Source organism: Microbacterium sp. C448 (assembly GCF_000582705.2).
Lineage (GTDB): Bacteria > Actinomycetota > Actinomycetes > Actinomycetales > Microbacteriaceae > Microbacterium > Microbacterium lacus_A.
In genome coordinates this window covers 1-45582 of record NZ_HG779785.1, presented here as the reverse complement: position 1 = coordinate 45582, position 45582 = coordinate 1, and the positions used below count along the sequence as shown (strand labels likewise).

The window sequence follows — 45582 nt, the reverse complement described above, 5'->3', positions numbered from 1 at the left end:
CAGTGCATACACCGCGCCGCATGTATCTGTGTGGGTTGATGTGGATGCATCGCGCACGATGGAACTCGTCAAGCGCCTCAAGACATCCCCTGACTTCGCGGACGTCAAGGTTTCCCCGCTCCTGATCATGGCTCGCGCCGTCATCTGGGCCGTTCGTCGGACGCCTATGGTCAACGCGGCATGGGTCGACACGGATGAGGGTGCGCAGATCCGTGTGCGTCATTACGTCAATCTCGGTATTGCTGCCGCCACGCCGCGAGGGCTGCTCGTCCCGAACATCAAGGACGCACAGGATCTGAATATGCGCGAATTGGCACGTGCCCTTGAGAAGCTCACGATGACGGCGCGTGAGGGAAAGACGACGCCCGAAGATCAGCGCGGAGGAACGGTCACGATCACGAACATCGGAGTGTTCGGCGTCGATGCCGGTACGCCGATCATCAACCCGGGCGAGGTCGGCATCGTCGCCCTCGGCGCCATCCGCCAGAAGCCGTGGGTCGTCGACGGCGAGGTCCGACCGCGTTGGGTGACGACGGTCTCGGGCTCATTCGATCACCGCGTCGTGGATGGCGACGGGGTGTCTCGGTTCATCGCGGACATCGCTTCGGTGCTCGAAGAGCCCGCACTTCTGCTCGACTAGACCTTGGCCCGTCTCGCGCTCGGGAGCGGACGCAGATCCTCGGCGTGTGAACGCGCCCGTGACGCGGCGGCATCGTCGGCTTCACGCACGGCGGACTCGTACGCTGCGACCGATGCGCGGTACGCCTCGAGTTCGAGGTGGGCCCTGTCGTCTGTCCAGTCCAGTTCGGTCTGAGCGACCTGTGCGACCTCTTCGATCGCCGCGAGACCGAGGTGGTTGTACTCGTAGCTGATCCGGGTCCGGCGATCGAGGAGGTCGTCGAGATGCAGCGCGCCCTCGTAGCGGATGGCGAAGATGATCTCGGCGCGAAGGTAGGCCGGGGCTTCCGCGAGCGGAGTCGCCGCGTCGGGAACCTCACCGCAGATGTCAGCAATGATCTCGACATCGGTGCCGTAGCGGTGGGCGAGGTGATCTTGCATCGCTGTGCCGAGGCCGAATTCGGCGCCGACACGCGCGGCGGCATGAGCTGCCCGGGGTGCGTCGGCCGCGCCGGCGAGCGGGACGCGGGTCGTGCGCGAGGGCCGGGACTTCGCGCCGTCGCCGAGGGCGAAGTCGACCGCATCCTCGGCCATCACGCGGTATGTGGTGAGCTTGCCGCCGGCGATCGAGACGAGCCCGGGCACGGGGGAGGCCACCGTGTGCTCGCGCGAGACCTTGGCAGACGCCGTCCCGGCCTTCGTCCCCGGCTGCAACAGAGGTCGAAGTCCCGCCCACGTGCCGATGATGTCGTCCCGGGTCAGGGGGGCCGCGAGCACCTTATTCGCCTCGGCGAGGACATAGTCCACGTCGCGGGACGTCGGCACCGGATGCGTCAGGTCCTCCGTCCACGGAGTGTCGGTCGTGCCGATCACCCAGTAGCGGGACCAGGGGATGACGAACAGAACACTGGATGACGTCTGGAGGATGAGGCCCGGGTCTCCCGCAATGCGGTCCTTCGGGACGACGATGTGGATCCCCTTGGAAGCGAGCACCTTGAGGCCGCTAGATGTCGCCATGGACTGCGTGTGCTCGGTCCATACGCCCGTGGCGCTGATCACGTTCTTGGCGCGAACGTCGAAGTTCTCGCCCGTCTCGAGGTCTTTCAGGGTGGCGCCGACGACGCGTCCCGCTTCGTCCTTGAGCAGCGCCGTGGCCTGTACGCGGGAAGCGGCGAATGCCCCGTGGCCAACCGCCGTGCGCATGAGCGTCACGACGAGGCGGGCGTCGTCGACCGTGGCATCCCAGTACTGGATGGCGCCGACGGCCGCGTCGCGGCGGAAGCTCGGGAACGCGCGCGACACCGCGGAACGGGTGAGGTGGCGATGCCAGGGGAGGGGGCGCGGAGCGCGCTGCAGCGATGCGAGCACGTCGTACAGACCGATCCCGGCCCCGACGAACAGGCGATCAAAGATCGGTCGCTTCAGGGGGTACAGGAACGCCGCGGGTCGGACGAGATGCGGTGCCAGTCGCGTGAGAAGGAGGTTCCGCTCGGTGAGGGCCTCGCGGACGAGCTTGAAATCCAGCATCTGCAGGTACCGCAGCCCACCGTGCATGAGTTTGCTGGAGCGGCTCGAGGTTCCCGACGCCCAGTCCTGTCCGTCGATGACCGCGGTCCGCAAACCCCGGCTGGCCGCGTCGAGCGCGATTCCGGCGCCGGTGACGCCGCCGCCGACGACGAGCACGTCCAGCTCGTTGTGCGCTGAGCCATCTTTCATGGCGCGGAGCGCAGCCTGCCGAGTGTTGCCGTCCATACGGTTCTCGCGCATCAGATGGACCACCCTCCTGGTTGATGGGGTTGCATGCGGACGTGACGTGACGTGCCGCGCGTCCGAATAACGGTACGGCGCCATGAAGGGCTGGTGAACCTTCTTGCGTCGTACTTGCACATATGTGCAACATGGGTTTGAAGAAGGGTGGCGCCATGGAGAAACAGGAGCAGATGCTTGCGGCCGCCTCGATGTACTACCTGCAAGACCTCAAGATGGAGGCGATTGCCGGGCGGCTCCACCTCTCACGGTCGAGCGTCTCGCGCCTGCTGAAAGAAGCACGAGCTCGTGGACTGGTCGAGATCACGCTGCGCTCGCCGCCCACGGCAGCCCCGGAGGTGGGGCGACGGATTCAGGATGCGTTCGGCATCACAACCCATGTTGTTCCCCTGGGGGCCTCGGCGAGCGCGCCCGAACGCCTCGAGCAGGTGGCCCTGACATCCGCGCGACTCATCGGAGGCTGGTTCGACTCGGGCATGACGATGGGTGTGGCGTGGGGCACGACGATGGCGGCTATCACGCGGCATCTCGCGAAGAAGCCGACGCGGGGGAGTGCGGTGGTGCAGCTGAACGGGTCGGCGAACACCCGGACGTACGGCGTGGAGTTCGCGGGCGAGATGATGGTGCGCTTCGGCGAAGCCTTCGATGCGCGCCTGCACCTCTTTCCCGTCCCCGCCTTCTTCGATTACGCCGAGACGCGCCAGGCGATGTGGCGCGAGCGATCGGTGGCCCGTGTGCTGGATCTGCAGCGCACCGCCGATATCGCGCTGTTCGGCGTGGGCGCCCTGACGGGGGAGGTCCCGAGTCACGTGTACTCCGCGGGCTACCTCGAGCAGGACGATATACGTGCGCTCACCCGGGATGGCGTCGTCGGCGACGTTTGCACCGTTTTTCTGCGCGCCGACGGCACGTACGAGGATCTCGATCTCAACAGACGAGCGACCGGTCCGACGCCGGCAGAACTGCAGGCCGTGCCCCGGCGGGTGTGCGCCGCGGCGGGCGACAACAAGGCCGCGCCTCTGCTCGCCGCGCTCCGTTCGCAGGCGGTGACGGACCTGGTGGTGGATGAGATCACGGCCCAGGCCCTCGTCGAGGTGATGTCGGCGACCGAGCACGCCGCCGCCATCCGGTAGGTGCTCGTCTTCGTCGAGCTGATTCGAGAGCCGAGCTGATTCGAGAGTCGAGCTGATTCGAGAATGATAATCATGAGGGTTACGCTGACGGGGTGAACCCGACACGTCGCCTCCTTCCGATCATCGCCCTCTCGGCCGCCTCGGCGCTCGTCCTTGCCGGATGCGCGGGTGCGAGTCCCGGCGGAGAGGAGTCCGCGGGAGCGGGCCGACTCCAGGTCGTCGCGTCCACGAACGTCTATGGCCAGATTGCCGAGGAGATCGGGGGTGACGCGGTCGACGTGTCGTCGATCATCACCTCCACCGGCCAGGACCCGCACTCGTTCGAGGCGACCGCGGGCCACCAGCTCACGGTGTCACGCGCCGACCTGATCATCGAGAACGGTGGGGGATACGACTCGTTCATGGAGTCGCTCGTCGAATCCAGCGACGCTTCGGCGCACGTCATCACCGCCGCCGAGTTCTCCCACGACTGGCCCGGGAACGAGCATTCGGATGACGAGCACTCGGAAGAGGAGCACTCGGACGAGGAGCACGCCGAGGACGATCACGCCGAGGACGATCACTCGGGGCACGACCACATCGAAGGTTTCAACGAGCACGTCTGGTACGACCCGCACACCATCGAGCACGTCGCCGAGGCGATCGCCGAAGAGCTGAGCGAACTCGACCCCGCGAACAGCGAGACGTTCGAGACCAACGCCGCCGCGTTCGTCGAGCAGATCGAGGGTCTCGAGGCGTCGCTCGGCGAGATCGAGGCATCCGACGCCGGCGCCGATGTCTTCGTCACGGAGCCGGTCCCGGTCTATCTGATCGCCGCCGCCGGGCTCGTGAACGTGACGCCCGAGGCCTTCAGCGAGGCCGTCGAAGAGGGCCAGGATGTCCCGCCCGCGACTCTTCTCGAATCGCTCGACCTGATCGAGTCGGGCACCGTGCGCGTCGTGATCGCGAACTCGCAGACCGGCGGAGCGGAGACCACTCAGGTGCTCGAAGCTGCCGAGGGCCAGAACATCCCCGTGCTGGAGTTCTCCGAAACGCTTCCGGAGGGCCAGACTTACATCTCGTGGATGCAGCAGAACATCGAAGCCCTGTCGGGCGCGCTCGCGGGGTGAGTGCCGCACCTCCTCTTCTCATCGAGAACGCGGCGCTCCGCAGGGGTGACCGAGAGCTGTGGTCGGGCCTGGACCTGAGCGTTCAGGCGGGGGAGTTCATCGCCGTCCTGGGACCGAGCGGCTCGGGCAAGACAACACTTCTGCGCGCCATTCTCGGACTCGATCGTCTGAGTGACGGGACGATCACCGCCCTGGGCGAGCGCGTGCGGCGGCCGGGAAATCGGCGGATCGGATACATCCCGCAGCAGCGTCCGCTTGCCCGAGACGCAGCGTTGCGCGGCAGAGACCTTGTTGCGCTCGGCGTCAACGGCCATCGGTTCGGGCTCCCGATCCCGCGCAAAGCCGACCGGGAACGCGTTGACCAGCTGATCCAAGCGGTCGGTGCGAGCGGGTTCGCCGACCGTCCCGTCGGGGATCTCTCCGGAGGCGAGCAGCAGCGACTGCGCGCGGGCCAAGCGCTCGCCGACGAGCCCCAGTTGTTGCTCTGCGACGAACCGCTGACGAGCCTCGATCTGGCGAATCAGCAGGCGGTCACGTCGCTGATCGACCGGCATCGGCGCGAGACGGGCGCGGCGGTGCTCTTCGTCACCCACGACATCAACCCGGTGCTTCGTCACGTCGATCGGATCCTCTACCTGGCCGGCGGGCGATTCACCCTCGGAACCCCCGAAGAGGTTATGGACTCGCGCGTCCTGTCAGAGCTGTACGGCACCGAGGTCTATGTCCTCCGCGCGGGGGATCGGGTCGTGGTCGTCGGCGCGCCGGATGCCGGCGACTCCCACCATCACCACCATGACCACGAGGACGAGTCGTGAACTGGACGGATGTGTGGGAGGCGATGTTCGGCGGCCTCGCGGACTATGGCGACATCCTCGCGCTCGTGTCGAACTCGGTCATCGCGGGCGCGGCGCTGGGGCTCGTCGGTGGGCTGGTCGGCGTTTTCATCATGCAGCGCGACATGGCTTTCGCCGTGCACGGCATCAGCGAACTCTCCTTCGCCGGCGCCGCCGCCGCACTGCTGATCGGTGCCGACGTCGTGCTGGGGTCGATCTTCGGATCCCTCATCGCGGCGGGATTGATCGGATGGCTGGGCGCCCGCGCCCGCGACCGCAACTCGATCATCGGGGTGCTGATGCCCTTCGGGCTGGGACTCGGCATCCTGTTCCTCTCGCTCTACAGCGGTCGGAGTGCGAACCGTTTCAGCCTGCTGACGGGTCAGATCGTCTCCGTGCAGTCGGGGCAGCTGAGCCTGTTGATCGGCATCAGCCTGGTGGTCCTCGCCGGAATCGTGCTCATCTGGCGGCCGCTGCGCTTCGACTCGCTCGACCCGCAGTCGGCAGCCGCACGCGGGGTGCCCACGACCGCCGTCTCGCTGATCTTCATGCTGCTGCTCGGGCTGATCGTCGCGGTCAGCGTGCACATCATCGGTGCCCTGTTGGTCATGGCCCTGCTGGTGACCCCCGCCGCCGCGGCCATGCGCATCGCCTCGGGTCCGCTGTCGGTTCCTCTGCTGGCCGCGACATTCGGGTTCGTCTCGGCGGTCGGCGGCATCCTTCTCGCGATCGCCGGGACCCTCCCCGTGAGTCCGTACATCACGACGATCTCGTTCGCGATCTACGTCGTCTGTCGACTCGTCGGGCGTCGCCGCGAGAGGGTCACCCGGGCCCCGCGTTCGGGAACCTCTAAGCCGACACACGCCTAGACTTCTCGCATGGCCAAGCGCAACACCTGGCAGCGCGAACGCGTGCGCGACGCCCTGGACGAATCCCCGGGCTTCGTCAGCGCGCAATCGCTGCACGCACTGTTGCGCGACGAGGGCACGGGCATCGGCCTCGCGACGGTCTACCGTGCGCTCGCCGACCTGGCGGCCGAGGGCGATGCCGACAGCCTGCAGAGCCCCGAGGGCGAGAGTCTCTACCGCGCCTGCCAATCGCCCGGTCATCACCATCACCTGATCTGTCGTTCGTGCGGCCTGACGGTCGAGATCGAGGGCAGCGACGTCGAAGAGTGGGCGCATCGCACGGCCGCACAGAACGGATTCACCGAGGCGGCGCACATCGTCGACATCTTCGGTCTGTGCGCGGCCTGCACGGCGGCGCGTGCGAGCGAGCGTGACGCGCAGTAACGAGACGCGCGGTCACGGGCACACCCACCTCGCGGGGGTCCCGACCGTCGGTCGACCGGCGGCGCGGCCGCGGCGTGCCGCCCTGATCGGGGCCGCGATCGGCCTGGCCACGATCGCGGTGCTGTTCGCGATCGACGCGTGGGCGCCGCAGCTTTTTCCGAGTACTCTGCCGACCCGCGCCCAGGACGGCTTCACGCTCGCCCTGTCCGTGCTGATCGAGTCGCTGCCGTTCATCATCCTGGGTGTGCTGCTGTCGGTCGTCGTGCAGGTGTGGGTGCCCCCGGGTTTGATCGAGCGATGGATGCCTCGCCGCGCGTGGGCTCGCCGTGCCGTCCTGTCTCTGCTCGGCATGCTGCTGCCCGTATGCGAATGCGGGAATGTTCCTCTTGCGCGTGGCCTGCTGATCCGCGGATTCTCCGTTCCCGAGACCCTGACGTTCCTCATCGCGGCACCCATCGTGAACCCGATCGTCATCCTGACCACGCACCAGGCATTCGGCTGGGACGGCGGGATCCTCGTCGCCCGTCTCGTGGGCGGATACCTGATCGCGAACCTGATCGGATGGATCTACAGCCGCCACCCGGACCCGCAGGCGTTGCTCACCGCGCGCTTCCGCGCCGAGTGCGCACACGACGAACACCTCGACGGCTCCCGCACCCGCCGCAGCCTCGAGCTGTTCGTGCGCGAACTCCGCGCCGTGATGCCGGCCCTCGTGCTCGGCTCGGCCATCGCTGGTGCCGTGCAGGTCCTCGTGCCGCGCGATGTGCTGGTCGCCATCGGGTCGGACCCCGTGTTGTCGATCTTCGCGATGATCGCCCTCGGGCTGACAGTCGCGATCTGCTCCAACGTCGATGCCTTCTTCGCGCTGTCGTTCGCGTCGACATTCACCCCGGGATCGATCGTCGCGTTCTTGCTGGTCGGGCCGCTCGTCGACGTCAAAATGCTCGCGCTGATGCGCACGACCTTCACGACCCGCACGCTCGCGGGCATCGTCGCCGTCGTGATCTCGGCGGCCTTCGTAATCGCGGTGGGGGTGAACCTCCTTGCGTAACGGCATGGCACTCGGAACCCGCTGGCTCGGCGTCGGGCTGGCGACCGCGCTCGCCGTCGTGACGATCGGCCTCTGGGCGACCGGACGCATCGGGCTGTACATCAACCCGGATGCCGCATGGTGGGCCGTGTCGATGTCGATCGTCTGCGTGGTGGCCGCGGTCTGGTCATGCGCGGTGCCGATCTCGCGGGCGCACGAGCACGAGCACGAGCACGAGCACGAGCACGACGATGCTCCTGTGGTCCCTTCGACGAGCTCAGGGACCGAGAGTGCCCGTTCAACGCGCGAGAGTGCCGGTTTTGGCGCCGAGAGTGCCCGTTCAACGCGCGAGAGTGCCGGTTTTGGCGCCGAGGGTGCCCGTTCTGGAACCCAGGGTGCCGGCGCGCGACCCGTGGGGCTCGTCGCGACGGGCGTGGGTGCGGTGCTGGCCTCCGGTCTCGTCGCGCTCGCCGTCGTCATGCCCCCGGCATCCCTCTCCGCTGAGCTCGCGCTCGCCCGCTCGAGCGGCGCACCGCCCGTGCTCTCCACCTCGGCGACGCTCGCGCTCGCGACATCCGACGACACCTCCGGCTTCGGCATCGGCGAATGGGCATCGCTGTTGTCCACGACGACCGATCCGGCGCGGTTCGTCGGTGAGAAGGCGACACTCACGGGCTTCGTCGGCCCAGATGGCGACAGTGACGGGTTCGCCCTGACCCGCCTGGTCATCGTGCACTGTGTGATCGACGCCCAGGCCGCCAACGTTCCGGTTGCGGAGCTCGCGGGCGGCGAGAACCTCTCACCCGGGCAATGGGTCGAGGTCGAGGGGGAGTTCGTGCGCGACGAGGGGGGAGCGCTCGTGCTGCAGCCGGCGAGCGTGACCGCGATCGATGAGCCCGGGGATCCGTATGAGTACTGACGCCCCTCGGTCTTCCCGCGCCCCGCGGGATCAGACCCGGGGTGCCGCTCGTCGAGATCGTGAACACCGCCGCGCACGCTCCTCGTTCACGCGTTCGCTCGCGGTCGTGATCGCCGCGCTCGTCGTGGTCGGCGCGGGCGGCGCCGCTTACAGTCTCACGCAGGGGCCTCGCGTCAGCACGGTCGCGATCGACGCGCTCTCCGTGGCGGAGGCGGCCGGGCAGCGAATCGTGTTCACGACCAATCAGCCCTTAGCCCCGATCGAGGCCTCGCAGGTCACGATCGAACCGTCCGCCCCGTTCACGATCGAGGCATCCGGCCGCAACGTCGCCGTCCAGTTCACGTATCCACTCGATGCCGAGACCGAGTACACGGTGTCGGTCGCGGGTGTCGAAAGCGCCTCGGGTGGCCCCACGGCGACGATCTCGCACGACTTCGAGACGGGCACGCCGCCGATCTACGTGCTGCAGCGGCGCGATGGTAACGATGATGCGGTGTTCCTCACGAACCTCACCGGCGATCAGGCCGTCCCTGTCTTCATCCACCCGCAGATCGAGGACTACCGGGCCTCCCGCGACGGCCTGGTCGTCGAGACGTCGGATGGTTCGGGCGCGGCAACCCTCACCGGGATGGCTCTCGACGGCTCCGACCCCGCGCCCCTCGCCGTTCCCGGCGAGGGCACGATCGCCGGTCTGCAGATGGCCGACCACGACGGGCTGGTGGGGTATACGTACACCGACCTGGACATCTCGGCGACCTCCGGAATCGAGTCCGCCCTGTACGTCTCGCGTCTCGACGACCCCGACGCCGAACCGCAGCGCATCGAGGTGGGCACGGATCCGCGGGTCGTGGACTTCCTGTTCGTGCCGCAGACCTCGTCGCTCGTGGTGCTGACCTTCGACGGGCAGCTGCGCCTCGTCGACACCTCTCGGCCGGACGCGGAACCGGTTCTGTTGGGCGGTGCCCTCGGGCTATCGGGCATCGAGCGGGGGAGTGGCCGTGTGATCGCGGAGCAGTCCGACGGCACGGTGCTGATCGATCTGACCGACCTCAGCGAAACGCCCCTGCCGCAATCGGCCGAGCTCGACGCGCTGGGGATCCCCGGACCCGTCGTGCCGACCGTGCAGGGCAAGACCCTGCGGACCTTCACGCAGATGGGTGAGGATGGCTACCCGGAGTCACAGGCCGTCGGTCTGGTCGATGAGGCCGGAACGTTCGAGCCCGTGTTCGGGCTGGAGGACGGAGGCGACGCTGTCATGCAGACGTGCGCCTCGCCGAGCGGGAGCCACGTCGCCGTGATCGTCTCGCCCGATCTCGCGAACAACCCCTACGACACGTACTCACGCCCGCTTCCGTCGCGGCTCGAGACGCACATCGTCGACGCGCGAACGGGGGAAGAGGTCACGGTCATCGACGGCACGGATATCTCGTGGTGCGCGGTCACTATCGGATGATGCGTCACTATCGGATGACCGACTACCGCCCGGCGACGCGTGAGGATCTGCTCGATACGGCCCTCGTCGTGGCGCCCCGGCTGCTCGGCGCCCGGCTCACCACGCTGGTCGACGGGCAGCGCGTCTGCGTCCGCATCACCGAGATCGAGGCCTATCACGGCCTCGGAACCGGAGAGGTGAGTGACCCCGGTTCGCATGCGCGTATGGGCGAAACCCCGCGGAACGCGACGATGTGGGGCGAACCCGGTCACCTCTACGTCTACCTCAGTCATGGCATCCACTCGTGCGTGAACGTCGTCACCGGGCCCGCGGGCGTTGCGGGCGGGTTGCTGTTGCGCGCGGGCGAGGTCATCGAGGGAACGGATGTCGCGACGGTGCGCCGGCCTGCCGCCCGGGCGCCGAGGGACCTCGCCCGCGGACCCGGGCGCCTCGGTCAGGCGCTGGGCCTCAGGCATCCGATCCACGACGGAATCGACGCGATCGCCGGGGTGGCGCCCTGGCCGCCCGAGCGCGCTGGAGCCGTCGCCCGCCTCGACCTGGCGCGCGCGCCGGTGCGCGACGTATCGCGCGGCCCCCGTGTCGGCGTCGCGGGCGTCGCGGGAACGAGCGCGTTCCCGTGGCGGTTCTGGATCACCGGCGATCCGACCGTTTCGGTGTTCCGTCCCGGGCGCGGCGCCGTCGAGAGCTGACGCCTACCGCGGTCGGCGGGCTGGGCGCGCAGACACGCCGTGCTAGGATCAATGTTTGTCTGCGCGCTTTCCCGTGCGCAGTTCGTGCCCATTCATCCCCTTCGAGCCGGAAACGGTTCCTTCGGGCGTGGGCGCAGACAAGGGATCTTGGGTGAGGCCGTCCGGTCTCACGGTATTGAAGGAGAAATCACTATGGCAGCAGTGTGCCAGGTGACAGGAGCCGTTCCCGGCTTCGGTCACTCGATCAGCCACTCGCACCGCCGGACGAAGCGCCGCTTCGACCCGAACGTGCAGAAGAAGACGTACTTTGTTCCGTCGCTGGGCCGCAACATCAAGCTCAACGTTTCGGCCAAGGGCATCAAGGTCATCGACGCGCGGGGCATTGAGTCCGTCGTCAAGGACCTCATCGCGAAGGGTGTGAAGCTCTAATGGCGAAGAAGTCTCAGGACGTACGTCCGATCATCAAGCTGCGTTCGACCGCCGGCACGGGATACACCTACGTGACGCGCAAGAACCGCCGCAACAACCCCGACCGCATCGTGCTGAAGAAGTACGACCCCGTTGTGCGCAAGCACGTCGAATTCCGCGAGGAGCGCTAAACATGGCGAAGAAGAGCAAGATTGCTCGCAACGAGCAGCGCAAGGTGATCGTCGAGCGCTACGCCTCGCGTCGCGCCGAGCTGAAGAAGGCCCTGGTCGACCCGACCTCCACCGACGAGCAGCGCGAAGAGGCCCGTCTGGGTCTGCAGAAGCTGCCCCGCAACGCCTCGCCCGTGCGCGTGCGTTCGCGCGACGTCATCGACGGCCGCCCCCGTGGTGTGCTGACGAAGTTCGGCATCTCGCGTGTGCGTTTCCGCGACATGGCCCACCGTGGCGAGCTGCCCGGTGTGACCAAGTCGAGCTGGTAACCAACAGCATTCGTTCCGAAAGGGCGGGGATTCTTCGGAGTCCCCGCCCTCTTGCGTACCCCCGCGCCGTCCGCCCTCGGGGGTGCTCCGCTGTCACACATCGATGTTCAGCGCGCGGATGAAGGTCGATGTGCGACAGCGGAGCACCTCCAGGACGTCGCGCAAGCGCCCGTGGGCGGGGCCTCAGCAGTCACATTCGTCACACGAGCACCGAAAATGCCACGAAGTTGGTCAGAAACCCGCGGAAAGCCGCGGAAATACGCGGCGGACGGCGATTCGCGGGGTAGATTCGACGCGGTCGATCGACCAGCCGGGCTGAACGGTCCGGTCACGTTTACATGAGGCGGCGCTTCGGCCGCCGCTGGAGGGTAACCCCATGGCTGACAAGTCCATCACCAAGACCGAGCTCGTCGCGAGCATCGCCAGCGCCACCGGTGAGAGCCAGGCCACGGTTTCGCGCGTCGTCGACGGTCTGTTCACGACCGTCGCCGAGGCCGTTGCCAAGGGCACCAAGGTCTCGATCCCGGGCTGGCTCGCGTTCGAGCAGGTCGACACGGCCGCTCGCACCGGCCGCAACCCGCAGACGGGCGCCGAGATCAAGATCGCCGCTGGCAAGCGCGTCAAGGTCACCGCGGGCTCGAAGCTCAAGGCTGCAGCGAAGTAGTCAGAGGTTCTGTGAGGGAGGATGCCGCACCCGCGGCATCCTCCCTCTGTCTGTGCCCGACGGCCGGGCGTGCACACCGTCCGCCTAGGCTGGATGGGTGAGCCCCCGAACCCTGCGCGTAGCCGGGCCTGTGATCCTCGCGGTCACCGCCCTTGCCGCCGCCGTCGTGGCGCTCGCCTACGGCGGGGGAGCGGACGCTCTCCTCGTGGGGGACCCCGGTCCCGTCGTGCGGTGGGGTCTTCCGATCGCGAATCTGGGTGTCAACCTCGGTGCCGCCGCGATGGCCGGGTCGCTCGTGCTCGCACTCTTCGCGCTTCGCGCCGGTGACACCGAGTTCGACACGGCCCTCGACCTCGCGTCCGTCGGCGCCGCCGTCTTCACCATCGCGGCGGGGACGACCGGGTTTCTGACCTTCCTCAACACCTTCAACGCGACACCGAGCGCGGATGCCGCGTTCGGGCAGGCTCTCGGGCGGTTCTTGCTCGACCTGGATCTCGGCCGCGCGTGGCTCATCACGACGTTGGCCGGTGCGGTCATGACGGTGCTCGCCTTCGCGGTGCGCTCATGGACCTCCACTTTGTTGGTCGGCATCCTGGGTCTCGCTGCCATCGTGCCGATGGCGACCACGAGCCACGACGGTGCCGCCGCCAACCACACCGCGGCCGTCACAACGCTGGCGCTCCACATCGTCGGTGCCGCCGTCTGGTTGGGCGGTCTCGTGCTGTTGGTCGTGCTGCGGGCGTCATCCACGCCGCAGCGGATGGCGCACGTGCTTCCGCGGTACTCGACGATCGCGCTCGTCGCCTTCGTCGTCGTCGCCCTGTCGGGTTACGCGCGCGCGGCCCTCGGGCTCGGCTCGTGGGAGGCCCTGCTTTCGGCCTATGGGGTCATCATCGTCGTCAAGGTCGCGGCGTTGTTGGCGATCGGCCTGCTCGGCGCTCTGTATCGACGCCGCCTCATCGCACGGATGGGCGAGGGTGCCGCCGCGCGGACCTTCTGGAGCCTGATCGCTCTCGAGCTGGCGTTCATGGGAATCGCGAGCGGTGCCGCGGCGGCGCTCGCGCGAACGGCACCGCCGATCGGAGACATCCCGATCACCGACCCGACCCCAGCCGAGACCCTGACCGGATCGCCTCTTCCGCCCGAACTCGGCCTGACCCAGTGGTTGGCCGTGTGGGACATCGACCTGCTGTGGGTTCTGGTCTGCGGCTTCGCACTCTTCTTCTACCTGGCCGGGGCGGTTCGGCTGCACCGGCGCGGTGACGCGTGGCCGCTCTACCGCACGATCAGCTGGTGCGCGGGCATCCTGCTGCTGTTCTGGGTCGTCTGCGGACCCGTCGCCGCCTACGAGAACTACCTCTTCAGCATCCACATGGTCGGGCACATGCTGCTGACCATGGCGATCCCCCTTCTGCTCGTTCCGGGGGCACCGGTCACGCTCGCGGCGCGGGCGATCCGCAAGAGGGATGACGGAACGCGTGGTGGCCGGGAGTGGATCCTGTGGACGGTGCACACACCCGTGGCGCGGGTGCTCACCAATCCTCTGGTCGCTGCGGCGCTGTTCATCGGCTCGCTCTGGGTGTTCTATTACACCGACATCTTCCGCTGGGCGCTGAACGACCATCTCGGGCACCTCTGGATGATCGCCCACTTCGTCATCACGGGGTACCTGTTCGTGCAGTCGCTGATCGGGATCGATCCGGTGCCGTACCGCCTGCCGTACCCGTTCCGGCTGATTCTGCTGATCGGCATCATGGCGATGCACGCGTTCTTCGGAATCTCGATCATGTCGCAGTCGGGTCTGATGCTGGCCGACTGGTTCGGGTCGATGGGGCGCACCTGGGGCGTGCCACCGCTCGAGGATCAATACATCGGCGGGGGCGTCGCCTGGTCGGTCGGCGAGATCCCGACCCTGATCCTCGCGATCGCCGTTGCGATCCAATGGAGCCGCAACGACGACCGTGCACAGCGCCGACGCGACCGCCACGTCGATCGGGTCGGCGACGACGAACTGGACGCCTACAACGCGCGTCTCGCCGCACTCGCCGACCAGGATGCGCGAGGGGATTCCACCCGCGGCGCGAAGGTCACTAGCCCTCCGGCGACCCCACGAGAATAGAAGCCGAACCGTCGGGCAGGACGGTGATCTCGGCGTCGAGACCGAAGGTGACGTCCTCTTCCACCGTTCGCACCGAGCCGTCGAACAGCGAGCGGATGTCGACGCTGATGTGGGCCACGGCTTCCGCCGGCTGCATGGCCCAGCCGGCGCCGTCCGGCACGAGCGTGACGGTCGGGTAGTCGACGATCGACCACGTGGGTAGGTTCGCGATGCGGTTCTGCACGACGAAGCCGAAGGGGCATGCAGTGGGCTGCAGCACCTGTTGCGTCGCGCAGTCGTCGAGGAACGAGTCGACGCGTTCTTGCACGACGCTCACGAACTCTGCCGTCGGCTCGGCCTGCAGTTCGAGCGGAACACGTGCAAGCGGTTCATCCGCCAGCACATCGGCGCCGGTCGTTTCGGCGATCGCGGTGTCGACCGAGACCCGGTAGAGCCCGGGTGAGAACACCAGGAGCGCGACGGGGTCGAGCGGGGGCGCGTCCACACCGAGGGGCGAGACCTGCCTTTTGTCGAGCGTGAATCCGTTGACCTCGAACGCCATGGACCCACGAACGGTGACGTCGATCACCGCGAGTGGGCTCTCGGTGAATCGCCACGAGGGGAGGATGCCCCTCCATCCGTCCTGCTCGACGGTGAATGTCGAGGCGCCCTCGTTGCCGCCGGCGCGGAAGCCGATCGTCACCTCGACAGCGCCGTCGACGATACGCTCGCCGACGGCGCGGATATCGCTCAGTGCGCTGAGAGCATCCCGCCGCAGGAGGGCGTCCGACGCCGTCTCGGGCAGGCCCGCGTCGGCGAGATGTGTTGCATCGACCGCGACCCCGGGGATTTCGAGGGCGTCGGCGGCGCGGCCCGCCGCGATCAACCCCACGTAGCGCTCGACGAAGGCGCTCGGGCCCCAGAACTGCTGGTACAGGGTCGCCCAGCCCGCGCCGAGGGCGGAGATCAGCAGAACCCCGACGATCGCGAGGATCGTGAGATCCCGGGAGAGGCTGGAGCGCCGGGGTGCACGCTGCGCGCCGCGCCGCGAGCCCGTGTCCACCGCACTCGGCGCGCGGACGGTCGCCGCGTCGTGCGCGCGCGTGTTTACAGCCCCCTCGTCCACCTGGCCAGTTTAGGCGGCGGTCTTCACGGACCCGGCAGGCCCGGGCGGGTGAGCGCCGTGGCGCGAATAGCATGTTGCAGTGACCACGCCGCTGCTGTCCTCAGAACAGGACGCGTTGTTCCGGCGCATCGAAGACACCAACGACCACATCTTCGTCACCGGTCGGGCGGGAACCGGCAAATCGACGCTGCTGCAGCATTTCGCGGCGAACACGGCGAAGCAGATCGCGGTCTGCGCCCCGACAGGTGTGGCGGCGCTCAACGTCGAGGGTCAGACGATCCACTCGCTTTTTCGCCTTCCCATCGGGTTGATCGCCGATCAAGAGCTCGAACAACCGGAGGCGACGCGCAAGATCCTGGGCGCGATCGACACCCTCGTGATCGATGAGATCTCGATGGTCAACGCGGATGTGATGGATGGCATCGACCGTTCCCTGCGCCAGGCTCGGGCACGCCGCGCCGAGCCGTTCGGCGGGGTCCAGGTCGTCATGTTCGGTGACCCATATCAGCTCGCCCCCGTCCCTCCGCGGGGGGACGAACTCGCCTACATTCGCGACCACTACCGCTCGTTCTGGTTCTTCGACGCGCACGTGTGGGCCGGTGCGGACTCCGGCAGCGGCGAGGGGACCGCGCTCGCCGGCTTCGGGGAACTCGGTCGCTACGGGTCCGAGCTGAACGTGCACGAACTCGTCGACATCCATCGTCAGTCCGACGCGGCGTTCAAGGCGATGCTCAATGCGGTGCGCTACGGACGCGTCACGGCAGACATCGCGGGCGTGCTGAACGGTATGGGCGCTCGGACGCCCCCCGCGCCGGAGGCATCCGAGGCTCCCACCATCACGCTCGCAACGCGCAACGATCGCGTTTCGGCGATCAATCGCAAGCACCTCGAGGCTCTGCCCGGACGATCGCAGACCGCTATGGCCGAGATCACGGGGGACTTCGGTCGGGGCGAGGGTGCGTACCCCGCGGACGTCGAACTGCAGATCAAAGTGGGCGCACAGGTCATGTTCCTGCGTAATGACATCGCCTCGTTCGGCGAGGCGCCTCGCTGGGTGAATGGCACGATCGGCACGGTGACGCGCATCACGGGCGGAACGGTGCGGGTCGAGGTGGATGGTCGCGAACACGATGTCGAGCCCGCGGTGTGGGAGAAGTACCGCTACAACTACTCGCCGCTGACCAAGCGCATCTCGCGCGAGATCGTCGCCGAGTTCCACCAGTTTCCGTTGCGACTGGCGTGGGCCGTGACGATCCACAAATCTCAGGGCAAGACGTACGACCGTGCCGTGATCGACCTGGGTCAGGGGGCGTTCGCGCCGGGGCAGACGTACGTCGCGCTCAGTCGGCTGACATCGCTCGAGGGCCTCTACCTCTCGCGTCCTCTTCGACCGAGCGATATCCGCGTCGATCCGGACGTCGAACGCTTCATGCGCTCCGTCCGCGGCTGACATCCGGCGGGGGCCCCGTCAGGCGGACGACGTCTCAGGCGACGGATGCCTCAGGCGACGGATGCTTCGGTGCGCGCGCGCTCGAGGTCCTGGAACAGATCGGTGTTGAACTGGTACGCCCGCAGCACCTCGTCGACGACGCGCTCACGCTCTTCGTCGTCCCACGGAACAGCGTCCAGCTGCTCGCGGTAGACGTCCTTGAACGCGCGGGGGTCCGCGATGTCGTCGAAGACGTAGAAGCCGACGCCGTTCGTTTCGAACCCGAAACGGCGCTGCATGACGCGTCCGATGAAGATGCCGCCGGAGAGGTCTCCGAGGTAGCGCGTGTAGTGGTGCGCGATGAAACCGCCCGGCCAGGTCGCCCCGACCTCTTCGATGCGAGCGACGTAGCGCTCGGTGGTGGGGAGCGGACGGATGCTGTCTGCCCAGTCGGGTCCGATCAGGAACTCCAGGTCCGCCTCGAGGGCCGGCAACCGGGTCAGTCGCTCGCTGATGAAGGGAGCCGCGACGGGATCGCTCGACATCCGATCCGCGGCCGCCTCGAGGGCCCGGTAGATGAAGTAGTGCTGCGCGACGAGCGAGATGTAGTCGTCGCGGGTGCCCTCGCCCTTGAGCAGGCCGGACATGAAACCCTCGCCCTCGCTCGCGGAGTGGGCGCCGCTCGAGCGCTGACGGAGCAGGGTGGAGAACGGAACGACGTTCGACATGCAGACAGCATAGCGGGCGAATTTAGGATGCCCTAAGTAAATTTTACGCGTGGGGCCGAGGTTCGATTCCGAGCTCAGCGCAGGCCGCGTCGTAGAGGGCGACGACCTCGCGGCGCACCTCGGGACGTTCGCTGATCGGGGCGCCGGGCCACGGTACACGTAGCGCCGAAGACGTGCCCGCGGCATCCGTGACACTCCACTCGGCACCATCGCCGTCGAACCCGGTCATGACGGCGCCCACCGCTGCCGGGTGACCGAAGGCGCGCGCGATCAGAAGGTTGTCGTCGTTGTGATCGCTGTTCATGTGGTGCAGCACCGCCGAAACGGTGGCGTCGTCGAAAGCATGCGGCATCTGCACAGCTTAGGACGGCCGGGCGTGATGGAACCGTGACATCCAACCCATAAACTTCTGGGGACGACGCCGGAGGTGAGCATGGCCGCACGATGGACGCGCCGGCGTACCCTCGGTACGACAGCGGCGCTGTTGGCGGCGACTCTGGGCCTTGCGGGTTGTGCCGCCGATGGCCCCCAGGACGTCGACCTGCCCGCTCAGGCAGAGGCTGCCCTGGCGGATGACGTCGTCACTCAGCTGGACGAGGCCGTCCGCAGCGCGATGGCGGCCACCTCGTCCACGGGCGCGATCGCCGGGGTGTGGTCGCCGTGGAGCGGCAGTTGGGTCTCGGCGATCGGTACGGATGCGACGGGATCCGTGCTCACGTCCGACATGACTTTCCGCGCGGGTGATGTGACCCGCATGATGACGTGCGACGTGCTCTACGCGATGGTCGATGACGAGCTCGTCGCTCTCGACGATTCCGTCGTCGACTACGTTCAGGGCGTACCCTCCCTCGAGGCCGTGACGCTGCTCGATCTGTGCAACGGTACGGGCGGCATCGGGGCGTATGAGCCTGTCGTCGGTGCGTCGTGGATCACGAACCCGGAGCGGGTGTGGCATCCGCTCGAGATCGCGTCGTTCGGTGTCGGCCAGCCGCGATCCGCGGTCGGTACCGAGTACCGCGACTCTGACTCCGGCTACGTGCTGCTCGGTATGGCGCTCGAGCGGGCGTCCGGGCAGGATGCCGCCGAGCTGTATGACCGCTACATCTTCACCCCCCTTGGCCTCGACAACACGACGCTGCCGGGTACGCGGCCGGCCGTTCCGGGTACCGATCCGCTGCACGGTTACCGCATCCTCTCGAACGCGGACGGATCGCTCGCGTGCGATGCGCCGCTGGATGTCTCGACCCTGTCGTCGTCGGTGGGTTTCACGGATTCGGGCGTCGTTTCGACGGTGACCGATCTCGGCCGCTACGTGCAGGCCACAGCAGTTGGGGCGCTCGCGCCGGAGTCCGCCGAGGGCCGCTGGTCCGCTCCGTTGCCCGTCTACGCCGGAGCCCCGGCGTGGTTCACGACGACGGGTGGAGCACTTCAGGCGGGATCGCTCGTCGGCCAATACGGCGGATTGCCCGGCTACCTCACGGCCGCGTTCGCGGATCCCGAGACCGGAATGACCGTCGTCGTCGTGCTCAACAACTCGACCGCCTCGGCCCAGGTGATCGGGGATCTCGCCTTCGAGCTGGCCGCGATCGCGTCGAAGGCGCCGGCGGCGTCGGGCGCGACGGCACCTGACTTCGGGCTGCCCTGGACCGCTCAGCAGTACCACGACTCGATCAATCAGACGAACATCTGCCGGTGACCCGGGCGCCCCTCGGCCGCCCGGGTGCCGTCGCGCTCGTCGTCGGAGGCCTGGCGTGTCAAGAGTTGGGCGCGTCACTCGCCGTCCTGCTGTTCCCCTCGACCGGTCCGCTCGGCATGGTCATGCTGCGCCTGGTGTTCTCGGCGATCCTGCTGTTCGCGATCGCGCGCCCGTCGCTCCGAGGGCGGAGTTCCGGCGCGTGGCGCTCTGTCGTCGCCTTCGGACTCGTGCTCGCCCTGATGAACGGCTTCTTCTACCTGGCCCTCGAGCGACTGCCGCTCGGCGTGACCGTGACGATCGAGGTGCTGGGCCCGCTTGCCCTGTCGGTCATCGTCGCGCGCCGGCTGTCGGCGTGGCTCTGGGCCGTTGTGGCGCTCGCGGGTGTCGTGCTCTTGGCGGGCGGCGGGTGGGACGACCTCGACCTGCTCGGTGTGCTGTTCGCGCTTGCCGCTGCGGCATGCTGGGCCGGATACATCCTGTCGTCGGCGCGGGTCGGTCGTGAGTTCTCGCAGCTCGACGGGCTGGCCATCGCGATGGGAATCGGCGCGGCGGTCGCCCTCCCGTTCGGCATCGCGGACGCCGGCGCGGCCCTCCTGAATCCCGTGACGCTGGGACTCGGGGCTGCCGTCGCGGTGCTGTCTTCGGCGATTCCGTATGCGCTGGAGCTGACCGCGTTGCGCCGGCTCCCGGCATCCGGATTCGCCATCCTGATGAGTCTCGCGCCCGCGGCCGCGACGCTCGCGGGCTGGATTCTGCTCGGGCAGATGCTCACGCCGATAGAGCTCGCGGGCATCGCGCTCGTGATCATCGCGAGCATCGGCGCGGTCCGCGCGAGCGGTCGGGCTGCGGATGCGGCGGCTCAGCCCGTCGGCTGAGGCTCGGGCAGGCGCCGCTCAGCTCGGAGAGGTCATCCCCGTCAGGACCTCAACCAGGTGGGGACCGAGGGGCCGATCGATCTCGCGCACGAAACGGGTGCGGTGCCCGTCGTGGTGCAGGTCGCCCAGGCGCTGATTGCGCAGGTCGGCGATCGTCTGTCCACGGCCCGGGCCGGCGCTGGTGTCGACCGTGATCGGCACGAGCGGTGCACGGGTGGCGGTGACATCGCCCACGGCGAGTGCGGCAGCGAGCGGGTCGTGCAGGGCACACATCCGTCGTCCGTAGGTGGGTTCGTAGAAATCGAAGTAGTGATCGAGGATCTGGCCGAGGGCGCGGGGGAAGGGCGCGTTCGCAGCGAGCAGGGTCTCGCGGTCGGCCTCTTCGAGGGTGTGTTCCATCGTCACGTCGAGGGGCACGAGGGTGACGTCCCAGTCCGCGGCGAACACGTCGGCCGCGGCCTCGGGATCGTTGCCGATGTTGGCCTCGGCGACCGGGGTGATGTTGCCCGCCGCGACCCCCGCGCCGCCCATGATCGTGACGGAACGGATGCGTTCGGTCAGGGTCGGGTCGGCCCGCAGGGCCAGCGCGAGGTTCGTCAGTGGGCCGATCGCGACGATCTCGAGCTCGCCCGCAAACTCGTGCGAGAGATCGAGCAGCAGGTCGACCGCGTGTCCGTCTCGCGGTTCGCGGGTGCTGCGCGGCAGCTCGACATCCCCGATCCCGTTCGCGCCGTGCACGTGGGGCGCGCCGCCGCCGAAGCCGTGACTGAGGTGGTCGTGGGCGCCGATCGCGACGGGCACGTCGGGCTGGCCTGCCAGAGCCAGCAGGTCGAGCGTGTTGCGCGCGGCGGGCGCCGAGGCCAGGTTGCCGCTCACGGTGCCGATGCCGACGAGCCGGACGGCGGGGGAGGCGAGCAGGTAGCCGAGGGCGACGGCGTCGTCGACGCCCGTGTCACAGTCGAGGTAGAGGGGGCGGGGCGTGGCGGCGATGATGTTCTCCTAGCGGGGCCGAGGGCTCACTGGGTTATACCCCGGCGAGGGTGGCATGGGCAAAACGTGGGGCCCGATACCCGGAGGGTGATGGAATGGCGGGTATGGCACTTTCCGCTCTCGCGCCCCTCGCCGTCGTCGGCAGCATCAATGTCGACCTGACAGCCAGCGTCGCGCGCCTGCCGGGGCCGGGCGAGACCGTCCTCGGCGGAACGCTTGCCCGTGAGCCCGGTGGCAAGGGGGCGAATCAGGCCGCGGCGGCCGCGCGACTCGGCGCGCCGGTGCGGATGATCGGATGCGTCGGCGACGACACCGACGGACGCTGGATGCTCGAGGGCCTTGCGAACGCGGGCGTCGACGTCAGCGGCGTGTGGCTCGGCGATGAACCGACCGGCACCGCGCTCATCACGGTCGACGCGGAGGGCGAGAACCAGATCGCCGTCTGTCAGGGCGCGAACGCGGATGTCTCGTTGCTCGGTGTCTCGTTCGACGCCGCGGAGGCGGTGCTCGTCCAGCTGGAGATTCCGATGGAGATCGTGACCGATCTTGCGGTATCCGTGCCCGGGTTCTTCGCCGTGAACGCGGCCCCCGCAACGCCCTTGCCCGCCGCGGTGGTCGAGCGGGCGGACCTGATCATCGTCAATGAGACCGAATTCGCCCTGCTGCCGGAGGTTGCACGGGCTCGCGTCGTCGCGGTCACCTACGGTGCGGAAGGCGCCGCCCTCCGTCGAGACGGAATCGAGGTGGCGCGGGTCCCCTCGCCGCGCGTCGAGGCCGTCAGCTCGGTCGGCGCGGGCGACGCGTTCTGCGCCGCACTGACGCTGGCGCTGCATGCCGGCTGGGATGACGAGGCCGCGCTCGTCGCCGCCTGCGCCGTCGGGGCCGATGCGGTGAGGCATCCGTCGGCGCAACCGCCGCTGCGGGCGCTCGTCGAGTACGCGTCGCTCGGCTGAGGTCTTCAGCGCGACGGGCTCTCCACCTGTGCGGCAAGACGCTCGAGGTCTGCCTCGACCATTCGGATGTCCCGGGCGAACTCGTCGTCGGTGAGCTCGATCTGACGGACGGTGAAGATCACCTCGCAACCGTCCGGGTGGGCCACGACGCGCAGGGGGTTGGTGACGACCGTTCCCGAGGGCAGGCTCACGTCGTGATCGAGCACGCCGAATGTGTTCTGCTCCACGAAGCGGACGCGCACCTGTCCCATCGGTGACTCGACCACGAGGTCGTCGCCGTCGCGGGTGACGTTCGACTGCGCCAGACCGGCAGCCCATGCCGGCAGGTTCTCGACGTCCGACGCGTATGCGTAGACGACATCGGCAGGCACGGGGATGACTCGGCTGACGTGGTGGCTCCTCATGCCCTTAGCCTGGCACGCGTATGCCCCGGGTCTTGGGCGAGCGCGTTACCGTTGCCGGATGGATCTGCAACTTCGAGACCGAGTCATCCTTGTCGTCGGCGGTCATGGCCTCGTCGGTCGCGCCGTCGTCGCTCAGCTGGCGGCGGAGGGAGCCGTGGCCGTGCCGGCGTCGCGAACGAGCGCCACGGGCCTCGTGATGGACGCCGCCGACGACGCATCCGTGTCCGCAGGGATCTCGCGGATGCTCGAATCTCACGGGCGCTTGGATGGCGTCGTCGTGGCCGCTGCCCCGAGCGCGCGAACCCTGGATCCCTCCAAGAACTCGGAGCCGGCACAGGTGGGCGAAGCTGTCGATGGGAAGGCTCTGACATTTCTCCGCGTCGCGAACTCGGCCCTGGGGCCAATGCGGGCGAGCGGCTACGGGCGCATCGTCGGAATCAGCGGCCAGAATGCTTTCGTTACCGGCAACATGGCGGGTTCGATCCGCAACGCGGCGCTCATCATTGCCGCGAAACACCTCGCGGATGAGATGACGGGAACGGGCGTGACCGTGAACGTGGTGAATCCCGGGATCGTCACGGAGGACCCTTCGGCGGATGTGCCCGTCGGTTCGAGCGGCCAGTCGACGCCCGCGGACACGGCGCGGCTGGTCACGTTCCTGCTGTCCCCGCTGTCGGGAACGGTGAGTGGCGAGTCCATCGCGGTGGGGCACCGTACGCGCGGCTTCGTCAAGCTCTGAGCCTCGGGCGAGCGGATCCACCGTCGCGGGTCGGTTCCTGCGGCACCCACGCGAAAGTCCCGCCGCGCGGCCTGCGGCCACACGTCGGGACTTTGGAGGGGCTGACGGGAATCGAACCCGCGCTATCTGCTTGGGAAGCAGAAGTTCTGCCATTGAACTACAGCCCCGGAACGCCTCGCGGCGCCCGGCCAGCCTAGCAAACGGCCGATGCGGCCCTCGCGCTGTTCGCAATTCAGTCTCGACGACTCGAGCCGGATGCCGGTGAGCCCAGAATCCGCGTGATCTCGGGAAAATGTCACGCGGGCCGGTTCGCGGGGACTGAATTGCGAACACGATCGGCTCGGTAGGCTGAGCCCGTGCTGCTCTCGGATCGCGATATCAAGCTCGAACTCGACGCGCGGCGGATCGGTCTCGAGCCCTACGACCCGCAGATGGTCCAGCCATCCAGCGTCGATGTGCGGCTCGACCGGTACTTCCGGCTGTTCGACAACCACAAGTACCCCTTCATCGACCCGGCCGAGGATCAGCCCGAGCTGACGCACCTGATCGAGACGGCGCCCGACGAGCCGTTCATCCTGCACCCGGGCGAGTTCGTGCTGGGCAGCACCTTCGAGCTCATCTCGCTCCCCGACGACGTTGCCGCCCGACTCGAGGGCAAGTCTTCGCTCGGCCGCCTGGGTCTGCTCACGCACTCGACCGCCGGGTTCATCGACCCCGGATTCTCCGGTCACGTCACGCTCGAGCTCTCCAACGTCGCGACCCTGCCGATCAAGCTGTGGCCGGGCATGAAGATCGGGCAGCTCTGCTTCTTCCGCCTGTCGTCGCCGACCGAGAACCCCTACGGCTCCGGCCCCTACGGCAACCGGTATCAGGGGCAGCGGGGGCCCACGGCATCCCGTTCGTTCCAGAACTTCCACCGCACCGATGTCGGCGTGACCGACTCGGGCGCCGCCGGAGGCTGACGCCCGAGCGATCTTGACGCGCGAGAGGACGCAACATGCCGTGTGGTCGCGTTGAGCGACGGCATGTTGCGTCCTGTCGGTGAGGAGTTAGTGCGGATCAGGATGCCTCGGCGCGCTCCTTCGCGGCCCGGAAGCCCGCGTCGAAGCCGCGCTCGAAAGCGCGCTCCGCGTGGCGCTCGCCGCGGTGTCCGTGCCGGTGCTCGCCCCGACCGTGGGGGCCGTCGTGCTCGGGTGAACCGTGGTGACCTCGTCGATGTCCGAATCCAGGGCCGAACCCAGGCGCAGATCCAGCGCCGAATCCCGGCGCGAATCCCGGCCGGAACCCCGGACCGAACCCGCGGCCAGGCCCGAAACCAGGGCGTGCGTGGCGGCCGAATCGAGGCATCCGTTCACTCGCGTCCCCGCCCAGCTCGCGGGCGATGGCTTCGAGTGAGGCGGTCATGGTCGCGTAGTCCTCGGGGCTCACGGCGCCCGAGACCCGCTCGCGGATGCCGTCGACGATCCCGGAGAGTCGCGCCTTCGCGGCGCGCCCCTCGTCGGTGAGTGTCCAAGAATCCTCGGTGCGAGCGACCCAGCCCCGGTCTGCGAGAGCACGCAGGCGCTTGCCTCCGCGTCCGTGCAGACGGGATGCAAGCCAGCCGGGCACGTCGCCGTCGCCGGACACCGCGTTCAGCAGCATCCAATCGCGTCGGTCTACGTCCTCGTGGGCGAGAGCCGTCGCGAACTCGCGACCGATCATCGTATCGACGGCGCGCAGCCAGTAGCCGAGGGGAAGGCCGGGGCGCTCGTGCGAGTCGCCGTCGTGATTGTTCTGTGTGTCAGTCATGGAAAGTCCTTTCAGGGTGTCCGGATGAACAGCCGGACTCGGTGCATGTCATCATGCATGCATATGTACTGTGACATGTAAGGGGATCGATGTCAACTCGCATGTAAATTAAGGGGATGCCTCACGACGGATCCTCACCTCGAGACGATGCACCGCACGGCGGGGACGACGCTGACGCGATCGCCGCGGCTCTCGCGCGTTTGCGCGGGCGCCGCATGCCGAGACCTCCCTGGGCCGAGGAAGGCTCGCAGCACGGCCCCGGCATGCGCGGCGGTCCGGGATGGATGCGCGGCGGACCCCACCGGGGTGGGCATCCGCACGCGGGCTCACCCCCATGGGTACCGCCGCGCCTGGGCGGACCCGCGCGAATGCGGCTGCTCGAGACCCTGGCCCAGGCATCCGGTCCGCTGTCGGTCGGTGAGATCGCCGACGCGATCGGTGTTGATCAGCCTCGCGCGTCGCGGCTGGTGCAGCAGGGGGTCGAGCTCGGTGTCGTGCGTCGTGAGGCCGACCCCGACGACGCGCGTCGAACGCGGGTGGCGCTGACGGATGCCGGTTCGGCCCTGGTGCGCGGCTTCCGCGGCGACCGGCGCGAAGCCGTCGACCGCGCTCTGTCATCGTTCACGGAACAGGAGCGCGCAGATCTCGCCCGGCTGCTGAACAAGCTCGCGGACGGGTGGCCGCAGGGCTGAACATCAGGCATCCGTTGACCGTTCGCGACGCAGCGGGGTGAAGGTCCCAGGTCAGGCGCGGTCGGCGATGCGCTGCCCGGCCTTGACCGGCAGCAGAAGCAGAAGACCGATCAGCAGGACCAACACGATGCCCAGGATGCCGAAATAGGCCTCGCCCGAAATGCCCACGAAGATCGCGAACATCGTCGGCGCGAGGAACGAGACCGCGCGTCCCGTCGTGGCGTACAGGCCGAAGACCTCGCCCTCGCGCCCCGGCGGGATCGAGCGGGCGAGGAAGGTGCGCGAGGCGGACTGCGCGGGCCCGACGAAGAGGGTCAGTGCGAGGCCGGCCGTCCAGAACACGATCTGCCCGCCGTCGTGGAGGAAGAAGACAAGAGACCCCGAGACGATGAGCCCGATCAGGGCGATGACGATGACGGGCTTCGCTCCGATGCGGTCATCGAGCGACCCGACGGCGATCGTCGATATTCCGGCGACGATGTTCGCGGCGATGGCGAAGATGATGACCTCGCCCGCAGAGAACCCGAAGACGGATGCCGCGAGCACCCCACCGAATGTGAAGACACCGGCCAGCCCGTCCCGGAACACCGCGCTGGCGAGCAGGAACCAGACCGTCTGGCGGCTGTCGCGCCAGAGGTGGGCGATGTCACGCCCGAGGCGCGCGTAGGAAGCGAAGAAGCCGACCTTCTCGCGGCGCGTCCCTGCGCCCTTGTACTCGGGCACGGCGAAGAGGACGGGGAGGGCGAAGAGCCCGAACCACACCGCGGCGACGATCATCGAGAGTCGCACGTCCAGGCCGTTATCGCTGGGGAGCCCGAAGAGCCCCTGGATGAAACCGAAGTAGACGATCAGGAGCAGGACGATGCCGCCGACATACCCCATGCCCCAGCCGAAGCCGCTGACGCGTCCGATCGAGCGCGGCGTCGAGACCTGCGTGAGCATGGCGTTGTAGTTCACGCCCGCGAATTCGAAGAAGACGTTGCCCGCGGCCAAGAGCAGCAGGCCGAGCCACAGGAACGAGGGGTCGGGCTGCACGAAGAACAGCGCGAGGGTGATGCCGACGACGATGTAGGTGTTGACCGCGAGCCAGAGCTTGCGGCGACCCGAGGTGTCCGACCGTTGCCCGGTGACGGGGGCGAGAAGCGCGATCAACAGGCCCGCGGCCGCGAGGGCCCATCCGAGCTGGGCTTCGACGGTGCCCTCCGGGCCGAAGCTCGAGCTCGTGAGGTAGACGGCGAAGACGAAGGTCGTGACGACCGCGTTGAACGATGCCGAGCCCCAGTCCCAGAGACCCCAGGCGATGACGCGCTTGCGGCTGGTGCTCGCGGGTGTGTCGCCGGCAGCGCCGAGGGCGGCCAGGGTGTCGGTGGATGTCGCGGGTGCCACCCGGGCAAGGTTCTCGGGCGTGTGGGCCTCAGCGTTCGGACGGTCGGGGTCGCTCATGTGCGGCAAGTTATGGCCCTTCGGTGAACGGCGGGTGACCCGGGCCGCGACGGTGCGGCGCGCTCAGGCTATACCCGGCGTCGCTCAGCGGCGGATGCATCCGTCAGCATCCCTCTCGCTCCTCAAAGTTGAGCCAGTTCATATCAAGTTCATTTGACGTTCTCTCGAGTGGGGGATACCCTTGAGTCATAACGGCTCAACCCGTCCGATTCACCCCGAACCGGACGACCTCGAGCCCACAGACTTCAGGCCGCGGCATCCGTCCGGCCTCACACGAAGAAGAGAGAGACACACATGCCACGTGCAGTTGGAATCGACCTCGGCACGACCAACTCGGTCGTCAGCGTCCTCGAGGGCGGCGAGCCCAAGGTCATCGCGAACGCCGAGGGCTTCCGCACGACCCCCTCGGTCGTCGCATTCACGAAGGACGGCGAGGTGCTCGTCGGCGAGACCGCCAAGCGCCAGGCCGTGACCAACGTCGACCGCACGATCTCGTCCGTCAAGCGCCACATGGGCACCGACTGGACGTTCGACGTCGACGGCAAGAAGTACACCGCGCAGGAGATCTCGGCGCGCATCCTCGGCAAGCTCAAGCGCGACGCCGAGGAGTACCTGGGCGACAGCGTCACCGACGCCGTCATCACCGTTCCCGCGTACTTCAACGACGCCGAGCGTCAGGCGACGAAGGAAGCCGGCGAGATCGCGGGCCTCAACGTCCTCCGCATCATCAACGAGCCCACCGCGGCCGCCCTGGCCTATGGCCTCGACCGCGGCAAGGAAGACGAGCTCATCCTCGTCTTCGACCTCGGTGGCGGAACGTTCGACGTCTCGCTGCTCGAGGTGGGCAAGGACGACGGGTTCTCCACGATCCAGGTGCGCTCGACCGCCGGCGACAACCGTCTCGGTGGCGACGACTGGGACCAGCGCGTCGTCGACTACCTGATCAAGCAGTTCAAGGACACCACGGGCGTGGATGTCGCGGGCGACAAGATCGCTCTGCAGCGTCTCAAGGAAGCCGCGGAGCAGGCGAAGAAGGAGCTCTCGAGCTCCAGCTCGACGAGCATCAACCTGCCCTACCTGTCGCTCACCGAGAACGGCCCCGTGTCGCTCTCCGAGACGCTGACGCGCGCCAAGTTCGAGGACCTGACGAAGGACCTGCTTGACCGCACCAAGAAGCCGTTCGAGGACGTCATCCGCGAGGCCGGCATCAAGGTTGCGGACATCGACCACGTCGTGCTCGTCGGTGGCTCGACCCGTATGCCCGCCGTTGCCGAGCTCGTCAAGCGGGAGGCCGGCAAGGAAGCCAACAAGGGCGTCAACCCGGACGAGGTCGTCGCCGTCGGCGCCGCCCTGCAGGCCGGTGTGCTGAAGGGTGAGCGCAAGGACGTTCTGCTCATCGACGTGACCCCCCTGAGCCTCGGTATCGAGACCAAGGGTGGCATCATGACGAAGCTCATCGAGCGCAACACGGCCATCCCGACCAAGCGCAGCGAGACCTTCACCACGGCCGACGACAACCAGCCGTCCGTGGCGATCCAGGTCTTCCAGGGCGAGCGTGAGTTCACGCGCGACAACAAGCCGCTCGGAACGTTCGAGCTCACCGGAATCGCTCCCGCGCCCCGTGGCATCCCGCAGGTCGAGGTCACCTTCGACCTGGACGCCAACGGAATCGTGCACGTGTCCGCCAAGGACAAGGGCACCGGCAAGGAGCAGTCGATGACCATCACGGGTGGCTCGTCGCTACCCAAGGAGGACATCGAGCGCATGGTGCGCGAGGCCGAGGAGCACGCCGCGGAGGACAAGAAGCGCCGCGAGTTCGCCGAGGTCCGCAACCAGGCCGAGACGCTCTCGTACTCCATCGAGAAGCTCATCCAGGACAACGCCGACAAGCTGCCCGAGGACGTCAAGTCGTCGGTGCAGGCCGACGTCGATGCGCTGAAGACGGCCCTCGCCGGCGATGACGACGAGGCCGTGAAGTCCGCGTTCGACACGCTCAACGCGAGCCAGGGCAAGCTCGGCGAAGCCATCTACGCCTCGTCGCAGGCGGCGGGCGATTCGACGGGCTCAGGGACCGACCCTGACGCGACCGACCCGGGCAACGGCGAGACGCCGAACCCGGAAGAGGACGTCATTGACGCCGAGGTCGTGGACGACGAAGACGAGAAGAAGCAGTAGGACATGGCAAACAAGGACGACGAACGCCCCGAGGGGCAGGGCGCCGGTCCTGATGGCACGCAGGGGCCGGAGGAGCAGTCCTCCGGCCCCGTGTCGCAGGATGGGGTGTCGCAGGACGGTACGTCGCAGGATGGCTCGAACGCCCAGGCCGACGAGCTGACGCTCGACGACATCCTGGGTGCGCCGCAGAACGCGGATGCTGCAGCTCAAGAAGCCGTGCTCGCCGATCTCGAGTCGGCCCTGTTGGGCGACCTCAAGCGGCTGCAGGCGGAGTACGCCAACTACCGCCGCCGCACGGAAGAGCAGCGCGAGCGCGAGATCGAACGGGCGAAGGGCGAGGCCGCCAAGGGCCTTCTGCCGGTGCTCGATGATCTCGACCGCGCCGCGAAGCACGGCGACCTGCAAGAGGGCACACCGTTCTCGGCGATCGGCGAGAAGATCCGTACGGTGGCTGAGCGGCTCGGCGTGACCTCGTTCGGTTCTGCCGGCGAGGCTTTCGACCCCCAGGTGCACGAGGCGATCTTCCAGCAGCCCATCGCGGGCACGGAGGTGCCGACGGTGCTCGAGGTCGTCGAGGTCGGTTACCGGCTCGGCTCGGTGGAACTGCGGCCCGCCAAGGTCGTCGTCGCCGTGCCGGCAGAGTAGACGGAGCGGCGATGGCTAGCCAGGACTGGTTCGACAGGGACTTCTACGGTGTGCTCGGCGTCTCGAAAGACGTCACGCCGGCCGACTTGAAGAAGGCCTACCGCAAGCTTGCGCGCACGTATCACCCCGATTCCAACCAGGGCGATGCGAAGGCCGAGGCGAAGTTCAAAGAGATCAGCGAGGCGTACTCGGTGCTCTCGGACGCCGGGCAGCGAGAAGAGTACGACCAGATCCGCGCCATGGGTTCGGGTGCTCGCTTCACCGCGGGTGGCGGCCAAAGTCAGGGCTTCGAAGACGTCTTCAGCCGGTTCGGCCAGGGTCGCGGCGGGCAGCAGGCCCCGGATTTCGACGACATTTTTTCGATGTTCAACCATCAGGGCGCGGGCGGGTCCTTCGGATCCGGCCGGTTCGGTCAGACATCCGGTGGTTTCCGTGGCTACGGCGGACCGACGCGCGGCGCAGATATGACGGCGCGCACGACGGTCGACTTCGTCACGGCGACCAAGGGCGAGACCATCACCCTGCAGGGTGAGGACGGCAGCCCGTTCAAGGTCAAGATCCCCGCGGGTGTCGCGGACGGGCAGAAGATCCGTCTGCGCGGACGCGGGCGACCCTCGCCCGATGGCGGGGAGACGGGCGACATCGTCGTGCAGGTCACGGTCAGGCCGCACCCCGTCTTCACGCGCGACGGCCTGAACCTGCGGGTAACCGTGCCCGTGACGTTCACAGAGGCGGCGCTCGGCGCCACGATCGAGGTTCCGACGCTCGGTGGCGATCCCGTCAAGCTGCGGGTCGCCCCCGGCACGCCCTCGGGTCGCGTGCTGCGCGTCAAGGGACGCGGCGTGCAGACCCAGAAGGGCACCGGTGATCTGCTCGCCGAGGTCCAGGTGGCCGTTCCCGCTCATCTGGACGATGCGGCCCGTGAGGCGCTCGAGCGGTTCCACGAGCTGGAGCCGAAAGAGAACCCGCGTGCCGACCTGATGGCCAGGGCGCGGGGTTAGGGCGCTCATGATGAATGGGATGCGCGGCGAAGAGATCGACGAGGATGCTCCGATCTTCGCGATCGCGGTCGCTGCCGAACTCTCGGCGATGCATCCTCAGACCCTGCGCCAGTACGACCGGCTGGGACTCGTCGTCCCCGCCCGCACGCAGGGCGGTTCGCGGCGGTACTCGACGCGTCACGTCGAGCAGCTGCGAGAGGTCGCGCGCCTGTCGTCCGAGGGCATGAGCCTTCCGGCGATCGCGCGCATCCTCGAGCTCGAAGAAGACGTGCGGACGCTTAGACGTCAGGTGCGCGAGCTCGAGTCGCGTGTTCGGGCTGAGGTGCAGAATCGCCCCGGCGCGCGTGTTTTCGCGGCCGGCACGGCGGGTGCGGTCATCACGCTCCGCCACGGCAAGCGCGTGCGTCGCGCGACCGACATCGTGCTCTGGCGCCCGGGGCATCCCGAAGACTGAGCGCGAAACTTCAGCTTTGTCTCGTTTTGCCGTGCTTTTTCAGACATAGCTGAAGTTTCGCGCGCTGTATGCGGCTCAGGACTGGGCGGCGAAGGCCGCGTGATCCTGGCGGGATAGCTCGGCGTAGGCGTACGACCAGTCGACGATCGCCTCCGCGACGGCGCGGCCCCCGCCGATGTAGCCGGCCACTTCGGGTGCGGCCGGCGACTGGCCGTGCGCGCGGGCGAGCACGATCGCGCACGCCTGCGCGTAGCGACGGAACGGTCGATCCTCGAGCGTCTCGATGTCGATACCGCCCTTCATGTCGTGGAACTGGCGCACGTAGTAGTCGTTGCCGTTCGCGCGCAGATGACCGAGGAACGGGTCCGACACCGCCTGCAGGATGCGTTGCATGGCCACGACGCGCGCGCCCTCTCCGTTGAGGTCGATGTGCTGGGTCAGACTTGTCGGCTGGCGGATGCCGCCGTACTGGGCCAGGACGCTCTGCCCCGCCTGCTTCGCCTGCAACAGCAGGAGATTGCCGTCTCCGTCCTGGAACGCCGTCAGGAAGCACCGCGTGCCGACGCTGCCGACGCCCACGACGCGGCGGGCCATGTCGGACGCGACGTACTGCTGCACGACCATGCGCACATCGACGTTTGCGGAGGCGAGGTAGTCGGCGATGAACCGGTGCAGTCCCTCCTCGATCTCGTCCGAGACGTGCGTCATCGTCGGGGCCTGCTCGACGAACGTCACGCGCCCATCGATCACCTCGGTCAGTCGGCGAGCGGCGCGCTCCGAGGTGCGCTTCTGTGCGTCCCGAATGGCGGCGCGCAAGGCGTTGGCCGACGCCGCGTCCATGGCCTCGAGTCCCGCCTGAGCGTCGAAGTGCTCGTAGTAGCGGTGCAGGGGGCTGTGACGACGCCCGGAGGAGAGCGATTTGGCGTATCTCTTGACCGTGGCGAGGGCAGTCTCCCTCACCACCGCTTCATCGCGGCCCGTGTCCTGCCCCGCGATGATGACGCTCGCAACCAGCCGCTTGACGTCCCACTCCCAGGGAGCCCAGGCGGCCTCGTCGAAGTCGTTCAGGTCGAAGACGAGGGTGCGAAGGGGGCTTGCGTAGAAGCCGAAGTTGGCGACGTGCGCATCGCCCGACGAGCCGACCAGGATGCCCGAGTGCGGGTCTCGCGCGAGGTCCGCAGCCATGACCGCCGCCGCGCCCCGGTAGAACGCGAAGGGGCTCGCGGCCATCCGTTCCCGGCGTATGGGCACGAGTTCGGGAACGCGGGGTTCATTCTGCTCGGCCAGAATGCCGAGCGGGTCGCGACCCGTCGTCGTGAGCGTCGAGAGCGCGGCGCGGGGAATGCGTGAACGTGCGGATCGACCAGCCTGAGCGTAGCTCTCGCGCGAGGGGGGCGGGGTCCACGGGGGACCGGCTGAAGAATCGGCAGCGCTCATGAGCCCATCATGCCGTCAGAGAGCGTGCGGCCGGCGGATGCTCAATCGTCGAGTTCGAACGGCGACGCGGTCAGGCGGATCAGCTCCTCCGCCTCGGCACAGAAGCCCTCGATCCGGTCGAAGAGCTGGGTCAGCGACGTCGATCCGAGCAGCGCGTATCGGTCGATCGTCTGGATCGGGGCGATCCCTGCGAGCTGCCAGGCCGCGGTCACGGGATCGTCGGCCAGCTCTTCATCGACGGACCACGGCACATCGACGTATTCGGAGGCCGTCGCGAGCAGTCTCCGGACGCAGCGCTCCGTCTGCCGGTGTCTGTCGGCGAGACCCGGCCTCCACTCCAGCGCCGGCAGATCCCGCACCTCCGCCAGCGGGTACGTGTCGTGATCCAGCCAGCGCACGACCTCGATGCGGCGGCCGCCGCCGGCGACGGCCATTGTCGAACTCTCCAACGCGTAGTACGCCCGAACGTGCGCGACCGTCCCGATGGGAAAGCGCTGGTCGCCGCCGCCGACCTCGGTTCCGCGCTCGATGAGCACCACGCCGAACTCCGCGTCTCCGGTCATGATGTCGGCGAACATCGCCAGATACCGCGGTTCGAAGATGCGCAGGGGAAGCGGCATGCCCGGCATGAGCACCGACTCGAGCGGAAACATCGGCATGATCGCCATGCTCTCAGCGTGCCATCGGTTCGAGGGGGTGGGGGCGGCTCCGCCTCGATCCGCCCCGAGCAAAACGCCGGCGCGGGATCAGGCGGGGTCGATCCGGAGCGTCTGCGCGCCCTCGCCCACCGTCATGTCGTCAACGAGTCGGATGCTTCGGGCCACCTCGTCGATCGCGGGCAGCACCGTTCCGAACCGCGTGCGATCGCTGCACACGGCGTTGACCGTCACGAAGTGCGTCCCGGTGTCCCACGTGTATGTCGCAAAGGGAGGGGTCCGCTCGTCGGGCGGCAGGTCCATCACGAGCCTCTCGCCGATCCCGAGGTAGGTGCCGCGGAACGATTCGGTGTCGTCGTACTCCATCGGCATCATGGCGCGGGCCGTGCGCAGTTGCGCCGTCGCCTCTTGCACCTGCGCCAACATCACGACGAGTTCGGGATCGGACTTCCACACCCACACGAGTACGCGGCCCTCGGCGCGTCGCATGAGCAGGGGAGCGGCCTGGCTCATCGCCCACGCGGCGAACCCGGAAGAGGGCCGCTCCGTCGCACCCATCGCCCGGTTGGCCTGCGACAACAGCATTCCGATCGCGGCCTTGCGGTGGCGCCGACCCCGCCAGCCGAGGGATCCCGTCACCGCCACCCAGCGGTTCGGATCGGCATCGGCCTGCAGTCTCGCCATGCCCCCACAGTAGGACGGATGCCTGGGCATCCGCACGATCATCCGCCCGGCGCGTGGGCCCGGGCGGTCAGAGGGCGCTCGGGTAGAGTGGGCGGCGCGCAGCACCCGACCGTGCGACCCCGTTCCGCCGCACAGATTGGCACCCAGCATCCCGTGAGCTCCCCCGAGACCCACGGCGTCCCTCGCGAGTCAGCCTCAGCGGCGCCCGCCGGGGATGCGAACGCTTCCGCACGCCCGCTGACCATCGTGATGGGCTGCGACACCTTCTTCCCCGACGTCAACGGGGCCGCCCGTTTCAGTGAGCGACTCGCTGCGGGCCTCGTGCAGCGCGGCCACGACGTGCACGTGGTGGCACCGAATCAGGCGTATCGCCGCAAGGCGCCCGGAATCGAGATCATCGAGGGTGAACCGATGACGGTGCATCGTCTGCCGTCGGTGCGTTGGCCCCCGCACGACTGGCTGCGATTCGTCTGGCCGTGGCGCACCAAGCACTACGCCCGACAGGTGCTCGACGCCGTGAAGCCGGATGTGGTCCACATCCAGTCCCACATCGTGATCGGGCGGGGCCTGACGCGGGAGGCCGCCAAGCGGGGCATCCCGGTCGTTGCGACGAACCACGTCATGCCCGAGAACATCCTCGATCACACAACTCTGCCGGCGTGGATGGATGCCCTGCTGGTGAAGTGGGCGTGGGCGGACGCCAACCGCACGTTCCAGATGACGTCTGCGGTGACGACGCCCACCCGCAACGCCGCGAACTTCCTCGAAGCCGCGATAAACATCACGGGCGTCGTGCCGATCAGTTGCGGTATTGCCGCGTCGAATTATCGCCCCGACCTGACCCCGCGCGATCGCAATCGCGTGCTGTTCGTGGGCCGGCTGACGCGCGAGAAGCAGATCGACCTGCTCCTCGAGGCGATCGTCACCCTCGACCCCGCGCTCGATGTGCAGGTCGACATCGTCGGCGGCGGCGACCAGCGCAAGCACCTCGAACAGCTCGCCGAACGGCTCGGACTCGCCGACCGCGTGACGTTCCACGGTCGTGTTGAGGAAGAGGAGCTGCGGGCGCTGTACTCGCGGGCCAGCGTCTTCGCGATGCCCTCGGTGGCAGAGTTGCAGTCGATCGCCACGATGGAGGCGATGGCCTCGGGCCTGCCCGTCGTCGCGGCCGACGCGATGGCGCTGCCGCACCTGGTGCATGACGGCGAGAACGGTTACCTCTTCGACCCCGCGTCGGCCGCCGACCTGGCCGCGAAGCTCACCACGGTGCTGACGGCCGCACCCGACGAGCGGCGCCGGATGCAGGAGGCCTCGCTCGAGGGTGTGCGCATCCACGACATCGACCGGACGCTGCGCACGTTCGAGTCGCTGTACCGGGGCCAGCCGGTCGAGGACTGAGGCGACCCGGTGAGCGTTGCGGCACGCCGGGTGGCGTTGGTGTGCGACTACTCGCTCGACTACCTGGGCGGTGCGCAGAGCGCGTTCCTGGACGAAGCGCGTCTTCTGCGCGATCGCGGACACGAGGTCGTCGTCGTCGCCCCCGCCTCGCGCCGCGCGGACGGGGGAGCCCTGCGCCGCTGGCAGGACGAGGGCGGTGACGTGATCGCCGTGCGAGCCTGGGTGACGCTGCCGGGTGTCCAGCTCCCGGTGATCCGCAACACCCAACGCCTGCGGACCCGGTTGGCGGATGAGTTCGCGGAACGCGACATCGACGTCGTGCATGTCCACTCCGAATTCGGGCTCTCGGCTGGTGCCGTCTCGGTCGCGCGGGCTCGAGGCATCCGCACCGTCCAGACCGTGCACACGTTCTTCTGGCGCGCGGACATGCCTCAGGGATTCGGCCGGGTGCTCGGCGCCACGGTCCGTGCCTTCGGGCGGTGGCTCCGCGGATTTCCCACAACGCGCGCGGAACTCGCTCCGGCCCCCGTCGATTCGGCGCTGCGCAACCTGACACTCTCGCTCGCCCTGCGGGTGGATGTCGTCGTCTCACCCTCCGCCCACCAGGCCGAAAGACTTCGTGACGCGGGAGTGCGGACGGTGCGGGTCGTGCCGAACGCCGTTACGCCCGGACCCGTGGGCGAGCCGCTGACCGAGGTCGGCCCGCCGCTGCGCATCCTCTGGGTCGGCCGATTAGTTGCCGAAAAGCGCCTGATCGAATGGATCGACGCCGTGGTGCAGACCGCCGCCGTGGTGAATCCCGGCAGCTTCGAAGTCGAGATCGTGGGCGAGGGTCCGTTGCGGGCCGCCGCGGAGCAACGCGTCGATGACGCTCCGGTGCGATTCCTCGGGCGCCTGCCACGCGAGGCGGTGCAGGAGCGGATGCGCGGGGCCCATCTCATCGCCCTGACGTCGTTCGGGTTCGACAATCAGCCGGTGACCATCGTCGAGGCCCTCGAGGCTCGGCGGGGGATCTTCTACGTCGACCCCGCTTTGACGGAAGGTACGGAGCTGTCGGGCATCCGTGCGTCAGGCCCCGACGTTCGCGCTATGGCGCAACTGCTGACGACGCTGGTGCGCGACCCGCGCCCAGTGTTGGAGGCATCCGCGCGCGCGGCCGAGGCTGCGCGCGAGTTCGACCCGGTGCTGCACGTCGCGCGTATCACCGACGCGTACTCGGCAACCCCCGCGCTCTGACTCCACGCGGGTCTGACTCCGCGCCGCGATGCCGTCACGGCGAACGATCGACGGGTGTGGCGCGGTAGCCGTCGCGAAGAACAGCCACCACGGTGGCGGTGAAGCCGACGACAGACAGTGCGGCGAAGAGGATGAGAAGGACCATGGCAGAAAAGCTACGTTGATAGTTATTTCGCCACGAGTGGCAGGAAAGACGTGTATCGTATGAATCCTGACAGCGTGAGTGAGCCCCCGGGAGTGCCATGAAGACCGTTGCCGTGATCGTCCAGGATGGGTTCGCGCCCTTCGAGTTCGGTGTCGCCTGCGAAGCCTTCGGTCTTGATCGTTCCGACGACGGGGTGCCGAACTTCGACTTCCGCGTGGTCACCCCCGACCCGGGTGCGGTCGCCTCGAAGCTCGGTTTCTCGATCAATGTCGACGCCGACCTGTCGTTCGCGTACGAGGCCGACCTCGTCGTCGTCTCGCCGACCCCCCGCGAATGGTGGGGGAGGACCGATCCGCGCGTGCTCGATGTCGTGCGAGACGCGGCGCGGCGAGGGGCCTGGTTGTTGAGTGTCTGCAGCGGCTCGTTCATCCTCGCCGCCGCGGGCGTACTCGACGGCCGACGGGCGACGACGCACTGGATGTACGCCGACACCATGGTGTCGATGTATCCACAGATCGACGTCGATCCAGACGTGCTCTACGTTCAGGATGGTCGGATCATCACGAGCGCCGGTACCGCGGCGGGCCTCGATGCCTGCCTGCACCTCTTGCGGATCGAGCTCGGAGCCGAGCTGACGAACATCATCGCCCGGCGCATGGTCGTGCCCCCGCAGCGCGACGGCGGGCAGGCGCAGTTCATCGCGCAGCCGCTGCCCGAGGCATCCTCCCTCTCGCTGTCGCCGGTGACGGACTGGATGCTCGAGAACCTGAGGCACGATCTGTGTGTCGAGGACCTCGCGGCACGCGCGCACATGTCGCCGCGGACGTTCGCGCGTCGGTTCAAGGCCGACCTCGGCACGACCCCCGCGGCCTGGCTCGCGCGGCAGCGCATCATCCACGCTCAGCGCCTGCTCGAGACGACAGACCTCGCTCTCGACCGCGTCGCATACGAGTGCGGGTTCGGCTCGGCGGCTGTCCTACGGCAGAACTTCGCGCGGGTGCTCGGCACGACGCCGACCGCGTATCGCTCGACGTTCAGCTGCGCGACCGATGTCGCGGGGATGCCCGAGCCCGTCCTCGCGGGGTCCACCACCTGAACTTCTGGTGGTGTGTCTTGTTGTCCTGACGGAGCCCTGATAAACTTGAGTCTATCAGGCTCAAGTTTCTGAGCCACAGGATTGAGGAGACACCATGAACGCCACGCAACAGCCGGGGCAGGAGGAGCAGCAAAGCCCTCTCGAGCAGTTCGGCATCAACCTCACCGACCGCGCCCGTCAGGGCAAGCTCGACCCCGTGATCGGCCGCGACGCCGAGATCCGACGCGTCAGCCAGGTGCTCACGCGTCGCACCAAGAACAACCCCGTCCTCATCGGCGAGCCCGGCGTCGGCAAGACCGCCGTCGTTGAGGGGCTCGCGCAGCGCATCGTCGCGGGTGACGTCGCTGACTCGCTGCGTGACAAAGAGCTCGTCAGCCTCGACATCTCGGCGCTCGTCGCCGGCGCGATGTACCGCGGTCAGTTCGAAGAGCGCCTGAAGAGCGTCCTGAAAGAGATCACCGAGTCGGATGGGCGCATCATCACGTTCATCGACGAACTGCACGTGCTCATGGGCGCGGGCGGGGGAGAGGGTTCGGTTGCGGCGTCCAACATGCTCAAGCCGATGCTCGCGCGCGGTGAGCTGCGCATGATCGGCGCGACCACGCTCAACGAGTACCGCGAATTCATCGAGAAGGATGCCGCGCTCGAGCGCCGCTTCCAGCAGGTCTATGTCGGCGAGCCGACGGTCGAAGACACCATCGCCATCCTGCGCGGGCTCAAGGAGCGCTACGAGGCGCACCACAAGGTCGCGATCGCGGATGCGGCGCTCGTCGCCGCCGCGAGCCTGTCGAACCGATACATCCCGAGTCGTCAGCTGCCGGACAAGGCAATCGACCTGATCGATGAGGCCGCGTCGCGCCTGCGCATGGAGATCGACTCTGCGCCGCTCGAGATCGACGAACTGCGCCGGCACGTCGATCGACTGAAGCTCGAAGAGATGGCGCTGAAGAAGGAGAAGGATGAGGCATCCAAGGAGCGCCTCGGCAAGCTCCGCACCGACCTGGCGTCGCAGCAAGAGCGCCTCGGCGAACTGCAGGGGCGTTGGGAGCGCGAGCGCGCGTCGCTCAACCGTGTCGGTGACCTCAAGACGCGGCTCGACGCCGCGCGCGTCGAGGCCGAGCGCGCACAGCGCGAGGGCAACCTCGAACGCGCATCTCGGCTGCTCTACGCCGATATCCCAGCGCTCGAGCGCCAACTCATGGAGGCCGAGCGCGCCGAGTCGACCGAGGAGCGGATGGTGGGCGACCAGGTCACCGATGAGGACATCGCATCGGTCATCGCGGCCTGGACGGGCATCCCGGTCGGGCGTCTGCTGCAGGGCGAGACCGAGAAGCTGCTGCACCTCGAGGCGGAGCTCGGCAAGCGCCTGATCGGTCAGAAGGATGCGGTCAAGGCGGTCTCGGACGCGGTTCGCCGCTCGCGGGCGGGTATCAGCGACCCGGCCCGGCCGACCGGCTCCTTTCTCTTCCTCGGCCCGACGGGTGTCGGCAAGACCGAGCTCGCCAAGGCGCTCGCCGCGTTCCTCTTCGACGACGAGCACGCCATGGTGCGGATCGATATGTCGGAGTACGGCGAGAAGCACTCCGTGTCGCGCCTCGTCGGCGCCCCTCCGGGCTACATCGGCTACGAGCAGGGCGGCCAGTTGACCGAGGCCGTACGTCGACGCCCCTACAGCGTGGTGCTTCTGGATGAAGTCGAGAAGGCGCATCCCGAGGTCTTCGACGTGCTGTTGCAGGTCATGGACGACGGGCGGCTGACGGATGGTCAGGGCCGCACGGTCGACTTTAAGAACGTGATTATGATCTTGACCTCGAACCTCGGCTCGCCGATCCTGATCGATCCGACGCTGTCGATCGAGCAGAAGCGCGACGCCGTGCAGGGGCTCGTGCGCCAGGCGTTCAAGCCCGAGTTCATCAACCGGCTCGACGACATCGTCATCTTCCAGGCCCTCACACAGGACGACCTCGCGCAGATCGTCGAACTCTCGGTCGACGCCCTGCAGCGGCGCCTGCACGAGCGCCGGCTCACCCTCGCGGTGACGCCGGATGCCCGGGCCTGGCTCGCCGAGCGCGGGTACGACCCCGCGTTCGGTGCGCGGCCACTGCGCCGACTCATCCAATCCGAGATTCAGGACCGCCTCGCGATGGCGATCCTGGCCGGCGGGGTACGCGACGGCGACACGGTGCGAGTGGATGTCGCGGCGGATGGTTCGTCGCTCGTGCTGACCAGCGCGGGTCCGACCGTGCCCGCCCCGACCCCGGGTGCGTCGGACTCCGACGACGACGTGATCGAGGCCGAGCTCCTCGACGACTGACCCGGCCCGGGCGCCGGCCGCGGCCCCGCCCGACCCCGAAACACCCCATTTGCAGCGAAACACCCCACGACACAGGGGGTCTCGGCGCAGATGGGGTGTTTCGCCGTCGGGGGCGTGTCCAGGCGCGAGCGCCGGATAGGGTTGCGGGCATGCGCGCCGTCTTCGCCCTCTGGCGCTCGACCCATCCCGGTCCGACGCTCGTCGTCAGCGCACTGTCGCTCGGCTTGGGTATAGCGGCGGGCCTGGATGCCTGGCGCGTCGCGGTGCTGGTGATCTCGGTCTTCTTCGGGCAGCTGTCGATCGGGCTCTCGAACGACGCGATCGACAGCGAGCGCGATCGCCGCGTCGGGCGTACCGACAAGCCGATCGCGCGCGGTGATGTGTCGCTGCGCGCGGCGTGGATAGCGGCGATCACAACGGTCGTGGTGGCGCTGGCACTTTCGGCGGTGCTCGGACTCGGGATGCTGGGGGCGCACGCCGTTTTTCTCGGCTCCGCTTGGGCGTACAACGCGGGGCTGAAGTCCACCGCGATCTCGATCGTTCCGTTCCTCGTGAGTTTCGGCCTCCTGCCGTCGCTCGCGACACTTTCTGCGCCCGACCCCGCGATCGCCGCGTGCTGGGCGACGCTCGCGGGCGCGGTGCTCGGTGCGGCCGTACACCTGACAAATGTGTTGCCGGATCTGGACGACGACCGAGCGACCGGTGTCCGCGGGTTTCCGCACCGGCTCGGAGCGCGGTGGTCGGCGGTCCTCGCGGCGGCGGGAATCGTCGCCGGAGCCATTGCCGTCGTGTGGGGATCTGTGGACGGAGACGTCGACCGTGTCGGCGTGCTGACCTGGGTGTTCGTGGCCCTCGTGATCGCCGCGGCGATCGCCACCATTGTCCTCGCCGTCAACCGCGCGCCGGGTCGTGTGCTGTTCCGACTGGTGATGTCGGCAGCGCTCATCCTGGCCCTGCAACTCGTCCTTTCGGGCGGTGGATTGGCCGGCTGAAGAATGGTGGCGTGATCCTAAGACCGCGCGGCGGGATCGAAGCCCATGGCGTACGCCCGTGCCAGCACGTCTCCGGACTTCCCTCCGAGGGCCAGGCGGACCGCGGTGCGACGCGCGCGATCGGGCACACCCGTCAACGCACGCCCGAGTACCGTGTTGGCCGCCGCGATGCGGCCCGAGAGGACCGCGGCCGCCAGCCGACTTCGTTCCCACCGCGCGACCTCGGTCTCGGGTGCGGCGCCCTCTCGGATCCACCGGGCGAGCAGGGGCGCGAGCGTGGCGGCGTCGACCAGCCCGAGATTCATGCCTTGGCCACCGATGGGACTCACCTCGTGTGCCGCGTCGCCGATCGCGAAGACCCGGCCCGCGCGCATCGCCGGCACGAGCGCCCGGCGAACCCCGAAGGACGTGGCCCACGTGATCGACTCCGCGCCGCGCTCGGTGCCCATCCGACGCGCGACGATGGAGCGCAGTCGGTCGGTGGCGGCATCTCCCGCCTCGACCCCGCCCGATTCCACCCATGCCACGTACCGGCGCATCCCACCGGGCAACGGGAACGACTCGAGCACCCCGTCCGCCTCGAGCCGGACGATCGCCGAATCGCCGTCATCGCTCGTGTCCGGAGCATCCGTCATCAGATAGCGGTCGGGATAGTTCCGCGTACGTACGGCACCGGTCAGAGGACTGATCGCGCGACCTCGAGACCCGGTGGCGATCACGACGAGCGGTGTGTGCTCGATCACCGTCGCGCCGTCGCGGTCGCGAAGTTCCACGTCGACCCCGGACGCTCCCGTCTGAGCAACACGTGTTGCCGTCACCCCGCGGCGCACGTCGGGTGCACCCCAGAAATCCGCCGTCGCGGCCAGCGCGGCCTCGGTCGCGTGCTGGGGGAGTGTGGCGACGTACGGATGCCTCGATCGCAGGTGATCGAAGTGGACGCTGCCGAGCGGTCGACCCTGCGCCGTCGCAACGCCGGTCCGTACGCGTCGCGCGTCGGCGAGCAGCCGTTCCGTCGCGCCCGAATTCTCGAGGGCGCTGAGCGCCGCGGCGTGCAGCCCGACCGCTCGCGTCCCGGCCGAGGGGTTCTCGCGACCATCGATCACCGAGGCCGCGACCCCCAGTCGCGCGAGTTCGGCCGCGACCATCACGCCCACCGGGCCGGCACCGACCACGAGCACATCGCTCATGTCGTGAGGTCCCGCACGGCGATGAGGCGGAACGGGGCGGGGCGCTCGACGCGCCATCCGTCCGGCACCAGCTCGGCCAGTTCGGCGGGGGTCCAGCTGCGCCTGATCGAGCGCAGGCCGTCGGTGCGGAGGAAGCTGCCCGGAGCGAGCGGCGTGATGCCGACGGCGTAGGCCGCGTAGGCGAGGCGCGAGCGGGCGATGTCCGAGTGCAGGGCCAGCCGGGTGGCGAGACGCCCCGAGTCCTCGAGCACCGTTCGTAGGTCCGCCGGAGTGAGGTGATGCATGACGTGGCTCGAGACCACGACGTCGAAACGCTCGCCCGAATCGGCGAGGCGCGTGCTGTCGGTCAGCCGGTATTCAACGCCCCGCACCGGGTTGGCGGCGCGGGCGACGGCCAGGCTCCGGTCGTCGGGATCGATTCCCATGCCGCTCACGTCGAACCCGTCCGCTCGCGCGCGCGCGACAAGCCGGCGCAGCACGTCGCCCCCGCCGCAGCCGATGTCGAGGAGCCGCGCCGGACCCGGTGCCGCGGCCAGCGCGGGACGCACTCGCTCGCGATAAACGGTGCCCCAGGCGGCGATCAGCCGGTTCACGAGGGTGAAGCGCTCCAACGTTCTGCGCAGCCGATCGGGGTCGCAGTCCGGGTCGTCCATGAGTTCACGCAGATAATCCGCGCGCGTGGCGAGGGTTGCTCGGCCGCTCCGCACCGTCTGAGCTCTCATCTCACATCCGTCATCGCAGAGCCCTCATCGCAGAGCCCTCATCGCAGAGCGACCGGCTCGGGTTCGCGTTCGAGCTCGACCGGATCGTCCGCGCCGGCCGCGTCCACTCCTGCCGCCGCTTCCACCACTGCCGCCGTGGGCACGCGGGCGGTGAGCAGCGCGGACTCGACGGTCAGGCCGGGCCCGAAGGCGACGCCGATCGCGCGCGATCCATCGGCGAGAGCCGGGTCCTCGAGCATTCGCGCCATGATGAACAGCACCGTCGCGGACGACATGTTGCCGAAGCGGCGCAGAACATCGCGCGAGAGCTCCAGAGCATCCGCGGGCAGCTCCAGCGCAGCCTCGAATCGGTCCAGGATGCTTCGGCCCCCGGGGTGCACGAGCCACCGATCGACGTGCCCCGCGCGGCTGAGGACGGGGGCGAGTGCGTCGCGCACCTCACGCCCGACGATGCGCGGCACCTCTGCGGTGAGCGTCATCTCGAACCCGTGGTCGCCGATGATCCAGCGCTTATCGTCTTCGCCCTCGCTCGTCAGGGCCGTTGCGAAACCCTCGAGCTCGAGGCTCGGAGCGTCGAGTGAGGGCTGTGCAGACACCACGGCCGCGGCAGCGCCGTCGGCGAAGACCGCAGACGCGACGATCTGCTCGGGGTCGGCCGATGCGCGCAGGTGGATGCTGCAGATCTCACCGCACACGACCAGAACCACAGCGTTCGGGTCGGCGGCGCAGATGCGCGCCGCCTGGCGGAGTGCCGGGAACGCCGCGGCGCAGCCGACGAACCCCAGGTGGTCACGCTCGACCGTGGTGCGCAGCCCGAGGTCTCGCACGAGTCGGTAGTCGGGGCCCGGGGCGTAGAAGCCGGTGCACGACGCCGTCACGACGTGCGTGATCGCGGATGCCTCGACATCCGCTCGCGCCAGAGCATCACGCGCCGCCCGCTCGAAGAGCGGCGGAGCCTCGCGGCGATACACGTCATTGCGCGTTCCCGTCAGCGGCGAGAGCACCTGCCGGGTATCGGCGTCGAGGAATGCCGACGGTTCGGCGGAGTGCTCGGCGAGCTCGGCCAGAACCGTGTGCCGGGTGTCGATGGCCGACTGATCGAACGCCGCGCCGATCAGGCGTGCCGTCAATCTCTCGACACCGGGCTGGGCGAGAAAGAGGTCGCGTACCGCAGTTTGCGGCAGAACGGGGGTCGGAACGGCCGTGCCGATGCCGAGGATGTGGGCGGGCATGTCTCAGAGTAACCAGCCCCGGGATGCCGAGGGCCCGGGGTTGACAGCTGAGTCTGCTGATGCGACCGGGTCTGGACAGTCGCGTCGATGAGGAGGAGCCTGAAGGCGGATGTGCGCCGACGGGTGCGCGCGGGTACGAGGAGGACACATGTTCACGGGTGAGCACGCCTTCAGCGGATTTTCGGTGGGCGACATCGACGCCGCGCGGCACTTCTACGGCGAGCAGCTCGGGTTGACGGTCGAGGACGACCCGATGGGATTCCTCCGCCTGCGGCTTTCTTCGGGCGCTCACATCCTCATCTACGGCAAGCAGGGTCATCAGCCCGCGAGCTTCACGATCCTGAACTTTCCCGTCCACGACGTCGAGGCCGCGGTGGATGACCTCAATGCGCGGGGCGTGGTCACCAAGATCTACACCGACCCCGACTACGGCACGGACGAGAAGGGCATCTCACGCGGGATGGGCCCCGATATCGCGTGGTTCCGCGACCCTGCGGGGAACGTCCTGTCGGTACTCAAGGTCGACTGAGCCCGCGCGGAGGGATTCGTCGCGGGTCCCCCGCCTTCGCTGTGCGCAATTCAGTCCCGGCGGGTGCGGCATCGCCGGCCAATCCCGGAATTCCGGGGCAACGACCGGCTCCACCGCACGGATTTGCTGAATTATGAACGCGCAGTGGCAGCCGTCGCGGCGGCGCTGCAGGCCGACTCTGCCAGGGCCACCTCAGTCCAGGCTCACCCAACCGTCGGGTCCGCTCGACCCGGCCGCGTATTCGTCGAGTGGCACGGTGCCCGCACGCCACGCGTCGATCGCGGGCTGCACGATGCGCCAGCAC

46 protein-coding genes and 1 tRNA gene are annotated in these 45582 nt (G+C 68.4%); 32 read left to right on the top strand and 15 right to left on the bottom strand.

Features of this window, described 5'->3' with window-relative positions; all coding sequences use genetic code 11:
- Window positions 1-640: dihydrolipoamide acetyltransferase family protein (locus MIC448_RS14290; RefSeq protein WP_036301188.1), on the top strand; the 640-nt coding region annotated here is incomplete at its 5' end.
- On the opposite strand, the gene MIC448_RS14285 is transcribed toward MIC448_RS14290, so the two are convergent.
- Window positions 637-2385 (bottom strand): glycerol-3-phosphate dehydrogenase/oxidase, encoded by a 1749-nt coding sequence (locus MIC448_RS14285; RefSeq protein ID WP_036301159.1) that lies wholly within the window; start codon window positions 2383-2385, stop codon window positions 637-639. The genes MIC448_RS14290 and MIC448_RS14285 overlap by 4 nt on opposite strands.
- A 155-nt stretch (window positions 2386-2540) precedes the next feature.
- Between MIC448_RS14285 and MIC448_RS14280 the strand changes: the two genes are divergently transcribed.
- The 14 genes from MIC448_RS14280 (at window position 2541) to MIC448_RS14215 (ending at window position 14533) form a co-directional block, all read left to right on the top strand.
- Window positions 2541-3518, top strand: coding sequence for a sugar-binding transcriptional regulator (locus MIC448_RS14280; protein ID WP_036301156.1), 978 nt, complete (start codon window positions 2541-2543; stop codon window positions 3516-3518).
- Window positions 3519-3610: 92 nt separating this feature from the next.
- Complete coding sequence (locus MIC448_RS14275; RefSeq protein ID WP_036301153.1) at window positions 3611-4627, top strand: metal ABC transporter solute-binding protein, Zn/Mn family; 1017 nt, start codon at window positions 3611-3613, stop codon at window positions 4625-4627.
- Window positions 4624-5442, top strand: a complete 819-nt coding sequence (locus MIC448_RS14270) for a metal ABC transporter ATP-binding protein (protein ID WP_036301150.1) — start codon at window positions 4624-4626, stop codon at window positions 5440-5442. Before MIC448_RS14275 ends, MIC448_RS14270 begins: the two co-directional genes overlap by 4 nt.
- Window positions 5439-6329 carry a metal ABC transporter permease gene (locus MIC448_RS14265; protein ID WP_036301147.1) on the top strand — a complete coding sequence of 297 codons (891 nt, stop codon included), beginning with the start codon at window positions 5439-5441 and terminating at the stop codon, window positions 6327-6329. Before MIC448_RS14270 ends, MIC448_RS14265 begins: the two co-directional genes overlap by 4 nt.
- A 9-nt stretch (window positions 6330-6338) precedes the next feature.
- Window positions 6339-6752: a Fur family transcriptional regulator gene (locus MIC448_RS14260; protein ID WP_036301145.1), complete on the top strand. Its 414-nt coding sequence runs from the start codon at window positions 6339-6341 to the stop codon at window positions 6750-6752.
- Between the two features lie 112 nt (window positions 6753-6864).
- Window positions 6865-7803 carry a permease gene (locus tag MIC448_RS14255; RefSeq protein WP_243420043.1) on the top strand — a complete coding sequence of 313 codons (939 nt, stop codon included), beginning with the start codon at window positions 6865-6867 and terminating at the stop codon, window positions 7801-7803.
- A gap of 4 nt (window positions 7804-7807) precedes the next feature.
- Window positions 7808-8701 carry a DUF1980 domain-containing protein gene (locus MIC448_RS14250; RefSeq protein ID WP_036301139.1) on the top strand — a complete coding sequence of 298 codons (894 nt, stop codon included), beginning with the start codon at window positions 7808-7810 and terminating at the stop codon, window positions 8699-8701.
- Window positions 8691-10154 carry a hypothetical protein gene (locus tag MIC448_RS14245; RefSeq protein WP_144238059.1) on the top strand — a complete coding sequence of 488 codons (1464 nt, stop codon included), beginning with the start codon at window positions 8691-8693 and terminating at the stop codon, window positions 10152-10154. The genes MIC448_RS14250 and MIC448_RS14245 overlap by 11 nt, the downstream gene beginning before the upstream one ends.
- A 14-nt stretch (window positions 10155-10168) precedes the next feature.
- Window positions 10169-10843, top strand: a complete 675-nt coding sequence (locus MIC448_RS14240; RefSeq protein ID WP_036301186.1) for a DNA-3-methyladenine glycosylase — start codon at window positions 10169-10171, stop codon at window positions 10841-10843.
- 192 nt (window positions 10844-11035) lie between these two features.
- A complete protein-coding gene (gene rpmB / locus MIC448_RS14235; protein WP_036301133.1) occupies window positions 11036-11272 on the top strand; it encodes a 50S ribosomal protein L28 in 237 nt (78 codons plus the stop codon).
- Entirely contained in the window at window positions 11272-11442 is a 171-nt protein-coding gene (rpmG, locus tag MIC448_RS14230) for a 50S ribosomal protein L33 (protein ID WP_036301131.1), read from the top strand. Before rpmB ends, rpmG begins: the two co-directional genes overlap by 1 nt.
- 2 nt (window positions 11443-11444) lie before the next feature.
- Window positions 11445-11750, top strand: a complete 306-nt coding sequence (gene rpsN / locus MIC448_RS14225) for a 30S ribosomal protein S14 (protein ID WP_036301128.1) — start codon at window positions 11445-11447, stop codon at window positions 11748-11750.
- A 376-nt stretch (window positions 11751-12126) separates the two neighbouring features.
- Window positions 12127-12414: an HU family DNA-binding protein gene (locus MIC448_RS14220; RefSeq protein WP_036301126.1), complete on the top strand. Its 288-nt coding sequence runs from the start codon at window positions 12127-12129 to the stop codon at window positions 12412-12414.
- Window positions 12415-12511: 97 nt separating this feature from the next.
- A complete protein-coding gene (locus tag MIC448_RS14215) occupies window positions 12512-14533 on the top strand; it encodes a cytochrome c oxidase assembly protein (RefSeq protein WP_036301124.1) in 2022 nt (673 codons plus the stop codon).
- Here the strand turns inward: MIC448_RS14215 and MIC448_RS14210 are convergent.
- On the bottom strand, window positions 14505-15638 hold the full coding sequence (locus tag MIC448_RS14210) for a hypothetical protein (RefSeq protein ID WP_232711711.1): 1134 nt from the start codon (window positions 15636-15638) through the stop codon (window positions 14505-14507). The two genes, MIC448_RS14215 and MIC448_RS14210, sit on opposite strands and share 29 nt — an antisense overlap.
- A gap of 79 nt (window positions 15639-15717) precedes the next feature.
- On the opposite strand from MIC448_RS14210, the gene MIC448_RS14205 reads away from it, so the two are divergent.
- A complete protein-coding gene (locus MIC448_RS14205) occupies window positions 15718-17088 on the top strand; it encodes an ATP-dependent RecD-like DNA helicase (RefSeq protein ID WP_036301121.1) in 1371 nt (456 codons plus the stop codon).
- Window positions 17089-17138: 50 nt separating this feature from the next.
- Here the strand turns inward: MIC448_RS14205 and MIC448_RS14200 are convergent, their stop codons facing one another.
- Both MIC448_RS14200 and MIC448_RS14195 read right to left on the bottom strand, forming a co-directional pair.
- Window positions 17139-17795, bottom strand: a complete 657-nt coding sequence (locus tag MIC448_RS14200; protein WP_036301118.1) for a heme oxygenase (biliverdin-producing) — start codon at window positions 17793-17795, stop codon at window positions 17139-17141.
- A 43-nt stretch (window positions 17796-17838) separates the two neighbouring features.
- Window positions 17839-18147 (bottom strand): DUF2470 domain-containing protein, encoded by a 309-nt coding sequence (locus MIC448_RS14195; protein WP_036301180.1) that lies wholly within the window; start codon window positions 18145-18147, stop codon window positions 17839-17841.
- Between the two features lie 81 nt (window positions 18148-18228).
- On the opposite strand from MIC448_RS14195, the gene MIC448_RS14190 reads away from it, so the two are divergent.
- Both MIC448_RS14190 and MIC448_RS14185 read left to right on the top strand, forming a co-directional pair.
- Window positions 18229-19491 carry a serine hydrolase gene (locus MIC448_RS14190; RefSeq protein ID WP_051514028.1) on the top strand — a complete coding sequence of 421 codons (1263 nt, stop codon included), beginning with the start codon at window positions 18229-18231 and terminating at the stop codon, window positions 19489-19491.
- Window positions 19482-20366 carry a DMT family transporter gene (locus MIC448_RS14185; RefSeq protein ID WP_373457235.1) on the top strand — a complete coding sequence of 295 codons (885 nt, stop codon included), beginning with the start codon at window positions 19482-19484 and terminating at the stop codon, window positions 20364-20366. Before MIC448_RS14190 ends, MIC448_RS14185 begins: the two co-directional genes overlap by 10 nt.
- Before the next feature lie 18 nt (window positions 20367-20384).
- Here the strand turns inward: MIC448_RS14185 and MIC448_RS14180 are convergent, their stop codons facing one another.
- Window positions 20385-21356: a nucleoside hydrolase gene (locus tag MIC448_RS14180; RefSeq protein WP_036301115.1), complete on the bottom strand. Its 972-nt coding sequence runs from the start codon at window positions 21354-21356 to the stop codon at window positions 20385-20387.
- A 95-nt stretch (window positions 21357-21451) separates the two neighbouring features.
- Between MIC448_RS14180 and MIC448_RS14175 the strand changes: the two genes are divergently transcribed.
- On the top strand, window positions 21452-22309 hold the full coding sequence (locus MIC448_RS14175) for a ribokinase (protein ID WP_243420042.1): 858 nt from the start codon (window positions 21452-21454) through the stop codon (window positions 22307-22309).
- A 5-nt stretch (window positions 22310-22314) separates the two neighbouring features.
- On the opposite strand, the gene MIC448_RS14170 is transcribed toward MIC448_RS14175, so the two are convergent.
- Window positions 22315-22713, bottom strand: a complete 399-nt coding sequence (locus MIC448_RS14170; RefSeq protein WP_036301110.1) for an SRPBCC family protein — start codon at window positions 22711-22713, stop codon at window positions 22315-22317.
- Between the two features lie 58 nt (window positions 22714-22771).
- Here MIC448_RS14170 and MIC448_RS14165 point away from each other — a divergent pair, with 58 nt between their 5' ends.
- Window positions 22772-23452 carry an SDR family oxidoreductase gene (locus MIC448_RS14165; RefSeq protein ID WP_036301106.1) on the top strand — a complete coding sequence of 227 codons (681 nt, stop codon included), beginning with the start codon at window positions 22772-22774 and terminating at the stop codon, window positions 23450-23452.
- Between the two features lie 93 nt (window positions 23453-23545).
- On the opposite strand, the gene MIC448_RS14160 is transcribed toward MIC448_RS14165, so the two are convergent.
- Window positions 23546-23619, bottom strand: a tRNA-Gly gene (locus tag MIC448_RS14160).
- 189 nt (window positions 23620-23808) lie between these two features.
- On the opposite strand from MIC448_RS14160, the gene dcd reads away from it, so the two are divergent.
- Window positions 23809-24414, top strand: coding sequence for a dCTP deaminase (gene dcd, locus MIC448_RS14155; protein ID WP_036301104.1), 606 nt, complete (start codon window positions 23809-23811; stop codon window positions 24412-24414).
- A gap of 97 nt (window positions 24415-24511) precedes the next feature.
- On the opposite strand, the gene MIC448_RS14150 is transcribed toward dcd, so the two are convergent.
- Complete coding sequence (locus MIC448_RS14150) at window positions 24512-25240, bottom strand: MarR family winged helix-turn-helix transcriptional regulator (protein WP_051514021.1); 729 nt, start codon at window positions 25238-25240, stop codon at window positions 24512-24514.
- Window positions 25241-25356: 116 nt separating this feature from the next.
- Here MIC448_RS14150 and MIC448_RS16490 point away from each other — a divergent pair, with 116 nt between their 5' ends.
- Complete coding sequence (locus MIC448_RS16490) at window positions 25357-25932, top strand: MarR family winged helix-turn-helix transcriptional regulator (protein ID WP_232711713.1); 576 nt, start codon at window positions 25357-25359, stop codon at window positions 25930-25932.
- A 51-nt stretch (window positions 25933-25983) separates the two neighbouring features.
- On the opposite strand, the gene MIC448_RS14140 is transcribed toward MIC448_RS16490, so the two are convergent.
- On the bottom strand, window positions 25984-27375 hold the full coding sequence (locus MIC448_RS14140) for an MFS transporter (protein WP_036301100.1): 1392 nt from the start codon (window positions 27373-27375) through the stop codon (window positions 25984-25986).
- 294 nt (window positions 27376-27669) lie between these two features.
- On the opposite strand from MIC448_RS14140, the gene dnaK reads away from it, so the two are divergent.
- Genes dnaK through MIC448_RS14120 form a run of 4 tightly spaced genes read left to right on the top strand, consistent with a single transcriptional unit; the run spans window position 27670 to window position 31650 of the window.
- Window positions 27670-29550 (top strand): molecular chaperone DnaK, encoded by a 1881-nt coding sequence (dnaK, locus tag MIC448_RS14135; protein WP_036301098.1) that lies wholly within the window; start codon window positions 27670-27672, stop codon window positions 29548-29550.
- A gap of 3 nt (window positions 29551-29553) precedes the next feature.
- Window positions 29554-30195 (top strand): nucleotide exchange factor GrpE, encoded by a 642-nt coding sequence (locus MIC448_RS14130; protein ID WP_036301095.1) that lies wholly within the window; start codon window positions 29554-29556, stop codon window positions 30193-30195.
- 11 nt (window positions 30196-30206) lie between these two features.
- Window positions 30207-31196: a DnaJ C-terminal domain-containing protein gene (locus tag MIC448_RS14125; protein ID WP_036301092.1), complete on the top strand. Its 990-nt coding sequence runs from the start codon at window positions 30207-30209 to the stop codon at window positions 31194-31196.
- 19 nt (window positions 31197-31215) lie between these two features.
- The gene (locus MIC448_RS14120; RefSeq protein ID WP_036301088.1) at window positions 31216-31650 is read left to right on the top strand and encodes a heat shock protein transcriptional repressor HspR; all 435 of its coding nucleotides are present in this window, start codon (window positions 31216-31218) and stop codon (window positions 31648-31650) included.
- A 75-nt stretch (window positions 31651-31725) separates the two neighbouring features.
- Here the strand turns inward: MIC448_RS14120 and MIC448_RS14115 are convergent, their stop codons facing one another.
- The 3 genes from MIC448_RS14115 to MIC448_RS14105 all read right to left on the bottom strand — a co-directional run bounded on the left by MIC448_RS14115 (window position 31726) and on the right by MIC448_RS14105 (window position 34427).
- On the bottom strand, window positions 31726-33087 hold the full coding sequence (locus tag MIC448_RS14115; protein ID WP_036301086.1) for a DUF2252 domain-containing protein: 1362 nt from the start codon (window positions 33085-33087) through the stop codon (window positions 31726-31728).
- Between the two features lie 41 nt (window positions 33088-33128).
- Entirely contained in the window at window positions 33129-33755 is a 627-nt protein-coding gene (locus MIC448_RS14110) for an LON peptidase substrate-binding domain-containing protein (RefSeq protein ID WP_036301084.1), read from the bottom strand.
- A 78-nt stretch (window positions 33756-33833) separates the two neighbouring features.
- Entirely contained in the window at window positions 33834-34427 is a 594-nt protein-coding gene (locus MIC448_RS14105; RefSeq protein WP_036301081.1) for a hypothetical protein, read from the bottom strand.
- A 249-nt stretch (window positions 34428-34676) separates the two neighbouring features.
- On the opposite strand from MIC448_RS14105, the gene MIC448_RS14100 reads away from it, so the two are divergent.
- The 5 genes from MIC448_RS14100 to MIC448_RS14080 all read left to right on the top strand — a co-directional run bounded on the left by MIC448_RS14100 (window position 34677) and on the right by MIC448_RS14080 (window position 41608).
- Window positions 34677-35825, top strand: a complete 1149-nt coding sequence (locus MIC448_RS14100) for a glycosyltransferase (protein ID WP_081766442.1) — start codon at window positions 34677-34679, stop codon at window positions 35823-35825.
- A 9-nt stretch (window positions 35826-35834) separates the two neighbouring features.
- Window positions 35835-37061 carry a glycosyltransferase gene (locus MIC448_RS14095; RefSeq protein ID WP_081766441.1) on the top strand — a complete coding sequence of 409 codons (1227 nt, stop codon included), beginning with the start codon at window positions 35835-35837 and terminating at the stop codon, window positions 37059-37061.
- 242 nt (window positions 37062-37303) lie between these two features.
- A complete protein-coding gene (locus tag MIC448_RS14090; protein ID WP_036301074.1) occupies window positions 37304-38302 on the top strand; it encodes a GlxA family transcriptional regulator in 999 nt (332 codons plus the stop codon).
- A gap of 94 nt (window positions 38303-38396) precedes the next feature.
- Window positions 38397-40616, top strand: a complete 2220-nt coding sequence (locus MIC448_RS14085) for an ATP-dependent Clp protease ATP-binding subunit (RefSeq protein ID WP_081766440.1) — start codon at window positions 38397-38399, stop codon at window positions 40614-40616.
- A gap of 149 nt (window positions 40617-40765) precedes the next feature.
- Window positions 40766-41608, top strand: coding sequence for a UbiA family prenyltransferase (locus tag MIC448_RS14080; RefSeq protein WP_036301070.1), 843 nt, complete (start codon window positions 40766-40768; stop codon window positions 41606-41608).
- A gap of 17 nt (window positions 41609-41625) precedes the next feature.
- On the opposite strand, the gene MIC448_RS14075 is transcribed toward MIC448_RS14080, so the two are convergent.
- The 3 genes from MIC448_RS14075 to MIC448_RS14065 are packed head-to-tail and all read right to left on the bottom strand — an operon-like array spanning window position 41626 to window position 44749.
- Window positions 41626-42795, bottom strand: a complete 1170-nt coding sequence (locus MIC448_RS14075) for an NAD(P)/FAD-dependent oxidoreductase (protein ID WP_036301067.1) — start codon at window positions 42793-42795, stop codon at window positions 41626-41628.
- Complete coding sequence (locus tag MIC448_RS14070) at window positions 42792-43517, bottom strand: methyltransferase domain-containing protein (RefSeq protein ID WP_051514016.1); 726 nt, start codon at window positions 43515-43517, stop codon at window positions 42792-42794. Before MIC448_RS14070 ends, MIC448_RS14075 begins: the two co-directional genes overlap by 4 nt.
- Window positions 43518-43555: 38 nt before the next feature.
- Window positions 43556-44749, bottom strand: coding sequence for a type III polyketide synthase (locus tag MIC448_RS14065; protein ID WP_036301064.1), 1194 nt, complete (start codon window positions 44747-44749; stop codon window positions 43556-43558).
- A 148-nt stretch (window positions 44750-44897) separates the two neighbouring features.
- Here MIC448_RS14065 and MIC448_RS14060 point away from each other — a divergent pair, with 148 nt between their 5' ends.
- A complete protein-coding gene (locus tag MIC448_RS14060) occupies window positions 44898-45278 on the top strand; it encodes a VOC family protein (RefSeq protein WP_036301061.1) in 381 nt (126 codons plus the stop codon).
- Window positions 45279-45582 lie beyond the last annotated feature (304 nt).

Coding starts and splice junctions, on each gene's coding strand:
- MIC448_RS14080 (WP_036301070.1), top strand. CDS start 40,766: ATGCGCGCCGTCTTCGCCCTCTGGCGCTCGACCCATCCCGGTCCGACG.
- MIC448_RS14245 (WP_144238059.1), top strand. CDS start 8,691: ATGAGTACTGACGCCCCTCGGTCTTCCCGCGCCCCGCGGGATCAGACC.
- rpmB (WP_036301133.1), top strand. CDS start 11,036: ATGGCAGCAGTGTGCCAGGTGACAGGAGCCGTTCCCGGCTTCGGTCAC.
- MIC448_RS14260 (WP_036301145.1), top strand. CDS start 6,339: ATGGCCAAGCGCAACACCTGGCAGCGCGAACGCGTGCGCGACGCCCTG.
- MIC448_RS14150 (WP_051514021.1), bottom strand. CDS start 25,240: ATGACTGACACACAGAACAATCACGACGGCGACTCGCACGAGCGCCCC.
- rpsN (WP_036301128.1), top strand. CDS start 11,445: ATGGCGAAGAAGAGCAAGATTGCTCGCAACGAGCAGCGCAAGGTGATC.
- MIC448_RS14195 (WP_036301180.1), bottom strand. CDS start 18,147: ATGCCGCATGCTTTCGACGACGCCACCGTTTCGGCGGTGCTGCACCAC.
- MIC448_RS16490 (WP_232711713.1), top strand. CDS start 25,357: ATGCCTCACGACGGATCCTCACCTCGAGACGATGCACCGCACGGCGGG.
- MIC448_RS14240 (WP_036301186.1), top strand. CDS start 10,169: ATGACCGACTACCGCCCGGCGACGCGTGAGGATCTGCTCGATACGGCC.
- MIC448_RS14070 (WP_051514016.1), bottom strand. CDS start 43,517: ATGAGAGCTCAGACGGTGCGGAGCGGCCGAGCAACCCTCGCCACGCGC.
- MIC448_RS14120 (WP_036301088.1), top strand. CDS start 31,216: ATGCGCGGCGAAGAGATCGACGAGGATGCTCCGATCTTCGCGATCGCG.
- MIC448_RS14220 (WP_036301126.1), top strand. CDS start 12,127: ATGGCTGACAAGTCCATCACCAAGACCGAGCTCGTCGCGAGCATCGCC.
- MIC448_RS14085 (WP_081766440.1), top strand. CDS start 38,397: ATGAACGCCACGCAACAGCCGGGGCAGGAGGAGCAGCAAAGCCCTCTC.
- MIC448_RS14190 (WP_051514028.1), top strand. CDS start 18,229: ATGGCCGCACGATGGACGCGCCGGCGTACCCTCGGTACGACAGCGGCG.
- MIC448_RS14165 (WP_036301106.1), top strand. CDS start 22,772: ATGGATCTGCAACTTCGAGACCGAGTCATCCTTGTCGTCGGCGGTCAT.
- MIC448_RS14100 (WP_081766442.1), top strand. CDS start 34,677: ATGGGCTGCGACACCTTCTTCCCCGACGTCAACGGGGCCGCCCGTTTC.
- MIC448_RS14110 (WP_036301084.1), bottom strand. CDS start 33,755: ATGGCGATCATGCCGATGTTTCCGCTCGAGTCGGTGCTCATGCCGGGC.
- MIC448_RS14075 (WP_036301067.1), bottom strand. CDS start 42,795: ATGAGCGATGTGCTCGTGGTCGGTGCCGGCCCGGTGGGCGTGATGGTC.
- MIC448_RS14175 (WP_243420042.1), top strand. CDS start 21,452: ATGGCGGGTATGGCACTTTCCGCTCTCGCGCCCCTCGCCGTCGTCGGC.
- MIC448_RS14090 (WP_036301074.1), top strand. CDS start 37,304: ATGAAGACCGTTGCCGTGATCGTCCAGGATGGGTTCGCGCCCTTCGAG.
- MIC448_RS14060 (WP_036301061.1), top strand. CDS start 44,898: ATGTTCACGGGTGAGCACGCCTTCAGCGGATTTTCGGTGGGCGACATC.
- MIC448_RS14250 (WP_036301139.1), top strand. CDS start 7,808: ATGGCACTCGGAACCCGCTGGCTCGGCGTCGGGCTGGCGACCGCGCTC.
- rpmG (WP_036301131.1), top strand. CDS start 11,272: ATGGCGAAGAAGTCTCAGGACGTACGTCCGATCATCAAGCTGCGTTCG.
- dnaK (WP_036301098.1), top strand. CDS start 27,670: ATGCCACGTGCAGTTGGAATCGACCTCGGCACGACCAACTCGGTCGTC.
- MIC448_RS14140 (WP_036301100.1), bottom strand. CDS start 27,375: ATGAGCGACCCCGACCGTCCGAACGCTGAGGCCCACACGCCCGAGAAC.
- MIC448_RS14170 (WP_036301110.1), bottom strand. CDS start 22,713: ATGAGGAGCCACCACGTCAGCCGAGTCATCCCCGTGCCTGCCGATGTC.
- MIC448_RS14065 (WP_036301064.1), bottom strand. CDS start 44,749: ATGCCCGCCCACATCCTCGGCATCGGCACGGCCGTTCCGACCCCCGTT.
- MIC448_RS14115 (WP_036301086.1), bottom strand. CDS start 33,087: ATGAGCGCTGCCGATTCTTCAGCCGGTCCCCCGTGGACCCCGCCCCCC.
- MIC448_RS14130 (WP_036301095.1), top strand. CDS start 29,554: ATGGCAAACAAGGACGACGAACGCCCCGAGGGGCAGGGCGCCGGTCCT.
- MIC448_RS14105 (WP_036301081.1), bottom strand. CDS start 34,427: ATGGCGAGACTGCAGGCCGATGCCGATCCGAACCGCTGGGTGGCGGTG.
- MIC448_RS14280 (WP_036301156.1), top strand. CDS start 2,541: ATGGAGAAACAGGAGCAGATGCTTGCGGCCGCCTCGATGTACTACCTG.
- MIC448_RS14285 (WP_036301159.1), bottom strand. CDS start 2,385: ATGCGCGAGAACCGTATGGACGGCAACACTCGGCAGGCTGCGCTCCGC.
- MIC448_RS14125 (WP_036301092.1), top strand. CDS start 30,207: ATGGCTAGCCAGGACTGGTTCGACAGGGACTTCTACGGTGTGCTCGGC.
- MIC448_RS14200 (WP_036301118.1), bottom strand. CDS start 17,795: ATGTCGAACGTCGTTCCGTTCTCCACCCTGCTCCGTCAGCGCTCGAGC.